Here is a 55,939-nt window from a genome sequence, read left to right as displayed (position 1 = left end):
GCTGGACCGGCAGAGTCGTTGCCCCGCCCGCGGGCCAGCGGAACCGCCACCCGTGATCGACGGGCCCGATCCCGCCGCCGAGCGCGAATCCGGCCCTGATCGCCCCGGTGACGTACTTCTTGGCGGCGGCCACCGCCTCGGGGACGTCCTGGCCCTTCGCGAGCTGTGCCGCGACGGCGGACGCGAGGGTGCAGCCGGTGCCGTGCGTGTGGCGGTTGTCGAAGCGCTCCGCGCGCAGCCAGTGCTCCTCGGAGCCATCGGTGAGGAAGTCGACGGCGTCTCCGGACAGATGGCCGCCCTTGATCAGCGCCCACCGCGGCCCGTACGCCAGCACCGCGGCCGCGGCCGCCCGCATCTGCTCCTCCGACTCGACATGGAGCCCGGTCAATTGGGCCACCTCGTCGAGGTTCGGCGTCGCCACGGTGGCGACCGGCAGCAGCTTGGTCCGTACGGAGTCCAGCGCGGACGCGGCCAGCAGCGAGTCGCCGTGCTTGGAGACGCCGACCGGGTCGACGACGGCCGGAACGTCGGTCGCCCCGATCAACTCCGCGACCGCCTCGACGAGTTCCGCCGAGGCCAGCATGCCGGTCTTCACGGCCTGTACGCCGATGTCGTCGACGACACTGCGGTACTGGGCCCGCACGGCCTCCACCGGGAGCTGCCAAGCGCCCTGCACGCCCAGGGAGTTCTGCGCGGTGACCGCCGTGACGACGCTCATGCCGTGCACACCGAGCGCGAGCATCGTCTTCAGGTCGGCCTGGATGCCCGCGCCGCCCCCGGAGTCGGAGCCCGCGACCGTGAGCACCCGCACCGGCGCGCTCACGACTCGATGTCCCCGAAGTGGTCCCAGCCGCCCTTGCTGGTCCAGGGCGCCCCGTCGACCGTCACCTGGGGCAGCGCCGAGGGGTTGAGGACCTCTCCGATGACCTTCCAGCGGGCCGGGAGTTTCACGTCCGGCGGGAAGGTCGCCACGATCGCGTGGTCCTCTCCCCCGGTGAGCACCCACTGCATGGGGTCGACGCCGACGGCCTGCCCGATGTCGTTCATCTGGGACGGGATGTCGATGGCTCCGGAGCGGATGTCGATGCGGACCTTGCTGGCCTCGGCGATGTGCCCGAGGTCGGCGATCAGCCCGTCGCTCACGTCGCACATCGCGGTCGCGCCGAGCCCGGCGGCCGCGGGGCCCGCGTGGTACGGCGGTTCGGGGCGCCGGTGCGCCTCCACGAAGGCGCGCGGCGAGCGGAAGCCCCGGGAGAGCACCGCGTACCCGGCCGCGGACCAGCCCAGCCAGCCGGTCACCGCGACGAGGTCGCCGGGCTGTGCGCCGCCGCGTGTCACGGGCTCCTGGTTGCGCAGATCGCCGAGCGCGGTGATGGAGACCATGATCGTGTCTCCTCGTACGACATCCCCGCCCACGACCGACGCGCCCGCCACCTGGCACTCGTCGCGCAGCCCGTCCATGAGCTCGCTCGGCCAGGTGACCGGGAGTTCGGCCGGCACGACCAGTCCGAGCAGGAGAGCCGTCGGCACGGCGCCCATGGCGGCGATGTCCGCGAGGTTCTGTGCGGCGGCCTTGCGACCCACGTCGTAGGCCGTGGACCAGTCACGGCGGAAGTGCCGTCCCTCCAGGAGGATGTCGGTGCTGGCCACGACCCGGCGGTCGGGAGCGGCCACCACCGCGGCGTCGTCGCCGGGGCCGACCCGGACCGACGGGGTGGTGGTGAGACGGGAGGTGAGCTCCCTGATGAGCCCGAACTCCCCGAGCTCACCAACAGTGCCCTTCATTGCCCTTTCGCCCCTTCTGTCCCATGCTGTGCCCGGTCGCGCGTGACCAGTGTCCTCGATACGGTCGAAGAGACCGTCAACTTCTGTCATGCCTGCACCCCGGCGCGGAGGCCGCGGGTCCCGCAGGTCTCCCCGCGGCGAGCGGCGACGCGATACCGTGGCGTTCCTTTTCCCCACATGATCCTCGTGGCCGCCCTGGAGGTTCCGTGGTACAGGCGTACATCCTGATCCAGACGGAGGTCGGCAAAGCGTCGACCGTCGCCGAGACGATCAGCAAGATTCCTGGGGTGATCCAGGCCGAGGACGTGACAGGACCTTATGACGTGATCGTGCGGGCGCAGGCCGACACCGTGGACGACCTGGGCCGCATGGTGGTCGCGAAGGTCCAGCAAGTGGACGGCATCACTCGCACCCTGACCTGCCCGGTCGTCCATCTGTAGCCCCCGTCTACCCTTGGCCGGTGAACTTCTTCCGTCACCGGCACCGCACTGTCCTCGGGCTGCCCGCCCTGGTCCTGCTGATCGTCACCACAGGGTGCTCCTCAGCAGACGACAGTGACTCGGTGACGGTTCCCAGCCCCACGGCGAAGGTCGCGAAGCTGTGCCGAAACCTGGACAGTGTCCTGCCGGACAAGGTCGACGGTCTCGACCGGCATGATCCCGAGCCCGCGTCCGCGCTGACGGCGGGCTGGGGAAGCCCGGCGATCATACTGCGCTGCGGTGTCACCCGGCCGCCGAAGATGGTCGACCCCGAGGTGGCCAACGGAAGCGACCCCGAGGCGATAGCGGGCGAGGTGAACGGCGTCGAGTGGCTCATGGAGAAGCAGGACGACGGCTCGACCCGCTTCACCACGGCCAACCGACAGGCGTACGTCGAGGTGACGGTGCCCGAGGGGCGGGACACCGCGGGGATGCTGACCGACATGGCCTCGTCGGTCAAGAAGGCGATCCCCTTCGGGAAATGAACCGTACGGCTCCTAGCGGAGCCCCGTGGAGCGCCTGAGCGCGGCCTGGATCAGCCGGTCCACCAGCTCCGCGTAGCCGATCCCGCTGGCCTCCCACATCTGCGGGTACATCGAGATCGGGGTGAAGCCCGGCATCGTGTTGATCTCGTTGATGACGAACTCACCGTCCTCCGTGAGGAAGAAGTCCGCGCGGACCAGGCCCTCGCAGGACGCCGCGTCGAAGGCCGCCACGGCGAGGCGCTGGACCTCCGCCGTCTCCTCGGGAGTCAGCGGGGCCGGGACGATGCCCGGGGTGGAGTCGATGTACTTCGCCTCGAAGTCGTAGTACGCGTGCGCGTCCGGCGGCGGGATCTCCGCCGGGACCGAGGCCCGCGGGCCGTCCTCGAACTCCAGGACGCCGCACTCGATCTCACGGCCGCGCAGCGCCGCCTCGACGAGGATCTTCGGGTCGTGCCGCTGGGCCTCGGCGATCGCCTCGTCCAGCCCGGACGGGTCGTCGACCTTGGTGATGCCGATCGACGAACCCGCGCGCGCGGGCTTCACGAACAGCGGCCAGCCGTGCTCACCGGCGAGCTCGACGATCTTCTTGCGGGCGGCCGACTCGTCCTGCTCCCACTCGCGGGGCCGAATCACCACGTACGGGCCGACCTTGAGCCCGAAGGAGGTGAACACCCGCTTCATGTACTCCTTGTCCTGGCCGACGGCCGAGGCGAGCACGCCCGAGCCGACGTAGGGGACACCGGAGAGCTCCAGGAGGCCCTGGAGGGTGCCGTCCTCGCCATAGGGGCCGTGCAGGACGGGGAAGACGACGTCGACCTCGCCGAGCGCCTTGGGCACCGATCCCGGCTCGCTGTAGACGACTTCACGGTTGGCCGGGTCGACGGGGAGCACCACGCCGCCCTCCGGCGACTCGGCGAGCTCCTCGATGTCCGGCGTACGGCGGTCGGTGATCGCCATGCGTTCCGGCTCGTCGGCGATGAGGGCCCAACGCCCGTCCCTGGTGATGCCGATCGGCAGGACCTCGTACTTGGTCCGGTCGATGGCCTTGAGGACGGCGCCGCCGGTGACCACGGAGATCCCGTGTTCGGAGCTGCGCCCGCCGGACACGACGGCCACGCGCGGCTTGCGAGGCGGCTGCTCGGGGCTCTGGGGGAGGTTCTCGGTGCTCATATCGCGTTGAGAGTACCCGTTGGTAGAGCCCCGATACAGCGTGGCTCAAGGGGCGTCGCTCAGCGTCGTTCGGGCTTCGCGCTGCGCGACATCAGCTCCTTGACGGCGACCACCGGAGGCTTGCCCTCGTGCACGATGGCGACGACCGTCTCGGTGATCGGCATGTCGACGCCGTGCCGGCGTGCCAGATCCAGCACGGACTCACAGGACTTGACGCCCTCGGCGGTCTGCTTGGTGACCGCGATGGTCTCCTGGAGGGTCATGCCCTTGCCGAGGTTGGTGCCGAAGGTGTGGTTGCGGGACAGCGGCGAGGAGCAGGTCGCCACCAGGTCGCCGAGACCGGCGAGTCCGGAGAACGTCAGCGGGTCGGCGCCCATCGCCAGCCCCAGGCGCATCGTCTCGGCGAGGCCGCGTGTGATGAGCGAGCCCTTGGTGTTGTCGCCGAGCCCCATGCCGTCCGCGATGCCGACGGCGAGCCCGATGACGTTCTTCACGGCACCGCCCAGCTCGCAACCGATCACGTCCGTCTCGGTGTACGGCCTGAAGTACGGCGTGTGGCAGGCCGACTGGAGCCGCCGGGCCACCGTCTCGTCCGTGCAGGCGACCACCGCGGCGGCCGGCATGCGGGCCGCGATCTCGCGGGCGAGGTTGGGTCCGGTGACCACGGCGATACGGTCCCGGCCGACCTTCGCGACGTCCTCGACGACCTCGCTCATCCGCATGGCGGAGCCGAGTTCGACGCCCTTCATGAGAGAGACGAGGACCGTGTCGGGCGCGAGCAGCGGCACCCACTCGGCGAGGTTGCCGCGCAACGTCTGTGAGGGGACGGCGAGTACGGTGAAGTCGGCGTCGCGCGCCGCCTCGGCGGCGTCCGTCGTCGCCCGCAGGTTCTCCGGGAGTTCGACGCCCGGCAGGTAGTCCGGGTTGGTGTGGGTGGAGTTGACCGCTTCCGCGAGTTCGGCGCGGCGGCCCCACAGGGTGACCTCGCAGCCCGCGTCGGCCAGCACCATGCCGAAGGCGGTGCCCCATGATCCGGTGCCGAAGACGGCCGCCTTGACCGGCTTGCTCACTTGCTCTGCCCCTCTTCCTGCTCGACCTTCGCCTCAGCCTGCGCGGAGGTCCTGCGCCGCTGCTCGATCCGCTCCTGGCGCGGGTCGTAAGGTGACTCGGGCGCTCGCTCGCCGCGGATCTCCTCCAGTTGGCGGGTGACCGCGGCCATGATGACCTCGGTCGCCTCCTTCAGGAGTTCCGGGCTCATCTCCTTGTCGTAGAAGCGCGACAGGTCCACGGGGGGACCCGCGAGGACGTGCGAGGTCTTGCGGGGGCGGAGGTTGAGCTTCTTGGCGTACGGCGGGAGCAGTTCGTTGGCGCCCCACTGCGCGACGGGGATCACCGGGCACTTGGTCTGGAGGGCCACGCGCGCGGCGCCGGTCTTGCCGGTCATGGGCCACTGGTCGGGGTCCCTGGTGATGGTGCCCTCGGGATAGAAGGCCACGCATTCACCGCGTTCCACGGCGTCGATCGCGGCCCGGAAGGCGCTCAGCGCGTCGGTGGTCTCGCGATAGACGGGGATCTGTCCGGTGCCACGCATCATGGCACCGATGAATCCCTTCTTGAAAAGACCGCTCTTCGCGAGGAATCGCGGAACGCGGCCGGTGTTGTACTGAAAGTGTGCGTAGGCGAAGGGATCGACGTGCGAATTATGGTTCACCGCGGTGATAAATCCGCCGTCGGCCGGAATGTTCTCCATTCCTCGCCAGTCCCGCTTGATCAGAACCACCAGCGGCGGTTTGGCGATCACCGCTGCGAGGCGGTACCAGAAGCCGATTCTGCGGCGGGGCACGCGGACACCTTCCTCTAGGGCCTGGGGGGCCGCACAAGTGTCGCCCCAGGCCGACGGTCTGTCGAGAACACCGTACGCCTAGCGGCGACGACCGCCAGATGGCCCAGGTGACGGCTGAGTGACAATGCTCGCGACAAGAGAGGGACGGAACGCTCGTGCAGTGGACCTTGGTCATACCCCTGAAGCCCCTGGCGCGCGCCAAGAGCAGGCTCTCGGACACCGCCGCCGACGAGTTGCGTCCGGGCCTGGCCCTCGCCTTCGCCCAGGACACGGTGGCAGCCGCGCTGGCCAGCCCCGCGGTCGCCGATGTGGCAGTCGTCACGAACGACCCCCTGGCCGCCCGCGAGCTGGCCGCCCTGGGCGCCCGAATCGTTCCTGACGAACCCCGGGCGGGCCTGAACGCGGCGTTGGCGCACGGGGCGGGTACCGTACGGGCCCGGCGCCCCGAAAGCGCGGTGGCGGCCCTGAATGCCGATCTGCCGGCCCTGCGCCCCGTGGAATTGGCCCGCGTCCTGGATGCGGCCGCCGAATTCCCCCGCGCTTTTCTCCCGGATGCGGCTGCAATCGGTACGACGCTGCTGGCGGCCCGGGACGGCCGGGAATTGCGCCCGATCTTCGGAACGGATTCCCGGGCCCGGCATCGTGCGTCGGGGGCGGTGGAACTGTGCCTCACGGGGGTGGATTCCGTACGCCAGGACGTGGACACGGGCGAGGACCTGAGGGCGGCGCTGGCGTTGGGGGTGGGTCCAAGGACGGCTGCGGCAACGGCGGGACTATTGATCAGGGGCCAGTAGGAGCGCCCCATAGGGGCGCGGGGAACTGCGCGACCAGCCACGACGTACCCGCACCCGACAACGAACCACTACCCTGACGCCCATGCAGGCCACCGCTTACACGTACGACGCCGACACCCGCACCGGCAGCGTCCTGCTGGACGACGGCACCCCCGTCCCCTTCGACGCCCCGGCGTTCGACGCGGGCGGTCTCAGGCTCCTCCGCCCCGGCCAGCGTGTGCGCATCGAACTGGAAGACTCCAGGGTCACCCTCGTGACCCTGCAAACCTTCTGACCCCTCTCGACAAAAAACGCCGCGGGCCGGACTCCACAACGGAGTCCGGCCCGGCGCGTGAGTACCCCTGCGCCTCTACCGCTTGCGGGCGGTGGTCTTCTTGGCGGTGGTCTTGCGAGCCGTCGACTTCTTGGCGGGGGCCTTCTTGGCCGTCGCCTTCTTCGCCGGGGCCTTCTTGGCCGTCGCCTTCTTGGCGGTGGTCTTCTTCGCGGCGGTGGTCTTGGCGGCGCCCGTGGTCTTCTTGGCCGTCGTCTTCTTCGCCGTGGTCTTCTTCGCGGTCGCCGTGGTCTTCTTGGCGACCGTCTTCTTCGCCGTGGTCTTCTTCGCGGCGGCCGTCGCCTTCTTCGCCGGGGCGGCCTTCTTCGCGGCGGCCTTCTTGACCGTCGCCGAAGCCCCGCCGGTCAGGCTGCCCTTGGGCGCCTTCTTGACCGCGACGTCGTTCTTCGGGAGCTTCTTCGTGCCGCTCACCAGGTCCTTGAAGCCCTGGCCCGCACGGAAGCGCGGAACGGAGGTCTTCTTGACCCGAACCCGCTCGCCCGTCTGAGGGTTGCGGGCGTACCGGGCCGGACGGTCGACCTTCTCGAACGAACCGAAGCCGGTGACCGAGACCCGGTCCCCCGCCACGGTCGCGCGGACGATGGCGTCCAGGACCGCGTCGACCGCGTCGGCGGCCTGCTGACGGCCCCCGACCTTGTCGGCAATCGCTTCTACGAGCTGCGCCTTGTTCACGTCTTCCCCTTCGGAGACATTGCCCGAACGAAACTGTTCAGGCTTTTTCGCACGTTAGGCAGATATATACCGCAAATCAAACACGAAACGGGCTTATCACCCTTGTGCCGCAACGGATTCGGCTGTCTCGGACTTGCTCAGCGTTCCTCTTCGGGGATTCGACCCGCGTCGAGGTCCGCCGTGAAGGCCTCCAGACGCCTTGCCGCATCGGCGAGATCGTGCTTGGCCGCGGCCGTAATGACCAGCAGCTTCCGGGTCAGCGCCATCCGTACGCCCTCCGGGACTTGCAGTGCGCGCACTCTTGTGTGCGCTTCCTTGAGTTGGTCCGCGACTGCCGCATAGAGCTTGAGTTGGCCGTCGTGTTCCATGCACAGATTGTGCCATCTGGGGCGAGTTGTCGCCTGCTCAGGGTGCAACTGCCGCCTCAAACGGCCTTCCGGGCGTTTGCGGAAGCCACGCCCGTACATGTCGCGTACCCCGGCAACACCCCTCCTAACGTGGGGAGTTGAAGACGGTCACGGGCCCGCGCAGGGCCGTTCGGGTGCAGACACAGCCGTACCCCCGATCGGGCTGATCGGGGGTACGGCGGGGGTGTTGCGGTGGCCGAAAGTCGACCTGTTGGACGGCTCCGGGTCAGACCTCGAGCGTCCGCGGCTTGTACGAGGGGCGCTTGGCCTCGAAGGCGGCGATGTCCTCCTCGTTCTGGAGGGTGATGGAGATGTCGTCCAGCCCGTTCAGCAGCCGCCAGCGGGAGTTCTCGTCCAGCTCGAAGCTCGCGGTGATGCCCTCGGCGCGCACCTCGCGGGACTCGAGGTCGACCGTGATCTCGGCCTGCGGGTCGTTCTCGCTGAGCTCCTGGAGCGCGTCCACGATCTTCTGCTCCAGAACCACCGTGAGCAGGCCGTTCTTGAGCGAGTTACCGCGGAAGATGTCGGCGAACCGGGAGGAGATGACGGTCTTGAAGCCGTAGTTCTGGAGCGCCCACACGGCGTGCTCACGGGAGGAGCCGGTGCCGAAGTCGGGGCCGGCGACCAGGACGGTCGCGCCTTCGCGCTCGGGCTGGTTGAGGATGAATTTCTCGTCCTTGCGCCAGGCCTCGAACAGACCGTCCTCGAACCCGTCCCTGGTCACCTTCTTGAGCCAGTGAGCAGGGATGATCTGGTCGGTGTCGACGTTGGAGCGGCGCAGCGGGACGGCCCGGCCGGTGTGCGTGGTGAATGCTTCCATGGCTCTCAGACTCCAGCGGGCACAGGGGCGTCGGACAGGTCGGCGGGCGAGGCCAGGTGGCCCAGCACGGCGGTCGCGGCGGCGACCTGCGGCGAGACCAGGTGCGTGCGACCGCCCTTGCCCTGCCGGCCCTCGAAGTTGCGGTTGGAGGTGGACGCGGAGCGCTCACCCGGGGCCAGCTGGTCCGGGTTCATGCCCAGACACATCGAGCAGCCCGCGTGCCGCCATTCGGCGCCGGCCTCCTTGAAGACGACGTCCAGGCCCTCGGAGACGGCCTGGAGGCCCACCCGCGCGGAGCCGGGGACGACCAGCATCCGTACGCCGTCGGCGACTTTGCGGCCCTTGACGAGTTCGGCGGCGGCGCGCAGGTCCTCGATACGACCGTTGGTGCACGAACCTACGAAGACGGTGTCCACCTTGATGGAGCGCAGCGGCTGACCGGCCTCCAACCCCATGTATTCCAGGGCCTTTTCGGCGGCGAGGCGCTCCGAAGCGTCTTCGTACGAAGCAGGATCGGGGACGTCCGCCGAAAGCGGCGCACCCTGACCGGGGTTGGTGCCCCAGGTGACGAACGGCGACAGTTCCTCGGCCTTGATGACGACCTCGGCGTCGAACTCCGCGTCCTCGTCCGACTTCAGCGTCTTCCAGTACGCGACGGCCGCGTCCCAGTCCTCGCCCTTGGGTGCGTGCACCCGGCCCTCGAGGTAGTCGAAGGTGGTCTGGTCGGGAGCGATCATGCCCGCGCGGGCGCCGGCCTCGATCGACATGTTGCAGATGGTCATCCGGGCCTCCATCGAGAGCTTCTCGATGGCGGAGCCGCGGTACTCCAGGACGTAGCCCTGGCCGCCGCCGGTGCCGATGCGGGCGATGATCGCCAGGATCAGGTCCTTGGCGGTGACGCCGTCGGGCAGTTCGCCGTCGACCGTGATGGCCATGGTCTTCGGACGGACCAGCGGCAGCGTCTGGGTGGCCAGCACGTGCTCCACCTGGGAGGTGCCGATGCCGAACGCCAGACCGCCGAAGGCGCCGTGCGTGGAGGTGTGGGAGTCGCCGCAGACGACCGTCATACCGGGCTGGGTCAGACCCAGCTGCGGGCCCACGACGTGGACGACACCCTGCTCGACGTCGCCCAGCGAGTGCAGGCGCACACCGAACTCGGCGGCGTTCTTGCGCAGCGTCTCCAGCTGGACACGGGAGACCGGGTCGGCGATGGGCTTGTCGATGTCGAGGGTCGGGGTGTTGTGGTCCTCGGTGGCGATGGTCAGGTCGAGCCTGCGCACCGGGCGACCGCTCTTGCGGAGGCCGTCGAAGGCCTGCGGGCTGGTCACTTCGTGCAGCAGGTGCAGATCGATGAAGAGGAGGTCGGGCTCGCCCTCGGCGCGCCGGACGACATGGTCGTCCCAGACCTTCTCCGCGAGTGTCCTACCCATCGCTTTCCCTCCGGCCGGCAAATGGTGCGCCGGCCCAACTAGAGATCTTCAGGAAGCGGCGCCCGCACCCCCTGGTTTCCCGGGCAGCCGCCACCAGGCCCGTTGGTCCGCGGGCCGCTGTGTATCCAAGGGTTGCGCGTCTCACGAAAAAAGGAACTTGCGTTTCACAGAGTGAGACGTGAGTATCGTTTCATGGACAACAGTAGCGGCGTCGGCGTTCTGGACAAGGCAGCCCTTGTCCTCAGCGCCCTGGAGTCCGGTCCGGCCACCCTCGCGGGTCTTGTGGCGGCCACCGGACTGGCACGACCCACGGCCCACCGGCTGGCCGTGGCCTTGGAACACCACCGTATGGTGGCGCGCGACATGCAGGGCCGTTTCATTCTCGGCCCTCGGCTGGCGGAGCTGGCCGCGGCCGCGGGCGAGGACCGCCTCCTCGCCACCGCGGGCCCGGTGCTCACGCATCTCCGTGACATCACGGGCGAGAGCGCGCAGCTCTACCGCCGCCAGGGCGACATGCGCATCTGCGTCGCCGCGGCGGAGCGGCTGTCCGGCCTTCGGGACACCGTCCCGGTCGGTTCGACGCTCACGATGAAGGCCGGCTCCTCGGCCCAGATCCTGATGGCCTGGGAGGAGCCCGAGCGCCTCCACCGCGGCCTCCAGGGCGCCCGTTTCACGGCCACCGCGCTCTCGGGCGTACGACGCCGGGGCTGGGCCCAGTCCATCGGCGAGCGCGAGCCGGGGGTGGCCTCCGTCTCCGCGCCGGTACGCGGCCCCTCCAACCGTGTCGTGGCCGCCGTCTCGGTCTCCGGCCCCATCGAGCGCCTGACGCGCCACCCGGGCCGTATGCACGCCCAGGCGGTCATCGACGCCGCCTCCCGCCTCTCCGAGGCCCTGCGCCGCACCGGCTGACGAGCCCGGGACATCACAACGGGGAGGGCCCGCCCCAACGCCGCGGCAGGCCCTCCCCGTCCCCCGGTCCCCCGTCATGTGGCTTCTTCGGCCACCTTCGCCTTCGCCGACCGGTGCGCGAAGCGGTCCTTGCCGGTACGCCCCCGCCGCTCCAGCGGCACCTGACCGTGCGCCGCCGCCAGTCCGAAGGCGGGCATGTCGGCGTAGATCGACTCGTACGACCCCTCGGGCACGACATAGGTCTCGTGCCACAGCCCGACGTGCTGCCTGGCCTTCCCCGCCTTCTCCTTGCGGTTGATGATCGCCCACGCCCGGCGGTGGAACATGTCCGGTGCCTGCGCGTAGGCGTAGAGCTTCTCCTTGGACTCCCAGTACTGGACGACGTAGTACGTCCGCGGGTTGGCTGTCAGCAGGACATGGCCGAGCAGTCCCCGCTCGGGCGCCTTCCCCAGCTCGCGCAGCATCCGCGGCATGGCCAGCAGCACCGGGAACCAGTGGTGCACGGCCCAGAAGTGGTTGATGCGCATGCCGATCAGCAGGACGACCACATCGCCCTCGGTGTCGGCGGTGGTGCGACCCGGTACCGGCTTGGCGAACATGACGAGCCCCCGTTTCCCCTGTCGGACAGCGGCACTATCCTTCCGAGTGATGCTTGGATAGTGGCACTCCCCAATGAAGGGCGCAAGGCATGCGGCTGGCCGAACTGAGCGAGCGCAGTGGGGTGTCCACCGCGACGATCAAGTACTACCTGCGCGAAGGGCTGTTGGCGCCCGGCCGCCAGATCAACACGACGACGGCCGAGTACGACGAGGAGCACCTGCGCCGGCTGAAGCTGATCCGCGCGATGATCCAGGTCGGCCGGGTGCCGGTGGCGACGGTCCGGGAGGTGCTCGGACATGTCGACGACGAGTCCCTGCCCCGTGCGATGCGGCTGGGCGCGGCGGTCTGGGCCATGCCGCAGGTGCCGGAGCCGGCCGCGGACGACGAGTTCGTGCGGGGGGCCCGGGTCGCGATGGAGGAGCTGCTCCGGACGCTGGGGTGGTCCAACGCCCAGGCCATGACGACGGTCTCGCCCGCTTTCCGCTCCCTCGTGGTGGCGACGGCCGCGCTGCGCCGCCTCGGCTACGACTGGGACCCCGAGACCCTCGTGCCCTACGCCCGGCTCATGCACCAAGTGGCCGAACTGGACATGGAGTTCATGGAGTCGCATGTCTCGGAGGCCGAGAAGGCGGAGGTCGCGGTGCTGGGCGTGGTGCTCGTCGAGCCGATGCTCCAGGCGCTGCACCGGCTGGCGCAGGAGGAGGAGTCGACGCGGAGGTACGGCTACGAGTAGGACGCCGGGAACGGCGAAAGCCCCCCACCGAGGTGGAGGGCTTTCCCTGTGCGTACCCCCGACCGGATTCGAACCGGCGCTACCGCCTTGAGAGGGCGGCGTGCTAGGCCGCTACACAACGGGGGCCCTAGCGATCCTGCATGCGTTCAACTTAGAACGCCGCAGGTCCGAGCTGGTCTACCTGGACTCGAACCAAGAATGACGGTACCAGAAACCGTAGTGTTGCCAATTACACCATAGACCAATAAGGTTTAAACCTTTGCGTACCCCCGACCGGATTCGAACCGGCGCTACCGCCTTGAGAGGGCGGCGTGCTAGGCCGCTACACAACGGGGGCCCTAGCGATCCTGCATCAAGATTGGCGGGAGCTACCCTGACCATCCTCGCGGGAAGGATCTGTACCCCCGACCGGATTCGAACCGGCGCTACTGCCTTGAGAGGGCAGCGTGCTAGGCCGCTACACAACGGGGGCTTCGCGGAGTTGATCTCCGCCTGCAGATGAGCTCTGCGAGCTGGCCTACCTGGACTCGAACCAAGACTAACTGAACCAGAATCAGTCGTGCTGCCAATTACACCATAGGCCACTGGAACGCAAGCCCCGAAGGGGTTTTTGTTCTAGTTCGCCCCGTCGGTTCCGGCCTTTCGGCCCGCTCTCCGGCGGCGCAGGAAGAACATTACCCGAAGGTGGACGGGGCTCCAAAACGGGTATCCGCGCCGAGGAGCGCGGGGAGTTCGGCGAGGGTGGCGATCCGGTGCGGGCCGACGGGGGCGCCGCCGGTCGCGTACACACCGTCACGATCGATCCAGAAGGAGCGCAGGCCGGCCTCGGCGGCACCGCGTCCGTCGATCTCCGGGTGGTCACCGACGTACGCCACCTGCTCCGGGGCGAGTTCAAGGACCTCGCAGGCCGCGTGGAAGGCACCGGGCTCCGGCTTGGAGACGCCGAGTTCGGCGGCGCAGAGGACGGCCTCGAAGCGGTCGTACACGCCGAGGGCGCGCAGCTTGCGGTCCTGGACATGGATGCTGGAGTTGGAGAGCACCGCGTGCCGGTGACTGGTGGCGAGGGCGTCGAGGACGGGCAGGACGTCCGGGAAGAGGGCCCAGACCGTCTCATAGTGGGCGACGTACCGCTGGAACCAGGCGTCGGCCTCCGCGTCGCTCAGCGCCTCGCCCAGGAAGACCCGCACCCGGTCCCGGCGCTGCCCCTGGAAGTCGACCTCCCCCGCCGAGAACCGCGCCCACTGGACGTCGGTGATCTCCCGCCAGCTCACGATGGCCTGCTCGACGCTCTCGTACGCCTCCAACAGCCCCTCGGCCGCGAGGTGCAGGCGCATCCCGGCGCGGTCGGCACCGGTGTAGTCGAAGAGGGTGTCGTCGACGTCCCAGACCACGGCACGGATGCTCATGGTCCGACGGTAACCCGGGGGTCGGGCTTGCGGGGCCGATACGACGAAGGGCTTCGACTGGCACACTGGGGCCATGGGCGAGTACCGCATCCAGTTCACCGTCGAGGCCCGCGCGGCCTACGACAGCCTGCCCCCTTCACGTCAGGCGCACCTGGACCGGGCCATGCGGATACTGGCGCGTGACCCGTACCGGAAGCACTCGACCGCGCCACTGGGCCCAGACGATAATCTGCGCAAAGCGTACGTAGCTCCCGGCGTGATGTTGGAGTACGTGGTGGCTGGCGCGATCATGGTCGTCGTTGTGGTCTGGATCTTCGACGAGAGCGCGTACCTCATCGACGAAGCAGACGCCCAATGACATATGTGTGAAGGGGCGGTACCCGGACTTCCGGGTACCGCCCCTTCACACGTGTGTGCGTTACGCCGCGAGCTTCGCCAGGGCCGCGTCGATGCGGGCCAGGGTCGTCTCCTTGCCCAGTACTTCCAGGGACTCGAAGAGGGGCAGACCGACGGTGCGGCCGGTGACGGCGACCCGGACCGGGGCCTGGGCCTTGCCGAGCTTGAGGCCGTGGGCCTCGCCCGCCGTCAGGACGGCCTCCTTGAGGGATTCCGCGGAGTTCCAGTCCGCCGACTCCAGCTTCTCGCGGGCGGTCGTCAGGAGGGCGTCGCTGCCCTCCTTCATCGCCTTCGTCCAGCTCGCCTCGTCGAAGACCGGCTCCGCCAGGAACAGGAAGTCGACGTTGTCCGTGATCTCCGAGAGGACCTTCAGCCGGGTCTGGGCGTGCGGGGCGATCGCGTGCCACTTCGACTCGTCGAAGTCCTCCGGCGCCCAGGGGGCGAACGGGGCCTTCAGCCAGGGGGCGCAGCGCTCGGTGAAGTCCTTCACGTCCAGCAGGCGGATGTGGTCGCCGTTGATCGACTCGCACTTCTTGAGGTCGAAGCGGGCCGGGTTGGGCTGGACGTCGGCGATGTCGAAGGCCGCGACCATCTCGTCCATCGTGAAGATGTCCTGGTCGGCCGAGAGCGACCAGCCGAGGAGGGAAAGGTAGTTGAGCAGGCCCTCGGGCAGGAAGCCGCGCTCGCGGTACAGGTTGAGCGAGGACTCCGGGTCGCGCTTGGAGAGCTTCTTGTTGCCCTCGCCCATCACGTACGGCAGGTGGCCGAAGGACGGGGTCCGCTTGGCGATGCCCAGCTCGGTCAGCGCCTTGTACAGGGCGATCTGGCGCGGGGTGGAGGAGAGCAGGTCCTCGCCGCGCAGGACGTGGGTGATCTCCATCAGGGCGTCGTCGACCGGGTTGACGAGGGTGTACAGCGGGGCGCCGTTCGCGCGCACGATGCCGTAGTCCGGCACGTTCTCCGGGGTGAACGTCAGCTCGCCGCGGACCAGGTCCGTGAAGGTGATCGTCTCGTCGGGCATCCGGAAGCGGACGATGGGCTCGCGGCCCTCGGCGACGTACGCGGCGACCTGCTCCTCGGTCAGCTCGCGGCAGTGGCCGTCGTAGCCGGAGGGCCTGCCGGCCGCGCGGGCCGCCTCGCGGCGCTCGTCCAGCTCGGTCTGGGAGCAGTAGCAGCGGTAGGCGTACCCGCCGTCCAGGAGCTTCTGCGCGACCTCCTTGTAGAGGTCCATGCGCTGCGACTGGCGGTACGGCGCGTGCGGGCCGCCGATCTCGGGGCCCTCGTCCCAGTCGAAGCCCAGCCAGCGCATCGAGTCGAGCAGCTGGCCGTAGGACTCCTCGGAGTCGCGGGCCGCGTCGGTGTCCTCGATGCGGAAGACGAGCGTGCCCTGGTGGTGCTTGGCGAACGCCCAGTTGAACAGGGCGGTGCGGACCAGGCCCACATGGGGGTTACCGGTGGGCGAGGGGCAGAAACGTACGCGGACGGGTGCGCTAGCCACGCTTGACAACCTTGTTGGTGAGAGTGCCGATGCCTTCGATGGTGACGGCGACCTCGTCGCCGACGGTGAGCGGTCCGACGCCTGCCGGGGTGCCCGTGAGGATCACGTCGCCGGGGAGCAGCGTCATGGCCTCGGAGATGTTGACGATCAGATCCTCGATCGGGTGGATCATCTCGCTGGTGCGGCCGAGCTGTCGCTGTTGGCCGTTGACCGTGAGCTGGATCGTGAGGTCGCTCGGGTCGAGGTCGGTCTCCACCCAGGGGCCGAGCGGGCAGGAGGTGTCGAAGCCCTTGGCCCGGGCCCACTGCTTCTCGCGCTTCTGGACGTCGCGGGCGGTGACGTCGTTGGCGCAGGTGTAGCCGAGGATGACGTCCTTGACACGCTCACGCGGGACCTCGCGGCACATCCGGCCGATGACCACGGCCAGCTCGGCCTCGTGGTGGAGTTCCTGGGAGAAGGACGGGTACTGGATCTCGTCGCCGGAGCCGATCACCGAGGTGGACGGCTTGAAGAAGGCGAACGGGGCGTCGGGGACCTCGTTGCCCAGTTCCCGCGCGTGCTCGGCGTAGTTGCGGCCGTAGGCCACGACCTTGTTGGGGAGCACCGGCGGCAGCAGCCGAACCCTTGCTTTGGAATTGGAAGGGGCCAGCGGGACCTTCGTACCGGAGAGCTCGAAGTCCGCGAACGGGATGCCCTTGATGATGTCGAGGACGAGCTCGTCAGGCTTGTCGCCCTCGACCGCGCCGAAGGCGACGTTCCCGTCGATGGAGAATCTGGCGATGCGCACGGGATCCTTGCGCCCCTCACTTGAGCCGTCTGGAGTCTGACGCTCCAGGCTAACGCGGCAGGGGCCGGCGCCTCGCGCATTACGGCGGGCGCCCGATGGTCGTACGAGCGAGCGTGATCTACTCGGCGGAGGCGGCGACCGGGACGTCCATCAGGATCGTGCGGCGCGGGTTGGCGGTCTGGGCCGGGAGGTCGACGGAGTGCTCCGGGAGCTCCGGGGTCTGCAGGTCGTCGGCGTCCTCGAGGTGCGCCAGCGTCGTGCGCCGCGGGTTGGCTATGTTGCGGAACATCATCGTCGTCTTCACGGTTGTACGAGACCTTGTCGTCTTCGGGCGCCAGGCCGGCCCCAAGGGGCCCCGAGCAGGCGCAGGTTGTCAAAGTGTTACGTCATGTAAAGCGTCAGGCTAAACATGCGATTCCCCTCCGAAGGCGTGAAGACCCCATGATCCGCATGTGAGTTTGCTCACGGGGTGAGACGCAAAGCGGTCAATTCAGGCCCGCACGTCACCCCAACGAAACGGACATTGACCCCCTGAAGCCACCATTCCGCTCCTGATCATGGCGACTGGGACACCCTTGTCACGCAAGGGATCCGTTCGGGTACGTCCGGTTTTCAGCGGATCACCTTCTACGTCTCGTGACGCGTCCCTCACGTGCTGTCACGGAAGTCACAGCCTGGCCTACGGCCCTTGTTGGAGATCCGGCACTGTGCTGGAATCTCACGGAACCGCCGCAGGAACGAGCCGGCGCACAGGGGGCGCAACGCGCGCCGGGTGGCGGCGAGTAAGGGGGAGCCAGCGCCGGTCACTGACGACCATCGGGGGGCGTAATTCAGGACGCCCCCTAGTACGCCGACACCGTGCCTTTCCGTTCAACCGGAGAGGCGCCTGGTCCAGAGGTTGCGACGCTAGTGCAGGGACGTTTCAAGAGGGATGGCAGCGCTTCGGCGGAGCCGGAGCCGCACGGCGGGACTGGCCCCATGAATGGCGGTTCCGCGCCCCAGCACGCCCAGAACCCGGGCCTGGCGGCCCCGACCGGCGACGGGGGCGAGCGCTCCGGTCGACCCGGCGCGCCGTCTTCCGGACCCGCGAACCCCGCCGCCCCGACGGTGAAGGCGCCGAAGGCCCCGACCGGCCCCGGCTCGCGAATAGCTCTGCGCAACTGGCGTATCTCCACGCGCCTGGTGTCGCTGCTCGCGCTGCCCGTGGTCGCGGCCACCTCGCTGGGCGCCCTGCGCATCAGCGACAACATGGACGACATCCAGCAGCTCGAGAACATGAAGCTGCTGACGGACATGACCAAGCAGGCGACCGCGCTGGCCGACGCTCTCCAGAGGGAGCGCGACCTGTCCGCCGGTCCGCTGGCGCACGGCTCCAGCTCGGACCAGTACACGATCAAGGGACTGCGGGACAAGACGGACCGCGCTCTTGAGGACTTCGTCGACTCCTCGGAGGAGATCGACACCGAGGGCAGCGGCCTCCAGGGCGTCCGCGAGAACGTGGTGCTCCTGGTCAGCAGCCTGCGCGACATCGAGAAGATCCGTAACACCGCGTACGAGCAGAAGGGCAACTCCACCCAGACGGTGGAGTCCTACCACCGCCTCGTCACGCAACTCCTCGACCTGTCCCGCGACATGGCGCAGGCCAGCAGCAACCCCGACATGATCCAGCGCACTCGTGCCCTGGCGGCCTTCTCCGCCGCCAAGGAGTACTCCTCCGTGCAGCGCGCGGTCCTGGCGGCGGCCCTGCCCCAGAACAAGACGACGTTCGGCGACCTCTCCGAGAACGACCGTCTCTACGCCCAGTCGGCGCTCACCAACGAAAGCGCCGACATCAAGAGTTTCCAGTCCATCTACGGCAAGACCGGTGCCGTGGAGCTCCTGGAGCCCATCAGCGACAACAACTCGACCATCCAGGCGGCCGACACCTACGCCAGCCGTGCGTTCGCCCCGGACGGTCTGGAGAACCTGGACAAGCGGTCGTACAAGGACTGGGTGGACGACAGCTCGGCCAAGATCGACCAGATGGGCAAGATCGAGAAGACGCTCCTCGACGAGATGGAGCAGAAGGCCCGCGAGCTGCGCAACGAGTCGGAGCAGGAAGCCATCATCTCCGGTGCGCTGATCCTGCTCGTGCTCGGCATCTCGCTCGTCGGCGCCTTCGTCGTGGCCCGGTCCATGATCCGCTCGCTGCGCCGCCTGGAGGAGACCGCCACCAAGGTCGCCCAGGACCGTCTGCCCGAGCTGGTCAAGGCGCTGTCCGAGTCCGACCCGCAGGACGTCGACACGTCCGTGGAGTCGGTCGGTGTGCACTCCCGGGACGAGATCGGCCGAGTGGCCGCGGCCTTCGACGACGTGCACCGCGAGGCGGTCCGCCTCGCCGCCGAGCAGGCCCTTCTGCGGGGCAACGTCAACGCGATGTTCACCAACCTCTCGCGCCGCTCCCAGGGCCTCATCCAGCGTCAGCTCTCGCTCATTTCCGAGCTGGAGTCGCGTGAGGCCGATCCCGATCAGCTGTCGTCGCTCTTCAAGCTCGACCACCTCGCGACCCGCATGCGTCGTAACGGTGAGAACCTCCTGGTCCTCGCGGGTGAAGAGCCCGGCCGCCGCTGGACCCGCCCGGTCCCGCTGGTCGACGTGCTCCGCGCCGCCGCCTCCGAGGTGGAGCAGTACGAGCGCATCGAGCTGGCCTCGGTGCCGACCACCGAAGTCGCCGGCCGCGTCGTCAACGACCTCGTGCACCTCCTCGCCGAGCTGCTCGAGAACGCGACCTCCTTCTCCTCGCCGCAGACCAAGGTCAAGGTCACCGGTCACGCGCTGCCCGACGGCCGCGTCCTGATCGAGATCCACGACACGGGTATCGGCCTCTCCCCCGAGGACCTCGCGGCGATCAACGAGCGGCTCGCCTCGCCGCCCACCGTGGACGTCTCGGTCTCCCGACGCATGGGTCTGTTCGTGGTCGGCCGGCTGTCGCAGCGCCACGGCATCCGCATCCAGCTGCGCCCGTCCGACTCCGGTGGTACGACCGCGCTGGTCATGCTGCCCGTCGACGTCGCCCAGGGCGGCAAGAAGCCGCAGCCCAAGCCCGGCCAGGGTGCCGGCGCCCCGTCCGCCGCACAGGCGGCCGCCGGTATGGCCGCGGCCCGTCGTGGCCCCGGTCAGCAGGGCGGCCCGCTCGGTGCGGGCGCGCCCCTCGGTGGCGGTGCCCTCGGGGCCGGCGCCCAGCCCGGTGGCCGGCTCAACCCCGGTCAGGGGCCGCGGGCCGCGCTCCCGGGTACGGGCAACGGCGGTCGTCCGGGTGCGCCGGGCGGCGCGCGCGGACCCCAGGCCCCCTCGGCTCCTCCGCAGGGCCGGCCCGCCCCGGCCGGTGCGGGCGCCGCGTTCGGCGGTCAGGCGCCGGGTGCTCCGCAGGGCCTGCAGGCCGCGGGTACCTCCGCGCCGCAGGATGCCTTCGGTGGCAGCCGCGGTCCCGTTCCGCCGCAGCAGTCCGCTCCCGCGGGCAACTCGGGCAACGAGCAGCAGGGCCGTCGCCGTGGACGTCAGCTCCCGGGCCGTGGCGGTCCGCGGGCCGAGCTGCCCGGCGGCAACGCCCAGCAGCCCCGGACGCCCAGCTGGAGCGACGAGAACGCGCAGCCGCAGATCTCGCACGCCTCGCTCGACACCCCGCGCGGCCATGACGAGCAGGACCCCTCGCAGACGTCCCGCATGCCGCGGATCGACGACCGGCAGGGCCCGGGCGCGACCACGGAGATGCCCGCGATCCCCCGGTCCGACGGCCGCCAGGGTCCCGGCGCCACCTCCGAGTTCGCCCGCCCGGACTTCGACGCCCCGCAGAACACGGGCCAGTTCGCCCGCCCCGGCACCTCGCAGGGTCCCGGCGCCGCCTTCGACGCCCCGCAGAACACCGGCCAGTTCGCCCGCGCCGACTACGACGCGACGCAGAACGGCACGGGTTCGTTCGTCCGCCCTGACGTCTACGGCACCCCGGGGCAGAACAGCCCCTCGGCGACGGGCCAGTTCACGGCTCCGCAGGGGTACGACAACGGCTCCACGGGCCAGTTCCCGATGCCGGGCCAGGACGGCTCCACCGGCCAGTTCGAGCGGCCGCAGGCGAACGGCGGACGTGGTCCGGCCGACTTCGCCGTCCCGCGTCCCCCGATCCCGCCGCGTCCGCCGCGTCCCGCCCGTCAGGAGCCCGAGGCACTGCCGCCGGCGACGGGTGCAGGCGACGGACGGACGCCGCTGTACGACACCCTGGAGACCAACTGGTTCCACGGTCAGCAGGGTCAGCAGGACCAGGGCGGCAATGCCCAGGCCCCGCAGCAGCCGCAGACTCCCGCGGCTCCCGCAGCCCCCGCGTCCGCTCCTCAGCGGACCGCGGCCAACGCCTCCTGGCGCAGCTCGCCGAACGACGACCTCGTCCGGCAGGCCGAGCGGGTCCGGCAGCCGGCCGCGGGCGGTGTCACCACCTCCGGCCTGCCGCGCCGGGTGCCCCGGGCGAACCTCGTCCCGGGCACGGCTCAGCAGCAACAGCACCAATCCGGTCCGGCGGTCTCGCGTGCGCCTGATGACGTACGTGGCCGTCTGACCAATCTCCGTCGGGGTATCGCGCAAGGTCGTCAGGCCGGCACAGGCCAGACGGGCAGCTTCCCGAGCCCCACTCACCAGCAGGAGCGTTAGTTGAGCCCGATGAGCCAGGCGGCACAGAACCTCAACTGGTTGATCACCAACTTCGTGGACAACACCCCCGGGGTGTCCCACACCGTCGTCGTGTCCGCCGACGGCCTTCTGCTGGCGATGTCCGAGGGTTTCCCGCGCGACCGTGCCGACCAGCTGGCGGCCGTCGCGTCGGGTCTCACCTCACTGACGGCCGGGGCCTCCCGGATCTTCGAGGGCGGCAACGTGGCACAGACGGTCGTCGAGATGGAACGGGGTTTCCTGTTCCTGATGTCCGTCTCGGACGGCTCGTCCCTGGCCGTGCTCGCGCACCCCGAGTGCGACATCGGTCTGGTGGGCTACGAGATGGCCCTGCTCGTCGACCGCGCGGGTGCGGTTCTCACGCCGGATCTCCGCGCCGAACTACAGGGCAGTCTGCTTCACTGACCGGCCCCGGATCCACCTGTCTCACCAAATCACCGTCCGGCCGCCACAATCCCCCCACCGGCCATGTCAGACGGCTTGACTGACCGACTTGCTGTCCCGCCCGGAGGATTCATGACCCCGCCCACCGCCTCTCATGATCCGTACGCGGAGCCGTACGAGGATGAGGGCGACCAGCCGCTGGTACGTCCGTACGCGATGACCGGCGGCCGGACCCGGCCGCGCTACCAGCTCGCCATAGAGGCCCTGATCAGCACGACGGCCGACCCTGCGGCACTGATGGGCCTGCTCCCCGAGCACCAGCGCATCTGCCACCTTTGCCGTGAGGTGAAGTCGGTGGCCGAGGTGTCGGCGCTTCTGGCCATGCCGCTCGGTGTGGCCCGCATCCTCGTCGCGGACCTCGCCGAGGCGGGTCTCGTCGCCATCCACCAGCCGGGCGGCGACGAGAGCACCGGCGCTCCGGACGTGACACTGCTCGAAAGGGTGCTCAGTGGACTTCGCAAGCTCTGACGGAGGTCGGGCGACCACCTCCGCAAAGATCGTGGTGGCCGGCGGCTTCGGCGTCGGCAAGACCACGTTCGTGGGCGCCGTCTCCGAGATCAACCCGCTGCGCACCGAGGCCGTCATGACGTCCGCTTCCGCGGGCATCGACGACCTCACGCACACCGGGGGCAAGACGACCACCACGGTGGCCATGGACTTCGGCCGTATCACCCTGGACCAGGACCTGATCCTGTACCTCTTCGGTACGCCGGGCCAGGACCGCTTCTGGTTCATGTGGGACGACCTGGTGCGCGGTGCCATCGGCGCGATCGTGCTGGTGGACACCCGCCGTCTCGCCGACTGCTTCCCCGCGGTCGACTACTTCGAGAACAGCGGCCTTCCCTTCGTCGTCGCGCTCAACGGCTTCGAGGGACACCAGCCCTACGCACCCGAGGAGGTCCGCGAGGCCCTCCAGATCGGTCCGGACACCCCGATCATCACGACGGACGCCCGGCATCGCTCGGATGCGAAGAGTGCGCTGATCACGCTGGTCGAGCACGCCCTTATGGCACGGCTGCGGTAGCACTCAAATCATCCGTGCCGTACGGAAGTTGTCGTAGACGCCCCGGAGCCGGCTGTGTCCTTTGACACGGTCGGCCCTGGTGTTCATAACGTTTCGGCAGAGGAATCGGGTGGTACGGCCACGCGTCGTTGTCAACCGGTCTCGCTGCGCTCACGAAAGCCCCGTCATTTGACGGGGCTCGCTCTTTATGACCGTTTTATCTAGGGCTTACATCACTCCGAATCCCCGCCCTCCCATGTTTGGAGGACCGTAGGCCGCCATGCTGGAATGCCTGAACTGCCCAATAGTCAAAGACGTACTCACTAGTCGATGGCGTACTGGGCTCTGAGAGACTGCGGCACAACGTTGGTGCCGACCCCGCCGGAAGGTTGTTGGTCGAGTGAGGCGAAGCAAGAACGGTCCCGAGCCGTCGGCCCGGGGCAACTTCACCCCGCCGCCGCGCGGAGCGGCGCCCGCCCCTGTGCCCGGTTCTGAACCGACGGCCGCACCCGCTCCGAGCGGCGGCCGTCTCTCCCCGCGCAACTGGCGCGTGCCGACGCGGCTGAACGCGATCCTGCTCATACCCGTGCTGGTCGGCCTCGTCATGGGCGGCTTCCAGGTGAAGAGCTCGATCGACACCTGGCAGCAGGCCGAGGACGCGGAGAAGACCGCGCGTCTGGTCCGGGCCGCCCTGACCTACGGCGACGCCCTCTACAACGAGCGCGACTCCACCGCCGCCCCGCTGCTCCAGGGCCTGGGCGAGGAGGACAAGACGGTCGTCGCCGCCCGCAAGGCCACGGACACCGCCGCCGACGCCTTCGACGAGGCCGCGCAGAACATGCCGCAGACGACGGGCCTCCAGCGGCGCCTCCAGATCTTCCGCGAGGAGGAGCCGAAGCTCCAGCAGCTGCGCGCCGCCGCGTACACCTCGAAGCTCTCGGGCGTGAAGACCGAAGAGGGCTACGTCCAGGTCGCGCACCCCCTGATGGAGTTCTCCAACGAGCTCGGTCTCGGCACCGGAAACATCACCAGCTACGGCCGTACCGTCTACGCCATCGCGCTGACCAAGGCCTCGCTGTCGCTCGAGCGCTCCATCGGCATGCACCTGCTGATCAAGCCGGGCACCGACGCCAAGAGCTTCGCCGCCCAGCGCACCGCGCTCACCTCGTACGCCTACCTCGAGGGCATCGCCATCGAGGAGTACATCGGTGGTGGCACCGAGGCCGACGCCCAGAAGCTGGACACCCTGCAGAAGCAGGCAACGGCCGACGGCGCCGCGATGGCCAAGCAGGCCAAGCAGGCCAACGCGAACTACGTGGCGCCGCCCGCCGACCCGGTCGACATGGTCAAGGCCATCGGCGCGCTGCCCTCCACCGACAAGTCCGAGCGTGACCTGATCGCCGCGAAGGGCGTCACCGCCGAGAACTGGTGGGCGGTCAACACCCTCAAGTACAAGGTCTACCGGACGATCGAGTCCGACATGGCCGACAAGGCCGTGGACGAGGCCGCCAGCATCGCCGACGACGCCCAGCGGGACGCCTTCATCACCGGTGCCGCCGTCGTGGTCGCCCTGCTCGCCGCGTTCATCCTGGCCGGCATGGTGGCCCGCCAGATGTCCCGCTCGATGCGCCAGCTGCGCAACGCCGCCTTCGGTATCGCCGAGCAGCGCCTGCCGATGCTGGTCGACCAGCTCTCCCGTACCGACCCCGGCCGGGTCGACACCCGGGTCACGCCGATCCCGATCACCTCGACCGACGAGATCGGCGAAGTCGCCCGCGCCTTCGACCAGGTCCACCGCGAGGCCGTCCGGCTCGCCGCCGAGCAGGCTCTCCTGCGGGGCAACATCAACGCGATCTTCACCAACCTCTCGCGCCGCAACCAGTCCCTGATCGAGGGCCAGCTGACCCTCATCACCGACCTGGAGAACAACGAGGCCGACCCGGACCAGCTGGAGAACCTCTTCCGCCTGGACCACCTCGCGACCCGTATGCGCCGCAACGGCGAGAACCTCCTGGTCCTCGCCGGCGAGGAGCCCGGCCGCCGCTGGGACCAGCCGGTCCCGATGGTCGACGTGCTGCGCGCCGCCTCCTCGGAGGTGGAGCAGTACGAGCGCATCGAGCTCTCCGGCGTCCCGGAGGCCGAGATCCACGGCCGTGCCGTGACCGACCTCGTGCATCTGCTGGCCGAGCTGCTGGAGAACGCCACCACGTTCTCCTCCCCGCAGACCAAGGTCCGCGTCACCGCGACCCGTCTCCCCGACGGCCGCGTGATGATCGAGATCCACGACAAGGGCATCGGCCTCACCGCCGAGGACTTCGCGGACATCAACCACAAGCTGGCCAACCCGCCGACCGTGGACGCCGCGATCTCGCAGCGCATGGGCCTGTTCGTGGTCGGCCGGCTGTCCGACCGGCACGGCATCCGCGTCCAGCTGCGTCCCTCGGGCGAGCAGGCCGGTACGACCTCGCTGGTCATGCTGCCGGACGCGATCACGCACGGCGGTGGCGGCGAGCAGCAGGCGCCGTCCCACGACGAGTTCACCGTCTCGCAGATCATCCCGGAGCAGGGCTACCAGGGCGAGGACTTCAACAGCGGTCTGCCGATGCGTACGGCCGCCGAGCTCGGCTTCGACGACAGCCGCTACACCGAGGTCCCGGACGACATACGCGAGCTGGACCCCGTAGGCCGCTCCCTCATGCGTGAGGAGCGCCGCGCGGCGCTGGAGGCCCAGCACGGCCAGCCGTCCCTGGAGGGCCCCGCGGCCCCGTCGTACGTCGAGGACTTCGACGCGCAGCAGGCCGCCTACGACAACGGCCGCGGCGGCTTCCAGCAGCCCGCCGGGTACGAGGAGCAGCAGCAGTCGGCGTACGCCGAGCCGCAGCACGCCACGTACGAGGAGCCGCAGCAGGCGTCGTACGACGAGCAGTACTACGCGCCCAACGGCGGTGTGCCGCAGAACGACGCCTTCTCGCCGAACGGCGGCTACCCCGAGCCCGCGTACGCGGAGTCGGCCCAGGCCGCCCCCTCGTCCGTACCGGAGTCCATCCCGGCCTTCGAGGAGCGGCGCTACCAGGACGACTGGCCGCAGCAGGACGGGTACCAGAACGGGTACCAGGGCCAGTACGCTCCCGAAGCGGAATCCGTGCAGGCCGCTGACGTCGGTGAGCGCGAGCACGTAGGCTTCGACCGTCCGGGTCCGGCCCCGTCGGCCGCTCACGACCTGACCGAGGCGGGGCTTCCCCGCCGTGGATCCGGCGGGGGCGGAGCGAACGGCGCGGCCCGTGCGAACGGAACGAACGGCACGGGCACCACGACCGACATGTTCGGTTCGCGGCACGTGGCCCAGGAACCGCCGGCCTCCGCACCGGAGAGCAACGGCAACGGTGACTGGCGCTCGGCCAACGACGAGCGCTGGCAGCAGGCTTCGGCACTCAAGAAGCCCAAGGCGGGCGGGGTCACCTCCTCCGGTCTGCCGAGGCGGGTGCCCAAGGCCAATCTGGTCGAGGGTGCCGCCGAGACCACCCCCCAGGGCGGCCCACAGGTCTCCCGCGCTCCCGAGGACGTGCGGGGCAGGTTGAGCAACCTGCGTCGCGGTGTCGAGCGGGGCCGTAGCGCAAGCAGTGAAACGAACGGTCAGGGCTTCGGTCCTGACAGCACCTACAACCAGGAGCGTTAGTGTGAGCCCGATGAGCCAGGCGGCACAGAACCTGAACTGGTTGATCACCAATTTCGTGGACAACACCCCCGGGGTGTCTCACACGGTGGTGGTCTCCGCCGACGGACTCCTTCTGGCGATGTCCGAGGGTTTTCCACGTGACCGCGCCGACCAGCTTGCGGCCGTCGCCTCCGGGCTGACCTCGCTGACCGCTGGTGCCTCGCGCATTTTCGAGGGCGGCAGCGTGAACCAGACGGTTGTGGAGATGGAGCGGGGATTCCTCTTCATCATGTCCGTCTCCGACGGTTCCTCGCTCGCGGTTCTCGCACACCCCGAGGCCGACATCGGTCTCATCGGGTACGAGATGGCGCTTCTGGTGGACCGTGCCGGTACGGTCCTGACGCCCGATCTTCGAGCGGAGCTCCAAGGGAGCCTTCTCAACTAACAGACAGACGGTGCGTTTTGGCGTCCCGAGGCCATAAGGTTTCGGGACGCGGCTCCACAGTGATGCGGTGCCCGGCACAGTCGGAGGAGGAGAGAAAGTGGCAACACCCCCAGGCGGTTCATCGTCCGGTAATTGGTCGTACGGCCCTGGCCAGGGTCAGAACGACGGTTCCCAGAACCCGAACCGTTACAACTTCCCCTCCGCACCGAGCCATCGGCAACCGTACGCGCCCCAGGGCCCCGGGCCCTCGCCGTACGACCAGCCGTCGGCACCGCGCATCCAGCCTGTGCAGCCGCAGCGCCGCGCCCCTGAGCCGGCGCCCGCAGGGGCGTCGAACAACCCCTTGGTGCGCCCGTACGCCATGACCGGCGGCCGGACGCGCCCGCGCTACCAGCTCGCCATCGAGGCACTGGTGCACACCACCGCGCAGCCGCACCAGATGCAGGGCCAGTTGCCCGAGCATCAGCGGATCTGCAACCTCTGCCGGGAGATCAAGTCGGTAGCCGAAGTCTCGGCTCTGCTCACGATTCCTCTCGGCGTGGCCAGGATCCTCGTCGCCGACTTGGCGGAGGCGGGCCTGGTCGCCATTCATCAGCCCGGCGGCGACGAGAACGCCGGCGGCCAGCCAGACGTGACACTGCTCGAAAGGGTGCTCAGTGGACTTCGCAAGCTCTAGCGGCGGTCCTTCCCGCTCCACCACTTCAGCGAAGATCGTGGTGGCGGGTGGCTTCGGCGTGGGCAAGACCACGTTCGTCGGGGCCGTTTCGGAGATCAACCCGCTGCGCACCGAGGCCGTCATGACGTCCGCTTCCGCGGGCATCGACGACCTCACCCACACCGGTGACAAGACCACCACCACGGTGGCCATGGACTTCGGCCGTATCACCCTGGACCAGGACCTGATCCTGTACCTCTTCGGTACGCCGGGCCAGGACCGCTTCTGGTTCATGTGGGACGACCTCGTGCGCGGCGCCATCGGCGCGATCGTCCTCGTGGACACCCGCCGTCTCGCCGACTGCTTCCCCGCCGTCGACTACTTCGAGAACTCGGGTCTCCCCTTCGTCATCGCCCTCAACGGCTTCGACGGCAACCAGCCGTACAACCCGGACGAGGTGCGCGAGGCCCTCCAGATCGGCCCGGACACCCCGATCATCACCACGGACGCGCGGCACCGGGCGGACGCGAAGTCGGCGCTGATCACTCTGGTGGAGCACGCGCTGATGGCGCGCCTGCGGTAAGTGGGCTTCATGCGGCTACTGGGCTGCCTCTGACGGTTGTTTGCCGTCTGCGGGCAGCCCTTTGGCTTGTCGCGCCCACGCGGCGGAGCCGCACATCGATACAGCCTCGCGCCCCTGGGGACGTTGAAGGGCCCCTCGCCATCAAGCGAGGGGCCCTTCAACGTCGTACTGCAACTCTCAGTGCCAGCTGTGCGGGGCGCGGAAGCCGCCCTCGCGCTCCAGGCGGCGCCAGCCGGCCCTGGGGCGGGCCTGGTCGGGCTCGGTGGGCTGGGCGGCGGCGCGGGCCAGGAGGATCGCGGTGATCGCGGCGACTTCCTCGGGCCCGGCGTGGCCCTTCTCGACGCGGATGTCGGGAGTGTTCATGGGTGTCAGTCTCCGTGAGAGAGGTTTCCGCAGGGGTGTCGCGGAGGGTCCGCTGGGTTACTGCGGGGGGTTGCCGTGCTTACGGGACGGCAGGTCGGCGTGCTTGGACTGGAGCATGGCCAGGGAGCGGATGAGGACCTCGCGGGTCTCCGCCGGGTCGATCACGTCGTCCACCAGGCCGCGCTCGGCCGCGTAGTACGGGTGCATGAGCTCGGACTTGTACTCCTTGACCATGCGGGCCCGCATGACCTCGGGGTCCTCGGCGTCGGCGATCTGCCGACGGAAGATGACGTTGGCGGCACCCTCGGCGCCCATCACGGCGATCTCGTTCGTCGGCCACGCGTAGGTCAGGTCGGCGCCGATGGACTGGCTGTCCATGACGATGTACGCGCCGCCGTAGGCCTTGCGCAGGATCAGCGAGATCCTCGGCACGGTCGCGTTGCAGTAGGCGTAGAGGAGCTTCGCGCCGTGCCGGATGATTCCGCCGTGCTCCTGGTCGACGCCCGGGAGGAACCCGGGGACGTCCAGGAAGGTGACGATCGGGATGTTAAAAGCGTCACACATCTGGACGAAACGCGCAGCTTTTTCACTCGCCTCGATGTCCAGGACACCGGCGAGGGACTGCGGTTGGTTGGCCACGATGCCGACGACCTGGCCGTCGAGGCGGGCGAGCGCGCAGATGATGTTCCGCGCCCAGCGCTCGTGGACCTCCAGGTAGTCGCCGTCGTCGACGATCTCCTCGATGACCTTGGCCATGTCGTAGGGCCGGTTGCCGTCCGCGGGGACCAGGTCGAGCAGGACGTCACCGCGGCGGTCCGCGGCGTCCGTGGACTCCACGCGGGGCGGGTTCTCACGGTTGTTCTGCGGCAGCATCGACAGGAGGTAGCGCACCTCGGCGATGCAGGTCTCCTCGTCGTCGTACGCGAAGTGGCACACGCCCGAGGTCTCGGCGTGCACATCGGCGCCGCCCAGCCCGTTCTGCGTGATCTCCTCGCCCGTCACGGCCTTGACGACGTCCGGGCCGGTGATGAACATCTGCGAGGTCTCACGGACCATGAACACGAAGTCCGTCAGCGCCGGACTGTAGGCCGCACCGCCCGCGCACGGGCCCAGCATCACCGAGATCTGCGGGATCACCCCGGACGCCTTGGTGTTGCGCTGGAAGATGCCGCCGTACCCGGCGAGCGCCGAGACGCCCTCCTGGATACGGGCGCCGGCGCCGTCGTTCAGCGACACCAGGGGCGCTCCGGCCGCGATGGCCATGTCCATGATCTTGTGGATCTTCGTGGCATGGGCCTCGCCCAGCGCACCGCCGAAGATCCGGAAGTCGTGCGCGTACACGAAGACCGTGCGGCCCTCGACCGTGCCCCAGCCGGTGATGACACCGTCGGTGAACGGCTTCTTGGCCTCCAGGCCGAACCCGGTCGCCCGGTGCCGGCGCAACTGCTCGACCTCCTGGAAGGAGCCCGCGTCGAGGAGCAGCTCGATGCGCTCCCGGGCGGTCAGCTTGCCCTTGGCGTGCTGCGCCTCGGTCGCCTTCTCGCTCGGTCCGGCCATCGCCTGCGCACGGATCTCGTGCAGCTCGGCCACTCGCCCGCGTGCGTCCGTCGGCTCACCCGGCGCGTCATCCAAAACGGTCATGTAGTGACCTTACGAAGCACGGCGAGGAAAGCGGGCCGTCGACTCCGAACAGTCTCCGGCCCGTTTTCCTGGTACCCCTGAACAGAACCTCGGAGGCATGCAGCCGTTCCGACTGCTCAGGGGGCTTCCCGCTTGTAGAGATCACACAAAGCCGTCAGCTGAGAGCCACCTCACATTCCTGTGCGGCGCATGCCTCCCCCGGAGTGATTCTCAGCCGCAGACGACGGCCCGCGGCCAGGATCTCGACCGAGTCGTCGGCCCGGATCACGCCCTGGACCGGGTGGTCCCAGGAGATCTCCACCGGCTCCCCCGTCCGCGGCGGCTCGCTCACGCAGAGGGTAGCCGTGCGGCCCCGGCGGCGTAGCAGGACGCTCGCGCCCGCGGAGGCGGTGAGCGGGCCCGCCGTACCGGCCTGCCAGAAGGTGGCGGCCGTCAGGCCGAGGGAGGGGACATGGACGGCCTGGCGGGTGGCGTCGTTGGCGAGGACCTTCAGCCAGTGGGGGTCGGCCGCGCGGGCCGCGACGCCGTGGCGGGACGCACCCGGCATCAGGACATAGACGTAGGACGCGTCCGCCGGGTCCGTGCCGTGGTCCAGCCAGAGGGTCTGCCAGCGGCGGGTGGCCCGCTCCGTCGTGCTGGTGGTGTTGATGTCCGACCAGGCGCCGGTGCGGTCCTCGCGGAGGGTGCGCAGGTCGCCGTACGGCACCACCCAGCCGCCGTGGCCCTCCAGATGGGCCCAGCCGTGCCCCTGCACGAAGGCCGGGTTGCCGCCCTCCCCCAGGTTGCGGTTGTCGACGACGGTCTCGACCGGGACGCCGTCGGCGCAGCTGATGCCGGCGCCCAGGCAGATCACCGCGTCGGCGGCACAGAACCACGACTTACGGGCCTCCAGCGTGGAGCCGAGGCCCTTCAGATGCTGTCCGATCGCCGCGTACTCGCCGTCGGTGACACCGCCGACCCAGCGCGCGTCGGGTCGGGGCTCACCCCACTCGCCGCCGGCCCGGTCGGGAAGGCGGCGGGTGGAGACGGTCGTGCCCGGGAGGCGGTACCAGTCGACGGTGGGCCAGTACCAGTTGGTGTACTGGCCGCCCTGCCCCTCGGTCCACCAGGAGAGCATTCCGGCGCCCGTGTGCCAGCCGCGCGGGTTCTCGCCGTTGCCGCACTCGTAGTACGCGATGCGGTCGCTCGCCATGGCGATGTTCGCGACGAAGCCGGGACGGCGGTGGACGGCCCGGTCCATGGCGGCGAAGAGGCGGTGGCCGACGGGGTCGGGGGCGGCGGGAACGGGTGACCCGGCGACCGCGTGCAGCCGGGCGAGGTCGGCCACCCCGAACTGACGGGCCGTCAGGATCGGTGCGACGGTGTCCCGTTCGATCCATCCCTTGATACGGCCGTACCAGCGCTCCCGCTCCGTCTCGCTCGCCCCGTCCGCGAGGAGGGCCATCGCGGCGATGACGCCCTGGCCGTGGAAGTGGTCGCCGCGCAGTACGTGCCGGTCGTCGCTTTTGAGGTAACCCCGGCTGATGGCACGGCCGTTGACGCTGTCCATCATCAGACCGTCGTGGATCAGGGGCGCGTAGGCGTGCTCGACGGCGTCCAGGACGATCTGCCGGTTCGGGTCGGTCACGGCCCACTCGGAGCCGGCCAGCAGGGCGAAGAGCCGGCCGAGGCCGTCGAGGAGGACCTGGCCGTAGGTGCCCGAGTAGGCGACCCGGGTGTGCTGGACGAACGAGCCGTCGGCGTAGAGGCCGTCGCCCCGGGTGACGTACGGGAAGACCGGTGAGAGCGCGTCGCGGGCGAGGGCGATCCTGGCGGGCGCCCGGCCGAGGATGCCGCGCAGGGCGACGGAACGGCACAGGTCGACGCGGTTGGCGCCGGTGGACGTACCGGAGTAGTCGCCCAGCGTCTCGTCGGGGAGGAAGTGGTCGACGGCGGCGCAGGCGGCTTCCCGCTGGGCGTCGGAGAGGTGGTCGTACAGGGCGGCCGTGAGGTCCATGAGTGTCCGGGGGCTGCCGATCTGCCATTCCCACCAGTTGCCGTAGCGGAGGGTGGCGGGGTTGTAGACCGTGGCGGAGAGGTGGTCGAGGCCCCGGAGGACGGCCGCGAGGAGGGACTCGTCGCCGGTGGAGCCGGTGCCCTGCTGGACGTAGGCCTGGGTCATGGTCCACAGGCGGCCGTAGCTCTGGGTGATGCCGGACGGCGGGTCGTAGGGGTGGCCGGGCCACAGGGAGGTCGCGGTGGGGGTCATGGTCGCGCGGAAGCCGCGGGCGAGTGAGCCGGTCTCGGCGAGGCGGGCGGCGTACGGCTCGGCGGTCGGGTCGTAGCCGGTGCCGAGGGCGATGTCGAGCCAGCGGAGGCGGAGGGCGGCGTAGGCGTCGGGGACGGCGGCGCGGGCGCCGGGGCCGGCCGTGGCGAGGAGCGCCGCCGTGAGTAAGGCGGCCCGGCGGGTGAACCTGAGGGGGCCTGTGAGGCGTGGGGTCATGTCCTGGGCATCTACCACCTCAGCGTAATCACGCCAACACCTTACGGATGATGTTGAAACTCGTACGGAATAGGTCTACGGTCGTCCCTGTTAGGTAATTCAACGTTCAACTTTCCCACTCCCGAGGAGCACACCATGGCGAACACCGACCTGACCGCCCTGACCGGCGACTACACGATCGACACCTCCCACTCGGCGATCGGCTTCACCGTCCGCCACGCCATGGTGACCAACGTGAAGGGGAAGTTCGTCGACTTCAGCGGCTCGCTGCACCTGGACGGCGGCGACCCGGCCGCGTCGACGGCCTCCATCGACGTCAAGATGGACAGCATCGACACCGGCTCCGCCGACCGTGACGGGCACCTCAAAAGCGCGGACTTCTTCAAGATCGAGGAGTTCCCGACGATGACCTTCCGCTCCACCAAGGCGGAGGCCCTCGGCGACGAGGACTACCGGATCACCGGTGACCTCACCATCCTCGGCACCACCAGGCCGCTCACCATCGACCTCGAGTTCAACGGCGCCGCGAAGGACCCGTTCGGCAACGAGCGCGTCGGCTTCGAGGGCAAGGCGACGATCCTGCGCTCCGAGTGGGGCCTGACCTGGAACGCGGCGCTGGAGACGGGTGGCGTGCTGGTCTCCGACAAGATCAAGCTGCACTTCGACATCTCGGCGATCAAGAACGCGTGACGCGTTCTTCGTGAGCATGCCCGCCCTCGTGTCCCTGAGGGCGGGCGCTCGGCGTCCGGGGTGAGGGCCCGCAGCACACCGAGCATGACCCCTATTCACGTCGGCGGCGGAGGCGAAGGTTTCCGGCATGGGGCGACCGCAGGCGGCGATCAGGCCAGTTTCTGTCCTTATTCGTGGCCATGGGTGGTCATCGGTGGGCGGTCGGGCTGGCCGAATCACCCCCCTTGTGTGAGGTCTCACAGCGTTCTCATAATCCAGCAACAGATTTGACCTGCCCATGCCAGTGGATGGGTGTCTCTTTGCTGTCTCTATTGGCATGCGCACGACATTTCTGCGACTGAGTACTTCCACCCCCCACGGAAGGCAGAACGTTGAAGAGACTCCTCACGGCCCTCAAGAGATGCGCGGCATTCGGCGCCGCCGCCCTCGCGATCGTCAGTCTTCAGCCCGTCTCGGCCGCGCAGGCCGCTCCCGCGCCCGTCGTCGGCGGAACCCGTGCCGCGCAGGGCGAGTTCCCGTTCATGGTCCGGCTCTCCATGGGCTGTGGCGGCGCGCTGTACACGCAGCAGATCGTGCTGACCGCCGCGCACTGTGTGAGCGGGACCGGTGCGAACACCTCCATCACCGCCACCGCCGGGGTCGTGGACCTCCAGTCCACCAGCGGGCGGGTCCAGGTCAGGTCGACGTATGTCTACCGGGCCCCCGGTTACAACGGCGACGGCAAGGACTGGGCGCTCATCAAGCTTGCCTCTCCGATCAATCTGCCGACGCTGAAGATCGCCACGACCACGCAGTACAACACCGGGACGTTCACCGTCGCCGGGTGGGGTGCGGCCAGTGAGGGTGGCTCCCAGCAGCGGTACATGCTCAAGGCCACCGTGCCGTTCGTGAGTGACGCGACGTGTCGGTCGTACAGCGGGTACAGCGGGCTCATCGCGAGCGAGGAGATCTGTGCCGGGTACGCCGCGGGCGGGGTCGACACCTGTCAGGGTGACTCCGGTGGACCGATGTTCCGGCGGGACGCGAGCAACGCGTGGATCCAGGTCGGGATCGTGAGCTGGGGTATCGGGTGTGCGCGGGCCAACGCGCCCGGTGTGTACAGCGAGGTGTCCACGTTCGCGTCGGCGATCGCGTCGGCTGCGGCCTCTCTCTGAGGCGCGGGTCTTCCTCTACGAACTTCCGCGGGCCCGGCGTGTGTTGCGCCGGGTCCGTGTTCGTGGGCGGGAGTCCCTGGGGGCTGCGCCCCCAGACGGGCTGAAAAAGGCGCGGGGTCAGAAGCCTCCCCCGCCGAAGTCTCCGCCCCCGCCGAAGTCTCCGCCTCCGCCGAAGTCTCCGCCTCCGCCGAAGTCGCCCGAGTTGAAGTCCGCGCCCGAGATGTCGCCGCCCTCGTAGCCGGAGCCTTGGTCCGTGGCGTATGCCGGGGTGGACATGATGGTGCCGAGCGTGGTGCCGATGAGGAGGGCGGGGAGGAGGCCGGTGCCGAAGTAGCCGCCGGCCCAGGGGCCGTAGGCGGGGCCCGCGTCCCAGTAGGGGCGGCGGCCCTGGTCGGTGTCGACCTCGCGCATCACCGGGTCACGGCCGTCGGCGAGGCGGGTCGCGTCGGCCGCGCAGACCGGGACCTCGCGCGGGGTGCCGCTGGGCGGGGTCCAGGGCGCGTCCGTGGTGGACGGGCCGTGGCGAGGGTCGAAGAAGCAGGGTGGGCGGCGGTCCGGGAGGGGCCGGCCCTCCCTGCGGGCGGCCAGGCGTGCCAGCGAGAAGCGGCCGTCCTCCAAGGCCTGGGCCACCGCGCGGACCTCCTCCGGGTGCCGCGCGGCCGCCATGAACGACTTCGCCTGCTCGTAGGCGTCGAGCGCGTGCTCGTAGTCCTCGCGCATCGCGTCGTCCGCGCCCGGTTCGGCGGGGTGGAAGTCGAGGCGGTCCAGTTCCTCACCGAAGGCGGTGATGTCCTCGTCCACCACCACCCGCAGCTTCTCCAGGGCGGCCCGCTGCTCCTCCGCGTGCCGGCGGCGGTTGCGGCGGACCACCGCGTACGTGCCCACGCCGCCGGCCGCCAGCAGGGCGCCGACCGTCACCAGCGCGCCCACCGGGACGCCGCCGCCGTCCGAGGACGAACCCCAGCTCGCGGGTGCCGAGCCGCCCATGTTGGCCAGGGCCCGGTCCGTGAAGTCGTCGAGCTGGGTCTTGGCGTCGCTCTCGCCCTCGACGCTCGCGACGAGGTTGCGTACGGCGGACCGGGGCAGGACCGAGGAGTCCGCGCCCGCGTCGAAACGGTCGCCGACCCGCACCGCGTACAGGCCCGTCACACCGGTCGCGGTGCGCAGGTCGCGCAGGAGGTTCCCGGTCGGCTGGTCCGCGGGCAGGACCGCCACGAACAGGGCCTTGTCGGCGTCCTTGATCTGTTCGGCGAGCGCGGTGGCGTCCCCGGAGGACAGCTGTGCGGAGGCCGCCGGGTCGACGTACACCGGACTCTCGCGGAGCGCCTCGGCGATCCTGGAGACGCTTGTGGCGGCGGAGGCGGGCGCGGGGACCGCCCACAGGAGGGTCAGGGCCGCGAGCGCCAGGGCCGCCAGCAGCCCTGGAAGGCTTCGGGTCCGCAACACGGACTTCATACTTCGAAGCTACCCGAAGCCTCCCAGAACAGCCTCAGCCCGTCGTCGTCCGATAGGCCTCCGTCAGCCGCTCCACCGCCGCCGCGTACCGTCCGGTGAGCAGCAGATGGTCGGCGTCGGCGAAGGGCTTCGCGAACGCCGCCGTGATCTTCTTCTGCTGGGCGATCAGCCGCGCCTCGGTCACGATCGCGCGGCCCGCCTCCTTCGCCCCGGTCTTCTCGGCCACCGCCGCGGCGACACCGAGTGCCTTGAGTGCCCGCTCGCCGCCCTCCGGCACCTTGGTCAGCGTCGTGAGGCCCCAGCCGTACGGGAACTGCGGGTCGTACGTTGTGTCGCCGACGTTGATCGGCAGCTGGGCCTCGGACTTCGGCCAGGTGACGGGAAGCTGCCCCGTGAAGGCCCGCTTGCCGTAGAGGACGTCCGCGACGCCGTCGCCCTCGGTGCCCGGCAGCCAGGACGCCACCAGCGCGTCGATCTCGCCCAGCCGGTCGCCGATGAGCTGGGGGCGCCCGGAGACGATCAGCACCGCGCACTTCATGGCCGCGCAGACCTTGTCGACGGCCGCCTGGTCGGCCGCGCTCAGCTGGAGGTCATGACCGTTGCCGACGTCTCCGACGCCCTCGGCGTAGGGGGTCTCGCCGACGACGACCACGCCGACGTCGTAGCCGCTCAACGGCTCGGTCGCGTCCTTGGAGTACGTCAGGCGCGCGGAGTTCTTCCGCATGGCCTCCAGGATCGTCGTACCGGGGACGATGTCGCCGGACGAACCCTGCCAGGTGACGGTCCAGCCGCCGCTCTGGTTGCCGATGTCATCGGCGTCGGACCCGGCGACGTACACCTTCTGGGACGTCTTCAGCGGCAGCACGCCGTCGGCGTTCTTCAGCAGCACCTGCGACTCGGCGGCCGCCCGGCGGGCGACGGCCCGGTGCTCGGCGGAACCGATCCTCGCGGCGCCGCTGGTGTCGGCGTACGGCTTCTCGAAGAGTCCGAGCCGGAACTTCTGCGTGAGGATGCGGGAGACCGCGTCGTCGACGCGCTGCTCGCTGACGCGTCCGGCCTGCGCCTCCGCCATGAGCGTCGTACGGAACTCCCTGAAGGCGTAGGGGACCATGACCATGTCGACGCCGGCGTTGACCGAGGTACGGACGTCGGAGGCGCGGTCGCCGGGGATCTGGTCGATGCCGTCCCAGTCGCTGATCACGAAGCCGTCGAAGTCCATACGGCCCTTGAGCACGCCGTTGATCATGTCGGCGCGGGCGTGCATCTTGACCGGGCCCTGGCCGTCGCCGAGGACGTCGAGCGAGGAGTACGAGGGCATGACGGTGCCGACCCCGCGGTCGACGGCGGTCTCGTACGGTGCCAGGTGGACGGCCTCCAGCTGCTGCCGGGTGACCTTGGTGATGCCCTGGTCGATGGTGTAGCTGCCGGTGGTGGAGGAGCCGTACTCGGTGCCGCCGTCGCCGACGAAGTGCTTGGCCGTGGCGAGGACCTTGTCGTCGTCCTTCAAGTCCTTGCCGTTACGGGCTCCTTGGAGGCCCTGGATGACCGTCTCCAGGGAGTCGACGAGGGCCGGGTCCTCGCCGAAGGACTCGTAGGAGCGGCCCCAGCGTTCGTCGCGGGTGACGCAGAGGCAGGGGGCGAAGTCCCAGGGGACGCCGGTGGCGCGGACCTCGGCTGCGGTCACCGCGCCGGTCTGCTGGGCGAGTCGGGGGTTACGGGTGGCCCCGATGCCGATGTTGTGGGGCATGACCGTGGCGCCGACCAGGTTGTTGTGGCCGTGGACGGCGTCGACGCCGTAGATGAGCGGAATCTGGAACCGGGTCGCCTGCGCGCGGAGTTGGAAGGAGTCGATCATCTTCGCCCAGGCTTCGGCGGTGTTGGGCGTGGGGGTCGATCCGCCGCCGGAGAGAAGCGAGCCGAGGTCGTACGCGGCGATGTCCGCTCCGGTACCGACGGCCCCGCGTTCGGCCTGGGTCATCTGGCCGGCCTTCTCCGCGAGGGACATGCGGGAGAGGAGATCGGCGACGCGCTTCTTCACGGGCAACTTGGCGTCGAGGTACGGCAGTCCGTGCGCGTCGATGACGATCTGCGGGGTCTCGGCGGGTGCCTTGGCTCCGGTGACGGTGAGCTTGAGGGGGATCGTCTCGGCGTTCTCGGCGGACTTGTCCTTGAGCGTGGCGACCTGGAGGGTGCGGGTGGTGCCGGACGCCGTGCCCGCGGGGAAGGTAAACTCCCCCTTGAGGGCTGTGTAGTCGGTGCTGGAGGCGGTGCCGCCGGTGGTCTCGTAGGTGACGGTGACCGGTTCGTCGATCGGGGCGGAGCCGGTGGTGGCGACGGTGACCTCGACGGACGCCGTGCCGCCCTCCTTCACCGGGTGGACGGCCGCGTCGGTGAGGACGGAGGCGCGCAGCGACTGGTCGGCCTTGCCGTACAACTCGACGCCGTCCATGGCGAATCGGCCCTGGACACCGACGGGGAGGGTGACGGCGTACCCCCAGGTCTCGGTGAGGCCGAGGATGTGGTCGATGCCGCCGACGGGCTGGTAATCGGTGCGGTAGACGAAGTCGGTGAAGGGGATCTCGATCTGCTTCCAGCCGCTGAAGTCGTCGGTGAAGGACGTCGTCCACAGCTCGGAGGCCTCACCGTTCGCGCCACCGTCCTTCAGCTCGAAGGCGACCTTCTTGCCGTTGTTCTCTCCCTCCCACCAGAAGCGGACACCCTTGTGGGCGGACCAGTCGTGGGCGGGCTCGGCGAAGGCGAAGTCGTGGGTGAAGCCGCCGTAGCCGCTGATGTCGTAGGTACCGGAGAGGACGCGGTCGCCCTCGGGGGCGTCGGCGCGGTCTTCGAGCGCGAGCGTGGGCGGATCGTCGTTGTCACTGCCCCACTTGAAGATGCCCCCCGCGGGTGGGTTCGCGAAGGGCACCTCGCCCTCGAAGCGGTCCACGGGGACCGGGGCGGGATCGTCGGCGGTGGCGGCTTGGGCGACGGCTGCGGGCAGCAACGACGTCAGCAGTACGGCGGTGGCGAGCAGGGCGGTTCTTCGTGCGGAAGGCATGGAGCTTCCCCCTCAGCTCTCGTAGTCCACTTTTGGCTTAGCTCAAGTTGTGAGTGAACTGAGGCCCCAAAGGACCGTCAAGGCACGCGGCAACGCCGAACTCGCACCAGACGACTTTGCCCGGATCACGTTCTCCCACTCCCCACTTGTCGGCCAACGCGGCGACGAGGAACAGGCCCCGTCCGTGTACCTCGCCGGGGCCGCTGTCGTGGACCTCGACCCTGAAGACGCCGTCGGGGGTGAGGGCGAGGCTCAGACGGAAACAGCGGTTCGGGGGGCGCCGTGCAGGAGGGCGTTCGTGGTGAGTTCGCTGACGCAGAGAAGGATGTCGTCCTCTCGGTGGGTGACGTCCCATTCGGCGAGCGTGAGGCGGGTGAGATCCCGGGCTACGGCGATCGATCTGCGGTCTCGGGAGTAGAAGGCGATGCGGCTCACGGGGCGGCTATCACAGGGGGTGACTGAGGTGGGGCAGTGAGTGAGGTCGTAGTGCTGATTCCTACGAGTTCACTACGAGGGGAGCGCGGGCGGTCGGGGCGCTGGTGGCGCACTATCGGAAACGCGCCCGCCTGACGCAGGAGCAGTTCGCCGATCAGGCGAGCATCAGCGTGGACACGGTCGGATCCATTGAACAGGGGCGGCTGGCGTTGCAGCCCGACCGGGCGGAGCAGTTCGATGAACTGCTCGCCACTGGTGGGGCGTCGGCCGTGCTCGTGGCGCAGATGCCGGTGCGGGAGAAGGTGGTGCAGTTCGCGCAGTCGCTGGTCGACCATGAGCAGGAGGCGGTCGGGATCCTGTCGTATCAGAGCCTCGCGGTTCCCGGACTGCTCCAGACCCGGGACTACTGCCGTGCCGTCTTCGACTGTCGGTACCCGGCCATCGGCAGTGAGACGGCGGAGCAGTGGGTCAACGCCCGCATGGAGCGGCAGTTGGTCCTTCAGCGATTCCGGCCCCCTGTGTGCCACTTCGTCCTTGAGGAGAGCATCCTGCGACGGCAGGTGGGGGTCCGGAGGTGATACGGGAACAGTTCCGGCAGATCCTGGAGTACACCGAACCCGTCCACATGAGCTTTCAGATCGTGCCGATGGATCTGGCTCCGCACGCCTGTCTCGACGGTCCCATGGTGCTGTTGGAGACCCCTGAACACGAGCGCCTGATCTACCTGGAAGTCCAGCGCGCCAGCTTCCTCGTCGAGGATCCCGACGACGTCAGCGACTATCACCTCCAGTATGGAATGCTGCGGTCACAGGCACTCTGGCCGGACGAGAGCGTGCGCCTCTTGCACGGACTGCTAGGAGACCGATGAGCACCGCACTGCAGTGGTTCAAGTCCAGCTACAGCGGCAGCCAGGGCGGCGACTGCGTCGAGGTCGCCACCCAGCCCTCCGCCGTTCATGTCCGTGACTCCAAGAACACCGGCCCCACCCTCCGCGTGGCACTCGGGACTTGGGACACCTTTCTCGGGCTCGCTCGGCGGAACGGGATCGAGTAGGGCGAGGCATGTCCGACGGGGGATACGCGTGGTGGGGCGGTGGGGAACGGGCCGCCTACGAACGGGCCGTCCGGGCTCGGCTGAAGGACCAGCGGCTGCATGAGCTGTTGGAGCGCCGGCCCACGGTCACCGAGGACGCCGTCGTGGCGGCGATGTGCGCGGAGCCTGTCGTCACACGCCTACTGGGTACATCTACCCGGACGTTCACACATCGGCTGCACCTGCGCGCGGGGCAGCTGAACGACAACCACCGCTGGGCCGCTCCACAGTCGCCCACGCTCACCTTGCTCGGCGCCACGGACGACTGCTCAACCCTGGCCTGCGGCGGAGGCTGTGCCTTCGTGTTCCTCATGGCGCTGCTGACCTCCTGGGGGGCGTCCCAGCTGCTCGCCGCCCCGCTCGCCCTGCTGCCGATCCTCACCGTCCTGACGTTCGTGCAGGCCCGGCGCGCGGTGCTGCGCAGCCTGCCGGACACCGGCCCTCCGTCCGTGTGGCAGGCCGTGTTCGTGGCAGCCCCGCTGATCCCGCTGGTCTTCGTCCTGTGGCTGCTGGAGCAGCTGACTGCCGCGCTGTGGATCCGGGACCTGCGGCTGGGCCGACTGCCGCGCGAGGTGGACCGAGTTGTCGAGGAACTGCTCGGTGACGACCGCGGCACCCTCCTCGTCACCAGCAGCCACGAGGGGCTGCGCTCACCGCGCCGTCGGCAGTATTTCGTACTCAACGAACCGGCGACCGAGCTGGACCGCAAGATGGGCCAGTTGGACGGCGGGGTGATCGCCGTGAGCGGGCCTCGCGGGGTCGGCAAGACGACGCTGATGGAGAACTGTGTACGCCCCGACGACTTCGCAGTCTTCGCCCACGCCCCGGCCACATACGCTCCGCACGACTTCCTGACCTCGCTGTTCGTCACGGTCTGCCGGACCTACATGATCCGGGCCGGCTTCGACCCGCCCGAATTCGTGCGGCTGTCGTATGTACGCAAGGCCGTCCACGCGCTGTCCCGTCCGCTCAGTCGGCTCCTGCGCCGACTGGCGTTTGCGGTGCCCTCGGCGGCGCTGGTCGTGGCCGGTCTGTACGCCACTGAACGCACCCTGGAGCAGGACCACCGGCCCTGGGCGCGGCGGCACGGCGAGGAGCTGTGGGCGACGGCGTCCGGCTTCGTCCGGGACGTCTTCGAGGGCCGCAAGCCCGAGGCGGCACTGGGGCTCGCCGTCGCCGGGATCGCGCTGTGGGTACTGCGGGACTCCAGGGCGTTTTCCCACTGGCTGAAGCGAATCGTCGGCACGCTCTTTTACCTGATCACGATCGGACTGATGACCGGTCCGATCATCTCGCTCTACCTGGACGGGCAACTGCGCGCACTGGCACCGGACATGGTCACATGGTGGTCGGTGTCGCTGTTCTGCCTCTGGATGTTCTGCGGCTTCCAGTACCTGAACACCAACGCCACCCGCCTCACCCGGGTGCTCTGGTGGTGGGTGGACCGGGCCCGCTTCTACGGGCCGCCCGCCAAGCTGGTACCCCTGGTGGCGCTGGTCCTGGCCGTGGCGGACGAGGACACACGGCCCCTGCTCACCGACCCCGAGCACTCGGTGCGCCTCCTCGTGTTCCTGCTCGGGGCGCTACTGCTCATGCTCGGCAGGCGGCCCTGGTCGTTCCTGCGCCCCGCTCCCCGGCTGGTCGTCGAGTGCCGCGACCACCTCTACCGGCTCCAGACCGTGCAGAGTTCGAGCGCCGCGCTGACCTCCGGCGCCGCCGCCCAGCTCCTCACCCTGGGCTCCTCCCACACCAGCACCCTGACGTCCGTTCCCCCCAACTACCCGGCTCTGGTACAGGAGTTCCGGGAGCTGCTGACCCGGATCGCGGCAGACGAGTACCTTCAGGGCCACCGGGTCGTCATCGCCGTGGACGAGCTGGACCGGCTCGGCACCGATGTGCAGGCGTTGGCCTTCCTCGGTGAGATCAAGGCGATCCTCGGGGTTCCGCACGTGCACTACCTGGTGTCTGTCGCGGAGGATGTGGGCGCGGCGTTCGTGCGGCGAGGGCTGCCGCACCGGGACGTGACAGACAGCTCGCTGGACGACGTGCTGCACGTGCGGCCGTGTGGGGCGGCCGAGGCCGGCCGGATCCTCGCCCGGCGCGCGCCGGGCATCGGCGAGCCGTACGTACTACTCGCCCATGCCCTGTCTGGTGGCCTGCCCCGGGACCTGATCCGCTACGGGCGCCGACTGCACGAGATCAAGTCTGCGACCCGACAGGCCGAACTGCCGGACGTGTCGGCCCTGTTGATCGTCGAAGAGCTGTCGGAGACCCTGGCCGGCTTCCGTACACTGCTGGCCAAGCAACCGTGGCAGCCGGGTGACCCCGATGTGCTGGGGCTGTTCCGGAACGTCAGCTCGCATCTGCGGGCCGTCTGCCCCTGTACCGAGCCGATGGAGGAGCTGAAGCGGTCGCTGGCGCGGCTGGCGGCGCCCGAGACAAGCGGGCTGGGCGAGGCTGCCCGTCAGCTCGTGGACGAGGCCGCCGCCTATGTGTACCTCTCCCTGACCCTGCTGGAGGTGTTCGCGCTCCCCGACTTCAACCCGCGCCGGGAGCGGGCCGAGCGCTCCCCCGGCGGTGCCCCGGAGCTGCTCGCCGAGGCCCGCCAGGAGCTGTCGCTGTCGCCGTACACCGCCCGTCACGTCATCGATGGGATCCGACCGGCCTGGGGGCTGGTGCCGGTCGTACCAGAGCCACTGCACGCGGCGGCGGTCGTACCGCCGCCGCGCCGCCCGAAGTGCGAGCGCCATGCGCGGCGCCGCCAGGTCGCCCGAGCGAACCGCGCCTACTCCGCCGGCTCCACACCCGCCCGCAGCAGGCCGTAGGTGTACGCGTCCTCCAGCGCCTGCCAGGACGCCGCGATCACGTTCTCCGCCACGCCCACCGTCGACCACTCCCCCGCTCCGTCGGACGTGGAGATGAGGACGCGGGTCGTGGACTGGGTGCCGTGGACGCCTTCGAGGATGCGGACCTTGTAGTCGACGAGGTCGAGCTTGGCGAGTTGGGGGTAGATCTTCTCCAGGGCTACGCGCAGGGAGCGGTCCAGGGCGTTCACCGGGCCGTTGCCCTCGGCGGTGGCGACAATGCGCTCGCCCTTGGCGAAGAGCTTCACCGTGGCCTCGTTGGCGTGGCTGCCGTCGGGGCGGTCCTCGACGATCGCGCGCCAGGACTCGACCTGGAAGTAGCTGAGGGGCTTGCCCTCGACCTCGGCGCGGAGGAGGAGTTCGAAGCTCGCGTCGGCCGCCTCGTACGTGTAGCCCTTGAGCTCGCGCTCCTTCACACGGTCCACGACCCGGCCGACCAGTTCCCTGTCGCCGCCCAGGTCTACGCCCAGCTCCTTGCCCTTGAGCTCGATCGACGCCCGGCCCGCCATGTCCGACACCAGCATGCGCATGGTGTTGCCGACCTGCTCGGGGTCGATGTGCTGGTACAGGTCCGGGTCGACCTTGATGGCGGAGGCGTGCAGGCCCGCCTTGTGGGCGAAGGCCGAGACGCCGACATACGGCTGGTGCGTGGACGGGGTGAGGTTCACCACCTCCGCGATCGCGTGCGAGATCCTCGTCATCTCGCGCAGCTTGCCCTCCGGCAGCACCTTCTTGCCGTACTTCAGCTCCAGGGCCGCGACCACCGGGAACAGGTTGGCGTTGCCCACCCGCTCGCCGTAGCCGTTCGCCGTGCACTGGACGTGGGTCGCGCCCGCGTCCACCGCGGCCAGGGTGTTCGCCACCGCGCAGCCCGTGTCGTCCTGGGCGTGGATGCCGAGCCGGGCGCCGGTGTCGGCGAGGACCGTGGAGACGACCGCCTGGATCTGGGCGGGGAGCATGCCGCCGTTGGTGTCGCAGAGGATGACCACCGATGCGCCCGCTTCCGAGGCCGCCCGTACGACCGCCTTCGCGTACTCCGGGTTCGCGCGGTAGCCGTCGAAGAAGTGCTCGCAGTCGACGAAGACCCGGCGGCCCTGCCCGACCAGGTACGAGACCGTGTCGCGGACCATCTCCAGGTTCTCGTCCAGCGTGGTGCGCAAAGCGAGTTCGACATGGCGGTCGTGGGACTTGGCGACCAGGGTGATCACCGGGGCGCCGGACGCCAGCAGCGCGTTGACCTGCGGGTCCTCCGCCGCCTTGGCTCCGGCCCGGCGCGTGGCGCCGAACGCGACCAGCTGGGCGTGCCTGAACTCGATCTCCTGCTGGGCGCGGGCGAAGAACTCGGTGTCCCGCGGGTTGGCGCCGGGCCAGCCGCCCTCGATGAAGCCCACGCCGAAGTCGTCCAGGTGCCGCGCGATGGCCAGCTTGTCCGCGACGGTGAGGTTGATGCCCTCCCGCTGGGCGCCGTCGCGCAGGGTGGTGTCGAAGACGTGGAACTGATCGTCGAGCTCGCTGGTTGCGGTCATGGTCTCAAGGCTCCTGAGGATTGGATCTCGGTCTGTACCGGAATAACCGGCTCCACCGTCCCCACATAGTCCCTCGCGCTCTCGCCTCTGGTTGCGGGTGGGCCAGAAAAGCGAAAAACCTCTCGCGGGTGCGAGAGGTCTGCGCGCGGGTCGAGGACGACGGTGTCCGCCCGTACCTGGTCGTACGTGGCGGTCACTGCGGACCGGCGCGCCTGCTGCCAATAATCATGGCGAACGAGAGCACGGGGGCAGTCTGGCACAGCCCCCGCGCCTCGCTCACGGCTGTCTCAGGATGCGGTCGATCACTTCGAGCGGGTCACTTCAGGTGGCGTACGTAGACATGGGTCGTGAAGTCGGTCTGGCCCGCGTCCGCGGACACCAGGTCGTTGGCCCAGCTGCTGAACACGACCGTACGGCCGTGCCGGTCGATCACCGGGAACTCCGCCGGCTCGGCGCTCGGGCCGCCCTGTGCCGCGACGCTGACGAGCGCCGTGCGTCCGGTGCGCAGATCGCGGACGTACACCTGCCGCGCCTCGTCCGAGGCCGGGGCGGCCGAACCGAACGCGAGATGGCGGCTGTCGGCGCTGAGCCGGGGGTAGGCCGTGTAGGCGGCCGGGTCGGCACCGTCGATCCTGCTCACCGACCCCGTCCGCAGGTCGCGCGCGAAGACGTTGTGGCTGCCGTTGGTGTCGCCCGGTGTCAGCTGCGAGTCCAGGGAGTTGAAGACCGCGTACCGGCCGTCCGCGCTGACCTGCGGGAACTCGGTCTGGCCGTCGGACACCTTGCCGTCGGGTGCCTTGTCGACCTGGATCAGCTCGCCGCTCGGCACATCACGGACGTAGGCGTCGCTCCAGTCCCCCCGGCTGGGGTACGGGACGAAGAACTGGTAGCCGACCCGGCTGCCGTCCGCGCTGATGGACGGGTGGGTGCCGGCGGACTTCCAGGCGCCCTCGCCGGGCACCTGGCTGATCCGGACCCGCTCGCCGGTGACCCGGTCGACGCGGTAGATCCGGCTGGAGCGGTCGCCCGCCGGTCCCTCGTCGCTCGTGTGCAGGGCGACGAAGGCGACGTAACGGCCGTCGGCGCTGATCGCCGGGCCGGAGGCGGCCGCGTAGCCGGGGGCGACGGCGTCGTCGACGAGCTGGGTGGCGCCGGTCTTCAGGTCCTTGATCCAGATGTGGTTGTCGGCGGTGTCGTAGGTGGGGTTGATGGTGTACGCCAGATACCGGCCGTTCGCGCTGAGGGAGACGTCCAGGACGTTGCCGTCCCCGGCGGTGCTCGCCAGGCGGGTGGTGCCGGTCCTCAGGTCGCGGACGAAGGCGTCGGCGGTGCCGTCGGTGTCGCCCGCGACGAGGTTGTCGGCGTTGGAGCGGAAGGCCACATAGCGGCCGTCCGCGCTGATGCTCTGCCCGCCGGAGGACCCGTCGCCCTCCGTGCCGTCCGGGGCCACGCTCGCCTTCTCGGTGCGCGGGACGCTCGGTGCGGCGCTCGCGGCCGGGCCGGTCAGGGTCGCCGTGGCGGCTGCGACGGCGACGGCGAGCGCCAGGGCCCGCTTGGTGCTGTACATGGTTGTTCCCCCGTAGTGGTTGCTGCTGGTCCAGTGATTGCTGCCGGTCATTGCTGCACTGTCCGCAGGAAGACGTCCGACACCTCGTTGGTGTCCCCTTCCACCAGATCGGGTGACGCCGACTCGAAGGCGACGACCGTGCCGTCGGCGTTGACGGAAGGATGCCGGGCCGGGAGGTCGTTGTGGCCGCCCCAGCGGTCGACGCTGATCAACTGCCGCTTCCCGGTGCTGAGTTCCCGCAGGTATACGGCGCCGCGCGAGGTGTACGCCACGTGCGTGCCGGTCCCGGAGAGCGAGGGCTGGGTGCCCCTGATCCGGGTGGTCGTACCGGTGTCGAGGTCGCGGACGCGTACCTCGCCACCCTGTTGGAAGGCGACCTTGCGACCGTCCGCGCTGATCGACGGGGCCGAGCCCGCGCCGACCGTCGACAGGGAGCCGGTGTCCAGGTCGCGGAGGCGGATGTCGCCGCCCTGCTCGAAGGCGATGTACCGGCCGTCGTAATTGATGGACGGGTTGCCCGCCGGCTCGTCCGTGGGCGCGCTGACCACGTCGGTGGTGCCGCCGTTGAACTTGAAGCGGTAGAGGCGGGGTTGAGGCGACGGGTCGGTGTCGGTGGCGGGCAGTGTGGCGGCGTAGGTGACCCATGCGCAGGTGGGGTCGACCTGGGGCTGTCCCATCCAGGTGAAGCGGACGCCCTGGTAGGAGCCGATGCTGGTCAGCTTGCCGACCGAGCGGTTGCGGATGTGGACCTGCGGACCGCCGTCGGTCCCGGACGGGGCCACGTAGCCGACCATGCGGCCGCTGTAGCAGGGGGTGCCCTCGCGCGAGGGGCCCTGGTCGGTGGAGTCGACCTGGAAGAGGCCGCCGGCCGCCTGGACGAACACGTCGTCGCCCGAGGTGAAGGCGACGACCTTGCCCTCCCCCGTCGCCGGGTCGTACGAGGCCGTCGACCGCTGCTGTCCGTCCCGCGTCATGCTGACCCGCTCGGTGACGGAGGGCATCGGGGCCGGGTTCTTGCGCAGCGCGCCGGAGAAGACGAACACGTCGGACTCCCCGTTGGTGTCCCCCGGCACCAGGTGGGACGCCCGCGAACTGAAGGCCACCGCACGCCCGTCGGCGGCCAGCATGTCGTCCCCGGGCTGGGCGTCCGGCGTGAGGGCGGCCCCGCGCAGCCCCGTCCTCAGGTCGCGCACCCGCACCCCGTCCTCGCCCGCGACGACGGCGTACCGGCCGTCCGCGGTGGCCGAGAGGGCGGTCCCCTCGGCCACGCGCCGCGAGACTCCGGTGCGGAGGTCGTGGCGGTAGACACCGTTGTCGGCGTCGAGGAGGACGTGGCGGCCGTCCGCGGTGATACGGACCAGGGAGGCGGCGCCGAGTCCCTGGTCGACCTGGGTCCGCTCGCCCGTCGCCCGGTCCTTGACGAAGACGTCGGCCGGGTCCTCCGCCTCGGCGTCACCGCGGACGGAGTACGCGACCCGCTGACCGTCGCCGCTCACCGAGGCCCCCGGCTTGTCGCCCTCCTCGGCCGGTGAGATCAGCTCGTCGGTGCCGGTGGCCGTGTCACGGACGTACAGCAGCCGGAAGTTCGCGTCGCCGTCGCGGTTGCCGATGGTGTACGCGACGTGCGTGCCGTCCGGACTGATCGACTGCACGCGGCCCAACTCGTTGAAGCCGGGCGGGTCCTGCGGCCACAGCTTCTCCGCGCGGCCGGTGGCGCTGTCGTACAGGTAGGGCGCGAGGAAGCGGGTGCCGGCGGAGAAGGCGATACGGCTGCCGTCGGCACTCGGCGCGGGCGAGCTGTAGGTGTAGCCGCTGCCGAGGGTGATCCTCGTGACCCCGCCGTCGCCCAGGTCCTTCACGAGCAGGCACCTGTCGAAGCGCGCGCAGCCGAAGCTCGGCGCGGTGGACGTGAACGCCACCGTGCGGCCGTCGGCGCTGATCGCGGCGCCCGTCGACTCCCCGTCGGCCTGGCTGCCGTCGGCGGCGGTGCTCACGCGCTCGGTGCGCGGCTCCCGGGGCGGCCCGGCGTGCGCGGCGCCCACCGAGGTCCAGGCGAGCCCGATCGCAACGGCCGTTCCCAGCACGGCTCTTGAGGTGCGGGACATCAGCGCGACCTCCATTGGAAGACGTCGTACACGCCGTTGGTGTCACCGGGGACGACGTCCGCGTCCTCGGTGGCGTAGACGACCGAGCGGCCGTGGGCGGAGACCGACCGCTCGCCGGCGGAGCCGCGTCCGACAGGGGTCTCGTGTCCGCCGCGCAGGGTGCGCAGGGTCAGGTTCGACTGTCCGTCGCGCAGCAGGAGCCGCTGTCCGTCGGGGCTGACGGCCAGGACGCGGACGCCGGGGAAGTGCTGGACGCGGCCGGTGCGCAGCTCCCGCACATACGAGCCGTCCGCCGAATCCATGGCCAGCACCCGGCCGTCGGCACTCAGCTGGACCACGGTCGACGGCGTGCCGTCGTCGGCCTCGGTCTGTGTGCCGGTCGTGCGGTCGGCGACCCAGACGTCACCGGTGCCGTTGTCCTGGTAGGCGACCTGGCGGCCGTCGCCGCTGACGGACGCGTTGCCCATGTCCCGGGCGGAGTCGGCGGGGCCCGCGCTGACGGTCTCGTGGGTGCCGGTCTCCCGGTCGTAGACGTCGATCCGGGTCGGGAACTGCGGATGCCCGGACCATGTGTAGGCGATGTAGCGGCCGTTCGCGCTGATGTCCGGGGATCCCGCGCTGTCCTGGGCGTCGCCCCCGACGCGGATCCTGGTGCCGGTGGTCAGGTCGGTCAGGAAGACGTTGATCTTACGGATGCCCCAGTCGGTGTACGTCGCCCAGCGGCCGTCGGCGCTGAGCCGGGGCGTGCTCAGCGCGGCCTCGATCTTGGTGACCTCGCCCGTTCTCAGGTCGCGGATGTACGCGTAGGTGCCCGGGTGGGTGATTCCCTCGGGCACGAGGTTGGTCGCCGACGAACGGAACGCGACGAAGCGGCCGTTCGGTGTGGTCGTGGCGGCGGTGGAGGCACCGTCGGCCTGGGTGCCGTCGGCGGCGGTGCTGACCCGGTGCACCCGGGGCGCGTGCGGCTCGGCACCGGCGGTCGTCGCGGTGAGCGTGAGCAGCAGCGCGGCGCTCAAGGACACGCTGGACACACGTACGGCTCTGGACATGTTCCCCCCTGTGTTCCCCGTGGACGTGCTTCCCCCGGCCCCGCGCAGGGCCTGGGGGCTCTCCACGAGGCAAACGCACCACCGGCCACAGGGTCAATCGGCCTTATTGCGTACAACCCGGGCTCGGGGTCACACGTCCGCGAGGAGGTTCTCGTCCAGGAACTCCCGTACGTGGCCGAGAATCTGCGCTCGGTCCGTGCCGCGCAGCCCGATCGCCACGTGGATGGAGAAGCCGTCGAGCAGGGCCCTGAGCCGGGCGGCCACGCGGTCCGGGTCGACCGCGCGGAACTCTCCCCTCGACACCCCTTCCGCGAGCAGTGCCACGAGGTCGCGGTGCCAGGCGCCCTCGATGGCGGCCTGTCGGTCACGGGCGTCGGCGGGGGCGTTCTGCGAGCGGTTCCAGACCTCCAGCCAGAGCGTCCAGTGGGGGTCGCGATGGCCGTCGGGGACATACAGGTCGACGTACGCATCGAGCCGTTCGCGCGCGGCGGCCGTGCGGATGAGGAGGCGGCCGCGCTCGGTGCCCAGCCGGCCCTCGCTCCACTCCAGGGTCTGGAGCAGCAGTTCGTCCTTGGAGTGGAAGTAGTACAGGAGGTGGCCGCTGCTCATGCCGACCTCGCGGCCGAGGGCCGCCATGGTGAGCTTCTCCAGGCCGAGTTCGGCGATCATCTCCATGGCGGCGGCGAGGACGTCCTCGCGGGGCGGGGCGGGGGTGCGGCGGCGGGCGGGGGTCACGCGACGGCCTCCACCCGGACGGCGTCCGGCAGGAAGTCCGTCTCGTACGCGCCGGTGCAGTCGGCGTACAGCGTCGCCACCACCGAACCACACCCCGGGCACAGGGAGTTGGGGCCCTCGCGACCGGGCGGGCCGCAGCACCCGATCTCCTGGCGCGCGGGGTTGTCGGCCAGATGGTCGCGGCTGTCCTCGGGGTGGGTCACCAGCGTGCCGCGCGGCCCGGCGGACGTCAGGAAGCCCTGCCCGTCCGGGTCGCCCATGCAGCTGTTGCCCGGGTTCGCGGAGTCGCACCACTCGGGATCGGGGTGCGGCACATAGGGCGCCCCGGAGGGCTCCGGGTCCACGGCGAACGCCCCGCGCGGCACCGTCGACGGAGGGCGCCGGAAGCCGTCGGGGCCCTTCCGGCCGTCGTACTCCGGGCGGGGCGGCAGCTCGGGCAGGAGCCGCAGCGCTTCGGTCAGCCGGGTTCCGCAGGCGGCGCAGGTCAGCACGTTCACTCCTCCGTTCTACCGGAGAAGGGTGCTCGGCTGCTGCTGGGTTATGCAGTGGATGCCGCCACCGCCCGCGAAGATCGTCCGCGCGTCCACGAGTGTCACCGTCCGGTCGGGGAAGAGCCGGCGGAAGACGCCGGCCGCGATCTCGTCGTTCGGGTCGTCGAAGGCGCAGAGCACGACGCCGCCGTTGCAGAGGTAGTGGTTGATGTACGAGTAGTCGACCCACTCCCCGTCCTCGTCCTTCAGGACCGTGGGGGCGGGGATCTCGACGACCTCCAGGCGGCGGCCCTTCGCGTCGGTCTGGCCGCTCAGGATCTCGATGTACTCCTGTGAGCGGGCGTGGTCGGGGTGGTCCGGGTTCCGCTGGCTGTGGACGACGACGGTGCCGGGCCCGGCGAAGGCCGCGACGATGTCGACGTGCCCCTGGGTGCCGTAGGTGCCGTAGTCGCCGGTGAGGCCGTGCGGGAGCCAGATCGCCTTGGTGGTGCCGAGCCGGGCGTGGATCTCCGCCTCTACCCGCTCCCGGGTCCAGCCGGGGTTGCGCCCCGCGCCGAGCTGGACCGTCTCGGTCAGCAGGACCGTGCCCTCGCCGTCGACGTGGATCGCGCCGCCCTCGTTGACCAGTGCGCTGCTCCGCACCGGCACCCCGGCGAGGTCCGCGACATGGCGGGCGATCTTGGAGTCGTGCTCCCAGCTCGCCCAGTCCTGTGCCCCCCAGCCGTTGAACACCCAGTCCACGGCGGCCAGTTCACGACCGTCGCTGACGAACGTGGGCCCGATGTCGCGCATCCACGCGTCGTCGAGCTCGCGCTCGACCAGGTCGACGTCCGGTCCGAGCAGCTCGCGCGCGGACTCGCCCTGGCCCACGCCGTGCACCATCGTCACCGGCTCGAAGCGGCGCACGGCACGGGCCACCGAGGCCCAGGCGGTCCGGGCCTCGGCCAGCTCCCCGGCGTCGGTGAAGGTCGCGTTGGGACCGGGCCAGGCCATCCAGGTGCGCTCGTGCGGGGCCCACTCCGGGGGCATGCGGAAGGAGGTCATCTGAAGTCCTAGAGGAAGTAGAGGCGGTTGAGGGAGACCGAGTCGGCCGGCTGCGAGCGCAGCGGTTCGCCGTCCAGGGTCACCAGCCCGGTGCTCTGGTCGACATCGACGGCTCCGGTACGGGAGTTGAGGCGCAGGTCGGCGGGTCCGATACCGCGGGTGCCCCGGACGGCGACCCTGCGGCGGCGGGTCGGCATCGAGTCGTTGCCCTGGTCGAGCGCCGCCTGGGCGACGAAGGCGACCGAGATGTCGGCGGGGGTGGCGCCGTAGGCTCCGAACTGCGGCCCCAGCACCAGGGGTTCGCAGGTGTCCGTCGCCGCGTTGGGGTCGCCGACCACGCCGTACGCCGGGAAGCCGGACTTCAGCACCAGCTGTGGTTTCGCGCCGAAGTACTCCGGGCGCCACAGCACGATGTCGGCCAGCTTGCCGACCTCGATGGAGCCGACCTCGTGCGAAAGGCCGTGCGCGATGGCCGGGTTGATCGTCAGCTTGGCCATGTAGCGCAGGACGCGCGCGTTGTCGTGGCCCTCGTCCGGGGCGCCGCGCTCGGCCTTCATCTTCCCGGCCATGGCGAAGGTACGGCGGACCGTCTCGCCCGCCCGCCCCATGCCCTGCGCGTCCGAGGAGGTGATGCCGATCGCGCCCAGATCGTGCAGGACGTCCTCGGCGCCCATGGTCCCGGCGCGGATGCGGTCACGGGCCATGGCGGCGTCGCCGGGCAGGTCGGTCTTCAGGTCGTGGACGGAGACGATCATGCCGTAGTGCTCGGCGACCGCGTCCCGGCCGAAGGGCAGGGTGGGGTTGGTGGAGGAGCCGATGACGTTGGCGACGCCGGCCATCTTCAGCACGTTCGGGACGTGGCCGCCGCCGCAGCCCTCGATGTGGAAGGCGTGGATGGTGCGCCCCTCCAGGACCCGGAGGGTGTCCTCGACGGACAGGCACTCGTTCAACCCGTCGCTGTGCAGGGCGACTTGGACGTCGTGTTCCTCGGCGACCCGGAGAGCCGTGTCCAGTGCCCGGGTGTGGGCGCCCATGTCCTCGTGCACCTTGAAGCCGGACGCGCCGCCCTCGGCGAGGGCCTCGATCAGGGGCGCGTCGTGGGAGGACGAACCCCGGCCCAGGAAACCGATGTTGACCGGCCAGGCGTCGAAGGCGCCGAACGCGTGCCGCAGCGCCCAGGGCGAGTTGACGCCGACGCCCCACACCGGACCGAACTCCTGCCCGATGATCGTGGTCACGCCGGAGGCCAGCGAGGCCTCCATGATCCGGGGCGACAGCAGATGGACGTGTGTGTCGACGGCCCCGGCGGTGGCGATGAGCCCCTCGCCGGACACGATGGACGTGCCGGTGCCGACGACGACGTCGACCCCGTCTAGGGTGTCGGGGTTCCCGGCCCGCCCGATGGAGCAGATCCGTCCCTCGCGGATGCCGATGGACACCTTGCGGATGCCCAGCGCCGCGTCGATCACGACGACGTTGCTGATGACGACGTCACAGGTCTCGCGGACGGCGGCGGCCTTGAGGTGGAGCCCGTCACGGGCGGTCTTGCCGAAGCCGGCGAGGAACTCGTCGCCGTAGCGCTGCGAGTCGGACTCGACGCGGACCGTCAGCCCGGAGTCACCGAGCCGGATCCGGTCGCCGGCGCGGGGCCCGTGGGTGGCGGCGTACTCGTGGGAGGTGAGGCGCCGCGCCTCGGCGGCGTGCCCTCCGGGACGGCTCATCGGTCGGTCTCCTCGATACGTATGCCCAGGTACCCACAGGCAGCGCCGCGCCGCAGGGCCTCCTCGCAGGGGCCGTGGGCGGCAACACACTCGCGGCGAGCCCTGGCGGAACGGCTCATCGGTCGGCCTCCTCGACAGGGACCCCCAGATAGCCGCAGGTGGCGGCGCGGCGCAGGGCCTCATCGCGGGCGCCGGGTGCGTCCAGGGGGCCGTCGACGAGTCCGGCGAAGCCGATGGCGACGCGGGCGCCGCCGATCGGCAGCAGGCCGATCTCCAGCGACTCCCCCGGACCGAACCGCACCGAGGAACCGGCGGGTACGGCGAGCCGCATCCCGTAGGTCTCGGCGCGGTCGAAGTCGAGGCGCGGGTTGACCTCGAAGAAGTGGAAGTGGGAGGTGACGGAGACGGGGACGGTCGCGGTGTTGGTGACCGTCAGCCGTACGACGGCCCCGGGCTCGGCGTGGTCGGGCCCGGGCAGCAGCGCGCCGGGAGCCTCGGGGCCGAGCCCGCCGCCGATCGGGTCGCTCACCACGGCCAGCCGGGACCCGTCGTCGAAGACGGCCTCGACATGCACCTCGGTGACGACGTCCGCGACACCGGGCAGCACGTCGTCCGGTCCGAGCACCGCGCGGGCCCGCTCGACGGCCTCGGCGAGCCGGGCCCCGTCCCGGGCGGCCTCGCACACGGTGTCCGCGATGAGCGCGGTGGCCTCCGGCACGTTGAGCCTCAGCCCTCGGGCGCGACGGGCACGGGCCAGCTCGGCGGCCCCGAAGAGCAGCAGCCGGTCGCGTTCGGTGGGGGTGAGCCGCATGTCGTTCCCTTCATTTAGAGCATCACTCTAATGAAGGGAGACAGCGAAAGGAACCCTTTACCTCCACTCCGGGATGCATCACATTGAGTGCCGTTCAAGTATCCCTCGACGCTCAGTCGCCGGTGGTGTCGTCGGAGGGCACGGAGACCCAGCGGGCCTCGGTGACGTCGTAGCGGAGGGTGTCGTAGCGGAACTGGCCGAGGTCCAGCGTGCGCAGCTTCCGGTACGCCTCCTCGTCCGCCTCGGGGCCGAGGACGATACGGATGCCGGTGGCGGTGTCCTGGAGGACGACCGGACGGGGGGCGGGCGCTGCTTCGGGTGCCGTGCTCCGGCCCCGGACGAGGGCGGCCAGTCTGCGGTACGTGTCGTCGGCCAGCCGTCCGCCGAAGCCGCCGAGGAAGGCGTGCAGGGGCAGGGCGACCAGGAACAGCCAGTTGAGGGTGTCGGGGCCGCGGCGGGTGGGCCAGGTGCGGACGCGGAGGCGGACGCCGGGGGCGGACAGCGCGTCCAGCAGGGGCCGCTCGGCCGTGGGCGGGGTGTCGGCGGCGACGTAGACGTCGACCAGGATCTCGTCGGTCATGGCGCCTTCTTCGGGACGGGGATCAGCCAGGCCATTCCGCCGCCGACGGTGGCCAGGTGGCTGCCGTCGGGGCTGAGGGCGATCTGGAGGAGGCTCACGTCGCCGAAGTCGCCGTCGACTTCGAGGACCGTGCGGCGGGTGGCCAGGTTCAGCAGGGTCACCGTGTGGCCGGCGGCGATGGCGAGGGTGTCGCCGTCGGGGCCGTAGGCCACCCCTCGGACCCGGTCGGGGAGTTCGAGCCGGGTCAGGCAGGCGCCGGTGGTGGTGTCCCACACCCGGGCACTGTGGTCGAGGGCGCCGGTGACCAGACGGGTGCCGTCGGGGCTGAAGTCGGCGGCGAAGACCATCGGGTGGTGGTCGATGCTCAGCTTCGGCTCGCCGGTGTCGACGTCCCACACGCGTATGTACGAGTGACCGGCCGTGGCGAGTCGCGTGGCGTCCCGGGTGACGGCGAGGGCGTAGACGGCGTCCTCGTGGTCGAGGGTGCGCAGCCTGGTGGGGCGGTCCAGCGACCAGAGGCCGACGGTGTGATGGCTCGCGGCGGCCAGCAGGTCGTTCCGGCAGAACGCCAGCGCGGTCACGTCGTGCCGGTCCACGGCGAACTTGGTGGGCCGGGCGTCCTCCTCCTCGGTGGCGCGCAACAGGACTTTGGCACCGAGTCCCGTCGCGACGCGTCGCCCGTCGGGGGTGAGGGCGAGCGCGCGTGACGGGCCGCTGTCGGGACCCGCGTCGGGGCGGCGGCGCATCCACATCGCCGCGGCCCCGGTCACCCCGGCCATGATGGGCAGGACGACGCTTCCGACGTTGTAGGCGAGAGCGCCGCCCCGAGCCGTCCCGGACCGTTGCCCCTGGAGATCGAAAACCTGCACGTTCCCGTACGCGCCTCCGGCGACCACGCGGGTGCCGTCGGGAGCGAAGCGGACGGACCAGGTCTCCATGAAGGTGCCCAGCCGGACGGTCCGCCCTTCGTCCGGTTCCCTCTCCGGTTCCCCATTCGCTTCCGATTCCCCTGCCGATTGCCCTTCCGACCCTCCTTCCGCTCCCCCTTCCGTCC

The 55,939-nt window shown here is 70.0% G+C and carries 49 protein-coding genes, 5 tRNA genes and 2 pseudogenes (1 of these 56 cut by a window edge); 20 read left to right on the top strand and 36 right to left on the bottom strand.

All coding sequences use genetic code 11. The features are described from left to right. Positions 1-823 carry the 5' portion of a bifunctional hydroxymethylpyrimidine kinase/phosphomethylpyrimidine kinase gene (thiD, locus tag HLK59_RS15605; RefSeq protein ID WP_171142020.1) on the bottom strand. 5 nt of this gene lie to the left of the window's left edge, so only the first 823 of its 828 coding nucleotides appear in the window; it begins with the start codon at positions 821-823; its stop codon lies off the left edge, out of view. Further along, the gene (locus HLK59_RS15600) at positions 820-1,785 is read right to left on the bottom strand and encodes a thiamine-phosphate kinase (protein WP_171142019.1); all 966 of its coding nucleotides are present in this window, start codon (positions 1,783-1,785) and stop codon (positions 820-822) included. The genes thiD and HLK59_RS15600 overlap by 4 nt, the downstream gene beginning before the upstream one ends. A gap of 206 nt (positions 1,786-1,991) precedes the next feature. Between HLK59_RS15600 and HLK59_RS15595 the strand changes: the two genes are divergently transcribed. Further along, positions 1,992-2,225 (top strand): Lrp/AsnC ligand binding domain-containing protein, encoded by a 234-nt coding sequence (locus HLK59_RS15595; RefSeq protein ID WP_003997603.1) that lies wholly within the window; start codon positions 1,992-1,994, stop codon positions 2,223-2,225. Positions 2,226-2,245: 20 nt separating this feature from the next. Further along, complete coding sequence (locus HLK59_RS15590) at positions 2,246-2,749, top strand: DUF3515 domain-containing protein (protein WP_171142018.1); 504 nt, start codon at positions 2,246-2,248, stop codon at positions 2,747-2,749. Positions 2,750-2,761: 12 nt separating this feature from the next. Here HLK59_RS15590 and HLK59_RS15585 read toward each other — a convergent pair whose 3' ends face one another. From HLK59_RS15585 to HLK59_RS15575, 3 genes are read right to left on the bottom strand one after another with little or no spacing between them, the layout of a single operon-like run. After that, a complete protein-coding gene (locus HLK59_RS15585) occupies positions 2,762-3,919 on the bottom strand; it encodes a D-alanine--D-alanine ligase family protein (RefSeq protein ID WP_171142017.1) in 1,158 nt (385 codons plus the stop codon). Positions 3,920-3,978: 59 nt separating this feature from the next. Then, a complete protein-coding gene (locus HLK59_RS15580; protein WP_171142016.1) occupies positions 3,979-4,989 on the bottom strand; it encodes an NAD(P)H-dependent glycerol-3-phosphate dehydrogenase in 1,011 nt (336 codons plus the stop codon). After that, on the bottom strand, positions 4,986-5,762 hold the full coding sequence (locus HLK59_RS15575) for a lysophospholipid acyltransferase family protein (protein ID WP_171142015.1): 777 nt from the start codon (positions 5,760-5,762) through the stop codon (positions 4,986-4,988). Before HLK59_RS15575 ends, HLK59_RS15580 begins: the two co-directional genes overlap by 4 nt. Before the next feature lie 155 nt (positions 5,763-5,917). Between HLK59_RS15575 and cofC the strand changes: the two genes are divergently transcribed. Beyond that, positions 5,918-6,556 (top strand): 2-phospho-L-lactate guanylyltransferase, encoded by a 639-nt coding sequence (gene cofC / locus HLK59_RS15570; RefSeq protein WP_171142014.1) that lies wholly within the window; start codon positions 5,918-5,920, stop codon positions 6,554-6,556. Between the two features lie 82 nt (positions 6,557-6,638). After that, a complete protein-coding gene (locus HLK59_RS15565) occupies positions 6,639-6,830 on the top strand; it encodes a hypothetical protein (protein WP_171142013.1) in 192 nt (63 codons plus the stop codon). Positions 6,831-6,905: 75 nt separating this feature from the next. Here the strand turns inward: HLK59_RS15565 and HLK59_RS15560 are convergent, their stop codons facing one another. The 4 genes from HLK59_RS15560 to leuC all read right to left on the bottom strand — a co-directional run bounded on the left by HLK59_RS15560 (position 6,906) and on the right by leuC (position 10,216). Next, positions 6,906-7,559, bottom strand: a complete 654-nt coding sequence (locus tag HLK59_RS15560) for an HU family DNA-binding protein (protein ID WP_171142012.1) — start codon at positions 7,557-7,559, stop codon at positions 6,906-6,908. A gap of 137 nt (positions 7,560-7,696) precedes the next feature. Further along, complete coding sequence (locus HLK59_RS15555) at positions 7,697-7,927, bottom strand: hypothetical protein (protein ID WP_171142011.1); 231 nt, start codon at positions 7,925-7,927, stop codon at positions 7,697-7,699. 265 nt (positions 7,928-8,192) lie between these two features. Beyond that, positions 8,193-8,786, bottom strand: a complete 594-nt coding sequence (leuD, locus tag HLK59_RS15550) for a 3-isopropylmalate dehydratase small subunit (RefSeq protein ID WP_171142010.1) — start codon at positions 8,784-8,786, stop codon at positions 8,193-8,195. Between the two features lie 5 nt (positions 8,787-8,791). Next, complete coding sequence (leuC, locus tag HLK59_RS15545; protein WP_171142009.1) at positions 8,792-10,216, bottom strand: 3-isopropylmalate dehydratase large subunit; 1,425 nt, start codon at positions 10,214-10,216, stop codon at positions 8,792-8,794. A gap of 192 nt (positions 10,217-10,408) precedes the next feature. On the opposite strand from leuC, the gene ndgR reads away from it, so the two are divergent. Continuing rightward, positions 10,409-11,125 (top strand): IclR family transcriptional regulator NdgR, encoded by a 717-nt coding sequence (gene ndgR / locus HLK59_RS15540; protein ID WP_171142008.1) that lies wholly within the window; start codon positions 10,409-10,411, stop codon positions 11,123-11,125. Positions 11,126-11,199: 74 nt separating this feature from the next. Here ndgR and HLK59_RS15535 read toward each other — a convergent pair whose 3' ends face one another. Beyond that, positions 11,200-11,724: a DUF4188 domain-containing protein gene (locus HLK59_RS15535; RefSeq protein WP_171142007.1), complete on the bottom strand. Its 525-nt coding sequence runs from the start codon at positions 11,722-11,724 to the stop codon at positions 11,200-11,202. Between the two features lie 89 nt (positions 11,725-11,813). On the opposite strand from HLK59_RS15535, the gene HLK59_RS15530 reads away from it, so the two are divergent. After that, a complete protein-coding gene (locus tag HLK59_RS15530) occupies positions 11,814-12,458 on the top strand; it encodes a MerR family transcriptional regulator (RefSeq protein ID WP_171142006.1) in 645 nt (214 codons plus the stop codon). 53 nt (positions 12,459-12,511) lie between these two features. Here the strand turns inward: HLK59_RS15530 and HLK59_RS15525 are convergent. The 6 genes from HLK59_RS15525 to HLK59_RS15500 form a co-directional block, all read right to left on the bottom strand. Continuing rightward, a tRNA-Glu gene (locus HLK59_RS15525) sits at positions 12,512-12,584 on the bottom strand. A 46-nt stretch (positions 12,585-12,630) separates the two neighbouring features. Further along, positions 12,631-12,702, bottom strand: a tRNA-Gln gene (locus HLK59_RS15520). Between the two features lie 20 nt (positions 12,703-12,722). Next, a tRNA-Glu gene (locus tag HLK59_RS15515) sits at positions 12,723-12,795 on the bottom strand. 62 nt (positions 12,796-12,857) lie between these two features. After that, positions 12,858-12,930: transfer RNA gene (locus HLK59_RS15510), tRNA-Glu, on the bottom strand. A gap of 40 nt (positions 12,931-12,970) precedes the next feature. Beyond that, a tRNA-Gln gene (locus tag HLK59_RS15505) sits at positions 12,971-13,042 on the bottom strand. Between the two features lie 90 nt (positions 13,043-13,132). After that, positions 13,133-13,864, bottom strand: a complete 732-nt coding sequence (locus HLK59_RS15500) for an HAD family hydrolase (protein WP_171142005.1) — start codon at positions 13,862-13,864, stop codon at positions 13,133-13,135. 73 nt (positions 13,865-13,937) lie between these two features. Here HLK59_RS15500 and HLK59_RS15495 point away from each other — a divergent pair, with 73 nt between their 5' ends. Beyond that, entirely contained in the window at positions 13,938-14,222 is a 285-nt protein-coding gene (locus tag HLK59_RS15495; protein ID WP_171142004.1) for a hypothetical protein, read from the top strand. 60 nt (positions 14,223-14,282) lie between these two features. Here the strand turns inward: HLK59_RS15495 and gltX are convergent, their stop codons facing one another. The 3 genes from gltX to HLK59_RS15480 all read right to left on the bottom strand — a co-directional run bounded on the left by gltX (position 14,283) and on the right by HLK59_RS15480 (position 16,849). Further along, positions 14,283-15,767 carry a glutamate--tRNA ligase gene (gltX, locus tag HLK59_RS15490; RefSeq protein ID WP_171142003.1) on the bottom strand — a complete coding sequence of 495 codons (1,485 nt, stop codon included), beginning with the start codon at positions 15,765-15,767 and terminating at the stop codon, positions 14,283-14,285. Then, the gene (locus HLK59_RS15485) at positions 15,751-16,545 is read right to left on the bottom strand and encodes a fumarylacetoacetate hydrolase family protein (protein ID WP_171142002.1); all 795 of its coding nucleotides are present in this window, start codon (positions 16,543-16,545) and stop codon (positions 15,751-15,753) included. The genes gltX and HLK59_RS15485 overlap by 17 nt, the downstream gene beginning before the upstream one ends. A gap of 118 nt (positions 16,546-16,663) precedes the next feature. After that, positions 16,664-16,849: a hypothetical protein gene (locus tag HLK59_RS15480; RefSeq protein WP_171142001.1), complete on the bottom strand. Its 186-nt coding sequence runs from the start codon at positions 16,847-16,849 to the stop codon at positions 16,664-16,666. A 605-nt stretch (positions 16,850-17,454) separates the two neighbouring features. On the opposite strand from HLK59_RS15480, the gene HLK59_RS15475 reads away from it, so the two are divergent. The 8 genes from HLK59_RS15475 (at position 17,455) to HLK59_RS15440 (ending at position 28,025) form a co-directional block, all read left to right on the top strand. Then, a complete protein-coding gene (locus tag HLK59_RS15475) occupies positions 17,455-21,222 on the top strand; it encodes a nitrate- and nitrite sensing domain-containing protein (protein ID WP_171142000.1) in 3,768 nt (1,255 codons plus the stop codon). A gap of 9 nt (positions 21,223-21,231) precedes the next feature. Further along, the gene (locus HLK59_RS15470; protein WP_003973453.1) at positions 21,232-21,645 is read left to right on the top strand and encodes a roadblock/LC7 domain-containing protein; all 414 of its coding nucleotides are present in this window, start codon (positions 21,232-21,234) and stop codon (positions 21,643-21,645) included. Between the two features lie 111 nt (positions 21,646-21,756). Continuing rightward, positions 21,757-22,152, top strand: a complete 396-nt coding sequence (locus tag HLK59_RS15465) for a DUF742 domain-containing protein (RefSeq protein ID WP_030611532.1) — start codon at positions 21,757-21,759, stop codon at positions 22,150-22,152. Next, complete coding sequence (locus tag HLK59_RS15460) at positions 22,133-22,708, top strand: ATP/GTP-binding protein (protein WP_046258886.1); 576 nt, start codon at positions 22,133-22,135, stop codon at positions 22,706-22,708. The genes HLK59_RS15465 and HLK59_RS15460 overlap by 20 nt, the downstream gene beginning before the upstream one ends. Positions 22,709-23,087: 379 nt before the next feature. Continuing rightward, positions 23,088-26,363, top strand: a complete 3,276-nt coding sequence (locus tag HLK59_RS15455; protein ID WP_171141999.1) for a nitrate- and nitrite sensing domain-containing protein — start codon at positions 23,088-23,090, stop codon at positions 26,361-26,363. A 10-nt stretch (positions 26,364-26,373) separates the two neighbouring features. After that, complete coding sequence (locus tag HLK59_RS15450) at positions 26,374-26,787, top strand: roadblock/LC7 domain-containing protein (protein ID WP_005479603.1); 414 nt, start codon at positions 26,374-26,376, stop codon at positions 26,785-26,787. Between the two features lie 97 nt (positions 26,788-26,884). Next, the gene (locus HLK59_RS15445; protein ID WP_046258888.1) at positions 26,885-27,463 is read left to right on the top strand and encodes a DUF742 domain-containing protein; all 579 of its coding nucleotides are present in this window, start codon (positions 26,885-26,887) and stop codon (positions 27,461-27,463) included. Next, the gene (locus tag HLK59_RS15440; protein ID WP_026248371.1) at positions 27,444-28,025 is read left to right on the top strand and encodes an ATP/GTP-binding protein; all 582 of its coding nucleotides are present in this window, start codon (positions 27,444-27,446) and stop codon (positions 28,023-28,025) included. Before HLK59_RS15445 ends, HLK59_RS15440 begins: the two co-directional genes overlap by 20 nt. Before the next feature lie 177 nt (positions 28,026-28,202). Here the strand turns inward: HLK59_RS15440 and HLK59_RS15435 are convergent, their stop codons facing one another. From HLK59_RS15435 to HLK59_RS15425, 3 genes are all read right to left on the bottom strand, one after another. After that, positions 28,203-28,388: an acyl-CoA carboxylase subunit epsilon gene (locus tag HLK59_RS15435; protein WP_171141998.1), complete on the bottom strand. Its 186-nt coding sequence runs from the start codon at positions 28,386-28,388 to the stop codon at positions 28,203-28,205. A 57-nt stretch (positions 28,389-28,445) separates the two neighbouring features. Further along, positions 28,446-30,029: an acyl-CoA carboxylase subunit beta gene (locus HLK59_RS15430; protein ID WP_171141997.1), complete on the bottom strand. Its 1,584-nt coding sequence runs from the start codon at positions 30,027-30,029 to the stop codon at positions 28,446-28,448. 154 nt (positions 30,030-30,183) lie between these two features. Then, on the bottom strand, positions 30,184-32,511 hold the full coding sequence (locus HLK59_RS15425) for a polysaccharide lyase 8 family protein (protein ID WP_171141996.1): 2,328 nt from the start codon (positions 32,509-32,511) through the stop codon (positions 30,184-30,186). 135 nt (positions 32,512-32,646) lie between these two features. Between HLK59_RS15425 and HLK59_RS15420 the strand changes: the two genes are divergently transcribed. Beyond that, positions 32,647-33,201 carry a YceI family protein gene (locus HLK59_RS15420; protein WP_171141995.1) on the top strand — a complete coding sequence of 185 codons (555 nt, stop codon included), beginning with the start codon at positions 32,647-32,649 and terminating at the stop codon, positions 33,199-33,201. A 371-nt stretch (positions 33,202-33,572) separates the two neighbouring features. Next, positions 33,573-34,355, top strand: coding sequence for a serine protease (locus HLK59_RS15415; RefSeq protein WP_171141994.1), 783 nt, complete (start codon positions 33,573-33,575; stop codon positions 34,353-34,355). 117 nt (positions 34,356-34,472) lie between these two features. Here the strand turns inward: HLK59_RS15415 and HLK59_RS15410 are convergent, their stop codons facing one another. From HLK59_RS15410 to HLK59_RS15400, 3 genes and pseudogenes are all read right to left on the bottom strand, one after another. Continuing rightward, a complete protein-coding gene (locus HLK59_RS15410; protein ID WP_171141993.1) occupies positions 34,473-35,810 on the bottom strand; it encodes a hypothetical protein in 1,338 nt (445 codons plus the stop codon). Between the two features lie 34 nt (positions 35,811-35,844). Beyond that, entirely contained in the window at positions 35,845-38,865 is a 3,021-nt protein-coding gene (locus tag HLK59_RS15405) for a glycoside hydrolase family 3 N-terminal domain-containing protein (RefSeq protein WP_171141992.1), read from the bottom strand. 37 nt (positions 38,866-38,902) lie between these two features. After that, positions 38,903-39,300: pseudogene (locus tag HLK59_RS15400) on the bottom strand (ATP-binding protein). A gap of 101 nt (positions 39,301-39,401) precedes the next feature. Between HLK59_RS15400 and HLK59_RS15395 the strand changes: the two are divergent. The 3 genes and pseudogenes from HLK59_RS15395 to HLK59_RS15385 all read left to right on the top strand — a co-directional run bounded on the left by HLK59_RS15395 (position 39,402) and on the right by HLK59_RS15385 (position 43,217). Beyond that, positions 39,402-40,168, top strand: a pseudogene (locus HLK59_RS15395) (helix-turn-helix transcriptional regulator). Continuing rightward, entirely contained in the window at positions 40,165-40,353 is a 189-nt protein-coding gene (locus tag HLK59_RS15390) for a DUF397 domain-containing protein (RefSeq protein ID WP_171141991.1), read from the top strand. Before HLK59_RS15395 ends, HLK59_RS15390 begins: the two are co-directional and overlap by 4 nt. A gap of 8 nt (positions 40,354-40,361) precedes the next feature. Further along, a complete protein-coding gene (locus tag HLK59_RS15385) occupies positions 40,362-43,217 on the top strand; it encodes a hypothetical protein (RefSeq protein WP_171141990.1) in 2,856 nt (951 codons plus the stop codon). Here the strand turns inward: HLK59_RS15385 and cimA are convergent. The 11 genes from cimA to HLK59_RS15330 form a co-directional block, all read right to left on the bottom strand. After that, positions 43,178-44,782: a citramalate synthase gene (gene cimA, locus HLK59_RS15380; RefSeq protein ID WP_171141989.1), complete on the bottom strand. Its 1,605-nt coding sequence runs from the start codon at positions 44,780-44,782 to the stop codon at positions 43,178-43,180. The genes HLK59_RS15385 and cimA overlap by 40 nt on opposite strands. 316 nt (positions 44,783-45,098) lie before the next feature. Further along, positions 45,099-46,400, bottom strand: coding sequence for a hypothetical protein (locus HLK59_RS51960; protein ID WP_277349484.1), 1,302 nt, complete (start codon positions 46,398-46,400; stop codon positions 45,099-45,101). Next, positions 46,397-48,454 carry a PD40 domain-containing protein gene (locus tag HLK59_RS15370; RefSeq protein ID WP_171141988.1) on the bottom strand — a complete coding sequence of 686 codons (2,058 nt, stop codon included), beginning with the start codon at positions 48,452-48,454 and terminating at the stop codon, positions 46,397-46,399. The genes HLK59_RS51960 and HLK59_RS15370 overlap by 4 nt, the downstream gene beginning before the upstream one ends. Beyond that, positions 48,454-49,503, bottom strand: coding sequence for a protein TolB (locus tag HLK59_RS15365; protein WP_171141987.1), 1,050 nt, complete (start codon positions 49,501-49,503; stop codon positions 48,454-48,456). The genes HLK59_RS15370 and HLK59_RS15365 overlap by 1 nt, the downstream gene beginning before the upstream one ends. Positions 49,504-49,632: 129 nt before the next feature. Next, on the bottom strand, positions 49,633-50,178 hold the full coding sequence (locus HLK59_RS15360; protein WP_206327166.1) for a TetR/AcrR family transcriptional regulator: 546 nt from the start codon (positions 50,176-50,178) through the stop codon (positions 49,633-49,635). 56 nt (positions 50,179-50,234) lie between these two features. Beyond that, a complete protein-coding gene (locus HLK59_RS15355; protein WP_171141985.1) occupies positions 50,235-50,735 on the bottom strand; it encodes a hypothetical protein in 501 nt (166 codons plus the stop codon). Positions 50,736-50,744: 9 nt separating this feature from the next. Then, a complete protein-coding gene (locus HLK59_RS15350) occupies positions 50,745-51,773 on the bottom strand; it encodes an agmatine deiminase family protein (protein ID WP_171141984.1) in 1,029 nt (342 codons plus the stop codon). Between the two features lie 8 nt (positions 51,774-51,781). After that, on the bottom strand, positions 51,782-53,494 hold the full coding sequence (locus tag HLK59_RS15345; protein ID WP_171141983.1) for an urease subunit alpha: 1,713 nt from the start codon (positions 53,492-53,494) through the stop codon (positions 51,782-51,784). A gap of 115 nt (positions 53,495-53,609) precedes the next feature. Continuing rightward, the gene (gene ureA / locus HLK59_RS15340; protein WP_171141982.1) at positions 53,610-54,305 is read right to left on the bottom strand and encodes an urease subunit gamma; all 696 of its coding nucleotides are present in this window, start codon (positions 54,303-54,305) and stop codon (positions 53,610-53,612) included. Between the two features lie 112 nt (positions 54,306-54,417). Continuing rightward, entirely contained in the window at positions 54,418-54,885 is a 468-nt protein-coding gene (locus HLK59_RS15335; protein WP_171141981.1) for a hypothetical protein, read from the bottom strand. After that, positions 54,882-55,823, bottom strand: coding sequence for a hypothetical protein (locus HLK59_RS15330; protein ID WP_171141980.1), 942 nt, complete (start codon positions 55,821-55,823; stop codon positions 54,882-54,884). Before HLK59_RS15330 ends, HLK59_RS15335 begins: the two co-directional genes overlap by 4 nt. Between the last annotated feature and the right edge of the window lie 116 nt (positions 55,824-55,939).

Origin of the sequence: Streptomyces sp. S3(2020) (genome assembly GCF_013044505.1) — a bacterium.
Lineage (GTDB): Bacteria > Actinomycetota > Actinomycetes > Streptomycetales > Streptomycetaceae > Streptomyces.
This window is presented reverse-complemented; position numbering and strand designations above follow the sequence as displayed.

What these genes read in the sequence shown, in the direction of transcription:
- leuD (WP_171142010.1), bottom strand. Translation starts at nt 8,786, where the DNA reads ATGGAAGCATTCACCACGCACACCGGCCGGGCCGTCCCGCTGCGCCGC.
- HLK59_RS15390 (WP_171141991.1), top strand. Translation starts at nt 40,165, where the DNA reads ATGAGCACCGCACTGCAGTGGTTCAAGTCCAGCTACAGCGGCAGCCAG.
- HLK59_RS15420 (WP_171141995.1), top strand. Translation starts at nt 32,647, where the DNA reads ATGGCGAACACCGACCTGACCGCCCTGACCGGCGACTACACGATCGAC.
- HLK59_RS15425 (WP_171141996.1), bottom strand. Translation starts at nt 32,511, where the DNA reads ATGACCCCACGCCTCACAGGCCCCCTCAGGTTCACCCGCCGGGCCGCC.
- HLK59_RS15555 (WP_171142011.1), bottom strand. Translation starts at nt 7,927, where the DNA reads ATGGAACACGACGGCCAACTCAAGCTCTATGCGGCAGTCGCGGACCAA.
- ndgR (WP_171142008.1), top strand. Translation starts at nt 10,409, where the DNA reads ATGGACAACAGTAGCGGCGTCGGCGTTCTGGACAAGGCAGCCCTTGTC.
- HLK59_RS15585 (WP_171142017.1), bottom strand. Translation starts at nt 3,919, where the DNA reads ATGAGCACCGAGAACCTCCCCCAGAGCCCCGAGCAGCCGCCTCGCAAG.
- HLK59_RS15600 (WP_171142019.1), bottom strand. Translation starts at nt 1,785, where the DNA reads ATGAAGGGCACTGTTGGTGAGCTCGGGGAGTTCGGGCTCATCAGGGAG.
- HLK59_RS15565 (WP_171142013.1), top strand. Translation starts at nt 6,639, where the DNA reads ATGCAGGCCACCGCTTACACGTACGACGCCGACACCCGCACCGGCAGC.
- HLK59_RS15495 (WP_171142004.1), top strand. Translation starts at nt 13,938, where the DNA reads ATGGGCGAGTACCGCATCCAGTTCACCGTCGAGGCCCGCGCGGCCTAC.
- leuC (WP_171142009.1), bottom strand. Translation starts at nt 10,216, where the DNA reads ATGGGTAGGACACTCGCGGAGAAGGTCTGGGACGACCATGTCGTCCGG.
- HLK59_RS15410 (WP_171141993.1), bottom strand. Translation starts at nt 35,810, where the DNA reads ATGAAGTCCGTGTTGCGGACCCGAAGCCTTCCAGGGCTGCTGGCGGCC.
- HLK59_RS15405 (WP_171141992.1), bottom strand. Translation starts at nt 38,865, where the DNA reads ATGCCTTCCGCACGAAGAACCGCCCTGCTCGCCACCGCCGTACTGCTG.
- cimA (WP_171141989.1), bottom strand. Translation starts at nt 44,782, where the DNA reads ATGACCGCAACCAGCGAGCTCGACGATCAGTTCCACGTCTTCGACACC.
- HLK59_RS15370 (WP_171141988.1), bottom strand. Translation starts at nt 48,454, where the DNA reads ATGTCCCGCACCTCAAGAGCCGTGCTGGGAACGGCCGTTGCGATCGGG.
- HLK59_RS15430 (WP_171141997.1), bottom strand. Translation starts at nt 30,029, where the DNA reads ATGACCGTTTTGGATGACGCGCCGGGTGAGCCGACGGACGCACGCGGG.
- HLK59_RS15350 (WP_171141984.1), bottom strand. Translation starts at nt 51,773, where the DNA reads ATGACCTCCTTCCGCATGCCCCCGGAGTGGGCCCCGCACGAGCGCACC.
- HLK59_RS15530 (WP_171142006.1), top strand. Translation starts at nt 11,814, where the DNA reads ATGCGGCTGGCCGAACTGAGCGAGCGCAGTGGGGTGTCCACCGCGACG.
- HLK59_RS15335 (WP_171141981.1), bottom strand. Translation starts at nt 54,885, where the DNA reads ATGACCGACGAGATCCTGGTCGACGTCTACGTCGCCGCCGACACCCCG.
- HLK59_RS15500 (WP_171142005.1), bottom strand. Translation starts at nt 13,864, where the DNA reads ATGAGCATCCGTGCCGTGGTCTGGGACGTCGACGACACCCTCTTCGAC.
- HLK59_RS15365 (WP_171141987.1), bottom strand. Translation starts at nt 49,503, where the DNA reads ATGTCCAGAGCCGTACGTGTGTCCAGCGTGTCCTTGAGCGCCGCGCTG.
- HLK59_RS15535 (WP_171142007.1), bottom strand. Translation starts at nt 11,724, where the DNA reads ATGTTCGCCAAGCCGGTACCGGGTCGCACCACCGCCGACACCGAGGGC.
- HLK59_RS15435 (WP_171141998.1), bottom strand. Translation starts at nt 28,388, where the DNA reads ATGAACACTCCCGACATCCGCGTCGAGAAGGGCCACGCCGGGCCCGAG.
- HLK59_RS51960 (WP_277349484.1), bottom strand. Translation starts at nt 46,400, where the DNA reads ATGACCGGCAGCAATCACTGGACCAGCAGCAACCACTACGGGGGAACA.
- HLK59_RS15385 (WP_171141990.1), top strand. Translation starts at nt 40,362, where the DNA reads ATGTCCGACGGGGGATACGCGTGGTGGGGCGGTGGGGAACGGGCCGCC.
- HLK59_RS15465 (WP_030611532.1), top strand. Translation starts at nt 21,757, where the DNA reads ATGACCCCGCCCACCGCCTCTCATGATCCGTACGCGGAGCCGTACGAG.
- HLK59_RS15450 (WP_005479603.1), top strand. Translation starts at nt 26,374, where the DNA reads ATGAGCCAGGCGGCACAGAACCTGAACTGGTTGATCACCAATTTCGTG.
- ureA (WP_171141982.1), bottom strand. Translation starts at nt 54,305, where the DNA reads ATGCGGCTCACCCCCACCGAACGCGACCGGCTGCTGCTCTTCGGGGCC.
- HLK59_RS15470 (WP_003973453.1), top strand. Translation starts at nt 21,232, where the DNA reads ATGAGCCAGGCGGCACAGAACCTCAACTGGTTGATCACCAACTTCGTG.
- HLK59_RS15345 (WP_171141983.1), bottom strand. Translation starts at nt 53,494, where the DNA reads ATGAGCCGTCCCGGAGGGCACGCCGCCGAGGCGCGGCGCCTCACCTCC.
- HLK59_RS15360 (WP_206327166.1), bottom strand. Translation starts at nt 50,178, where the DNA reads ATGGAGATGATCGCCGAACTCGGCCTGGAGAAGCTCACCATGGCGGCC.
- HLK59_RS15330 (WP_171141980.1), bottom strand. Translation starts at nt 55,823, where the DNA reads ATGGAGACCTGGTCCGTCCGCTTCGCTCCCGACGGCACCCGCGTGGTC.